52 protein-coding genes and 2 pseudogenes (1 of these 54 running past the window's edge) are annotated in these 57,671 nt (G+C 45.8%); 26 read left to right on the top strand and 28 right to left on the bottom strand.

The features are described 5' to 3' along the window. The 3 genes in view from B5E64_RS13095 to B5E64_RS18655 are tightly spaced (at most 10 nt apart) and all read left to right on the top strand, a layout consistent with a single transcriptional unit that may run on beyond the window. On the top strand, nt 1-443 hold the 3' portion of the coding sequence (locus tag B5E64_RS13095; protein WP_087168917.1) for a copper homeostasis protein CutC. 304 nt of this gene lie to the left of the window's left edge; 443 of the gene's 747 nt are visible here — the last part of the coding sequence; its start codon lies beyond the left edge, outside the window; the stop codon is at nt 441-443. Between the two features lie 6 nt (nt 444-449). Next, complete coding sequence (locus B5E64_RS13090; RefSeq protein WP_087168916.1) at nt 450-3,044, top strand: transglutaminase domain-containing protein; 2,595 nt, start codon at nt 450-452, stop codon at nt 3,042-3,044. Nucleotides 3,045-3,054: 10 nt separating this feature from the next. Continuing rightward, nucleotides 3,055-3,186, top strand: coding sequence for a hypothetical protein (locus tag B5E64_RS18655; protein ID WP_275532814.1), 132 nt, complete (start codon nt 3,055-3,057; stop codon nt 3,184-3,186). 231 nt (nt 3,187-3,417) lie between these two features. On the opposite strand, the gene B5E64_RS13085 is transcribed toward B5E64_RS18655, so the two are convergent. Beyond that, nucleotides 3,418-4,881: an AAA family ATPase gene (locus B5E64_RS13085; protein ID WP_087168915.1), complete on the bottom strand. Its 1,464-nt coding sequence runs from the start codon at nt 4,879-4,881 to the stop codon at nt 3,418-3,420. Nucleotides 4,882-5,064: 183 nt separating this feature from the next. Between B5E64_RS13085 and B5E64_RS13080 the strand changes: the two genes are divergently transcribed. The 15 genes and pseudogenes from B5E64_RS13080 to B5E64_RS13010 all read left to right on the top strand — a co-directional run bounded on the left by B5E64_RS13080 (nt 5,065) and on the right by B5E64_RS13010 (nt 24,097). Continuing rightward, the gene (locus B5E64_RS13080; RefSeq protein WP_087168914.1) at nt 5,065-5,598 is read left to right on the top strand and encodes an XRE family transcriptional regulator; all 534 of its coding nucleotides are present in this window, start codon (nt 5,065-5,067) and stop codon (nt 5,596-5,598) included. A gap of 14 nt (nt 5,599-5,612) precedes the next feature. Then, entirely contained in the window at nt 5,613-7,190 is a 1,578-nt protein-coding gene (locus tag B5E64_RS13075; RefSeq protein ID WP_087168913.1) for an ABC transporter ATP-binding protein, read from the top strand. Further along, entirely contained in the window at nt 7,191-8,033 is an 843-nt protein-coding gene (locus B5E64_RS13070; RefSeq protein ID WP_087168912.1) for an ABC transporter permease, read from the top strand. Further along, nucleotides 8,030-9,925, top strand: coding sequence for an extracellular solute-binding protein (locus B5E64_RS13065; protein ID WP_087168911.1), 1,896 nt, complete (start codon nt 8,030-8,032; stop codon nt 9,923-9,925). The genes B5E64_RS13070 and B5E64_RS13065 overlap by 4 nt, the downstream gene beginning before the upstream one ends. A gap of 148 nt (nt 9,926-10,073) precedes the next feature. After that, a complete protein-coding gene (locus B5E64_RS13060) occupies nt 10,074-10,511 on the top strand; it encodes a MarR family transcriptional regulator (RefSeq protein WP_087168910.1) in 438 nt (145 codons plus the stop codon). Beyond that, the gene (locus B5E64_RS13055; RefSeq protein ID WP_087168909.1) at nt 10,504-11,847 is read left to right on the top strand and encodes an MATE family efflux transporter; all 1,344 of its coding nucleotides are present in this window, start codon (nt 10,504-10,506) and stop codon (nt 11,845-11,847) included. Before B5E64_RS13060 ends, B5E64_RS13055 begins: the two co-directional genes overlap by 8 nt. Before the next feature lie 67 nt (nt 11,848-11,914). Then, nucleotides 11,915-12,142, top strand: a pseudogene (locus B5E64_RS18460) (DapH/DapD/GlmU-related protein); the annotation flags it as partial. A gap of 48 nt (nt 12,143-12,190) precedes the next feature. After that, nucleotides 12,191-13,633: a tRNA (N6-isopentenyl adenosine(37)-C2)-methylthiotransferase MiaB gene (gene miaB / locus B5E64_RS13045; RefSeq protein WP_087168907.1), complete on the top strand. Its 1,443-nt coding sequence runs from the start codon at nt 12,191-12,193 to the stop codon at nt 13,631-13,633. Nucleotides 13,634-13,714: 81 nt separating this feature from the next. Continuing rightward, nucleotides 13,715-14,131: a hypothetical protein gene (locus B5E64_RS13040; protein ID WP_087168906.1), complete on the top strand. Its 417-nt coding sequence runs from the start codon at nt 13,715-13,717 to the stop codon at nt 14,129-14,131. A gap of 134 nt (nt 14,132-14,265) precedes the next feature. After that, nucleotides 14,266-16,917 carry a DNA mismatch repair protein MutS gene (gene mutS / locus B5E64_RS13035; RefSeq protein WP_330616825.1) on the top strand — a complete coding sequence of 884 codons (2,652 nt, stop codon included), beginning with the start codon at nt 14,266-14,268 and terminating at the stop codon, nt 16,915-16,917. A 9-nt stretch (nt 16,918-16,926) separates the two neighbouring features. Then, nucleotides 16,927-18,888, top strand: a complete 1,962-nt coding sequence (mutL, locus tag B5E64_RS13030) for a DNA mismatch repair endonuclease MutL (protein ID WP_087168904.1) — start codon at nt 16,927-16,929, stop codon at nt 18,886-18,888. A gap of 15 nt (nt 18,889-18,903) precedes the next feature. After that, a complete protein-coding gene (miaA, locus tag B5E64_RS13025; protein ID WP_087168903.1) occupies nt 18,904-19,872 on the top strand; it encodes a tRNA (adenosine(37)-N6)-dimethylallyltransferase MiaA in 969 nt (322 codons plus the stop codon). Between the two features lies 1 nt (nt 19,873). Continuing rightward, the gene (locus B5E64_RS13020; protein WP_087168940.1) at nt 19,874-21,163 is read left to right on the top strand and encodes a methionine gamma-lyase family protein; all 1,290 of its coding nucleotides are present in this window, start codon (nt 19,874-19,876) and stop codon (nt 21,161-21,163) included. Nucleotides 21,164-21,173: 10 nt separating this feature from the next. Continuing rightward, complete coding sequence (locus tag B5E64_RS13015) at nt 21,174-22,475, top strand: NAD(P)/FAD-dependent oxidoreductase (RefSeq protein ID WP_087168902.1); 1,302 nt, start codon at nt 21,174-21,176, stop codon at nt 22,473-22,475. Continuing rightward, a complete protein-coding gene (locus B5E64_RS13010) occupies nt 22,469-24,097 on the top strand; it encodes an FAD-dependent protein (protein WP_087168901.1) in 1,629 nt (542 codons plus the stop codon). Before B5E64_RS13015 ends, B5E64_RS13010 begins: the two co-directional genes overlap by 7 nt. A 337-nt stretch (nt 24,098-24,434) precedes the next feature. On the opposite strand, the gene B5E64_RS13005 is transcribed toward B5E64_RS13010, so the two are convergent. The 9 genes and pseudogenes from B5E64_RS13005 to B5E64_RS12960 form a co-directional block, all read right to left on the bottom strand. Next, entirely contained in the window at nt 24,435-26,333 is a 1,899-nt protein-coding gene (locus tag B5E64_RS13005; RefSeq protein WP_343284071.1) for a hypothetical protein, read from the bottom strand. Between the two features lie 176 nt (nt 26,334-26,509). Next, nucleotides 26,510-26,701 (bottom strand): hypothetical protein, encoded by a 192-nt coding sequence (locus B5E64_RS12995; protein WP_087168898.1) that lies wholly within the window; start codon nt 26,699-26,701, stop codon nt 26,510-26,512. A 49-nt stretch (nt 26,702-26,750) separates the two neighbouring features. Further along, complete coding sequence (locus B5E64_RS12990) at nt 26,751-27,158, bottom strand: hypothetical protein (protein ID WP_242960195.1); 408 nt, start codon at nt 27,156-27,158, stop codon at nt 26,751-26,753. Continuing rightward, nucleotides 27,145-27,360 (bottom strand): helix-turn-helix transcriptional regulator, encoded by a 216-nt coding sequence (locus tag B5E64_RS12985; RefSeq protein WP_087168897.1) that lies wholly within the window; start codon nt 27,358-27,360, stop codon nt 27,145-27,147. The genes B5E64_RS12990 and B5E64_RS12985 overlap by 14 nt, the downstream gene beginning before the upstream one ends. Before the next feature lie 132 nt (nt 27,361-27,492). Beyond that, the gene (locus B5E64_RS12980) at nt 27,493-28,422 is read right to left on the bottom strand and encodes a DUF4129 domain-containing protein (RefSeq protein WP_087168896.1); all 930 of its coding nucleotides are present in this window, start codon (nt 28,420-28,422) and stop codon (nt 27,493-27,495) included. Then, nucleotides 28,415-29,545 carry a DUF58 domain-containing protein gene (locus B5E64_RS12975; RefSeq protein ID WP_087168895.1) on the bottom strand — a complete coding sequence of 377 codons (1,131 nt, stop codon included), beginning with the start codon at nt 29,543-29,545 and terminating at the stop codon, nt 28,415-28,417. The genes B5E64_RS12980 and B5E64_RS12975 overlap by 8 nt, the downstream gene beginning before the upstream one ends. Before the next feature lies 1 nt (nt 29,546). Next, nucleotides 29,547-30,500: an AAA family ATPase gene (locus B5E64_RS12970; RefSeq protein ID WP_087168894.1), complete on the bottom strand. Its 954-nt coding sequence runs from the start codon at nt 30,498-30,500 to the stop codon at nt 29,547-29,549. A gap of 307 nt (nt 30,501-30,807) precedes the next feature. After that, nucleotides 30,808-31,028, bottom strand: a pseudogene (locus tag B5E64_RS12965) (transposase); the annotation flags it as partial. Continuing rightward, nucleotides 30,995-31,561: a hypothetical protein gene (locus B5E64_RS12960; RefSeq protein WP_087168893.1), complete on the bottom strand. Its 567-nt coding sequence runs from the start codon at nt 31,559-31,561 to the stop codon at nt 30,995-30,997. The gene B5E64_RS12960 and the pseudogene B5E64_RS12965, both read right to left, overlap by 34 nt. A 347-nt stretch (nt 31,562-31,908) precedes the next feature. Here B5E64_RS12960 and B5E64_RS12955 point away from each other — a divergent pair, with 347 nt between their 5' ends. Both B5E64_RS12955 and B5E64_RS12950 read left to right on the top strand, forming a co-directional pair. Further along, complete coding sequence (locus tag B5E64_RS12955; protein ID WP_087168892.1) at nt 31,909-32,859, top strand: ABC transporter ATP-binding protein; 951 nt, start codon at nt 31,909-31,911, stop codon at nt 32,857-32,859. After that, nucleotides 32,834-34,846, top strand: coding sequence for a DUF6449 domain-containing protein (locus B5E64_RS12950; protein WP_087168891.1), 2,013 nt, complete (start codon nt 32,834-32,836; stop codon nt 34,844-34,846). The genes B5E64_RS12955 and B5E64_RS12950 overlap by 26 nt, the downstream gene beginning before the upstream one ends. Nucleotides 34,847-35,530: 684 nt before the next feature. Here B5E64_RS12950 and B5E64_RS12945 read toward each other — a convergent pair. Beyond that, the gene (locus tag B5E64_RS12945; RefSeq protein WP_087168890.1) at nt 35,531-36,805 is read right to left on the bottom strand and encodes an IS110 family transposase; all 1,275 of its coding nucleotides are present in this window, start codon (nt 36,803-36,805) and stop codon (nt 35,531-35,533) included. A gap of 300 nt (nt 36,806-37,105) precedes the next feature. Between B5E64_RS12945 and B5E64_RS12940 the strand changes: the two genes are divergently transcribed. The 5 genes from B5E64_RS12940 to B5E64_RS12920 all read left to right on the top strand — a co-directional run bounded on the left by B5E64_RS12940 (nt 37,106) and on the right by B5E64_RS12920 (nt 39,764). Then, a complete protein-coding gene (locus tag B5E64_RS12940; protein ID WP_158099179.1) occupies nt 37,106-37,489 on the top strand; it encodes a type II toxin-antitoxin system RelE/ParE family toxin in 384 nt (127 codons plus the stop codon). A gap of 28 nt (nt 37,490-37,517) precedes the next feature. Next, on the top strand, nt 37,518-37,919 hold the full coding sequence (locus B5E64_RS12935) for a helix-turn-helix transcriptional regulator (RefSeq protein ID WP_087168888.1): 402 nt from the start codon (nt 37,518-37,520) through the stop codon (nt 37,917-37,919). Next, on the top strand, nt 37,919-38,347 hold the full coding sequence (locus tag B5E64_RS12930) for a hypothetical protein (RefSeq protein WP_087168887.1): 429 nt from the start codon (nt 37,919-37,921) through the stop codon (nt 38,345-38,347). The genes B5E64_RS12935 and B5E64_RS12930 overlap by 1 nt, the downstream gene beginning before the upstream one ends. A 221-nt stretch (nt 38,348-38,568) precedes the next feature. Further along, a complete protein-coding gene (locus B5E64_RS12925; protein WP_207752756.1) occupies nt 38,569-38,853 on the top strand; it encodes a transposase in 285 nt (94 codons plus the stop codon). Next, nucleotides 38,850-39,764 (top strand): IS3 family transposase, encoded by a 915-nt coding sequence (locus B5E64_RS12920; protein ID WP_087168885.1) that lies wholly within the window; start codon nt 38,850-38,852, stop codon nt 39,762-39,764. The genes B5E64_RS12925 and B5E64_RS12920 overlap by 4 nt, the downstream gene beginning before the upstream one ends. Before the next feature lie 159 nt (nt 39,765-39,923). On the opposite strand, the gene B5E64_RS12915 is transcribed toward B5E64_RS12920, so the two are convergent. The 17 genes from B5E64_RS12915 to B5E64_RS12835 all read right to left on the bottom strand — a co-directional run bounded on the left by B5E64_RS12915 (nt 39,924) and on the right by B5E64_RS12835 (nt 56,657). After that, complete coding sequence (locus B5E64_RS12915; protein WP_087168884.1) at nt 39,924-41,216, bottom strand: IS110 family transposase; 1,293 nt, start codon at nt 41,214-41,216, stop codon at nt 39,924-39,926. 141 nt (nt 41,217-41,357) lie between these two features. After that, nucleotides 41,358-41,990, bottom strand: a complete 633-nt coding sequence (locus tag B5E64_RS12910; protein ID WP_140398861.1) for a hypothetical protein — start codon at nt 41,988-41,990, stop codon at nt 41,358-41,360. A 275-nt stretch (nt 41,991-42,265) separates the two neighbouring features. Continuing rightward, nucleotides 42,266-42,787: a putative ABC transporter permease gene (locus B5E64_RS12905; RefSeq protein ID WP_087168882.1), complete on the bottom strand. Its 522-nt coding sequence runs from the start codon at nt 42,785-42,787 to the stop codon at nt 42,266-42,268. A 382-nt stretch (nt 42,788-43,169) separates the two neighbouring features. Then, nucleotides 43,170-43,571 (bottom strand): sensor histidine kinase, encoded by a 402-nt coding sequence (locus B5E64_RS12895; RefSeq protein ID WP_162610189.1) that lies wholly within the window; start codon nt 43,569-43,571, stop codon nt 43,170-43,172. A gap of 17 nt (nt 43,572-43,588) precedes the next feature. Next, nucleotides 43,589-44,605: a histidine kinase dimerization/phospho-acceptor domain-containing protein gene (locus B5E64_RS12890; RefSeq protein ID WP_162610188.1), complete on the bottom strand. Its 1,017-nt coding sequence runs from the start codon at nt 44,603-44,605 to the stop codon at nt 43,589-43,591. Between the two features lie 28 nt (nt 44,606-44,633). Further along, complete coding sequence (locus B5E64_RS12885) at nt 44,634-45,665, bottom strand: glycosyltransferase (protein ID WP_242960193.1); 1,032 nt, start codon at nt 45,663-45,665, stop codon at nt 44,634-44,636. A gap of 335 nt (nt 45,666-46,000) precedes the next feature. After that, on the bottom strand, nt 46,001-46,450 hold the full coding sequence (locus B5E64_RS18455; RefSeq protein WP_242960191.1) for a glycosyltransferase: 450 nt from the start codon (nt 46,448-46,450) through the stop codon (nt 46,001-46,003). Next, on the bottom strand, nt 46,441-47,163 hold the full coding sequence (locus B5E64_RS18450) for a glycosyltransferase (RefSeq protein ID WP_242960190.1): 723 nt from the start codon (nt 47,161-47,163) through the stop codon (nt 46,441-46,443). The genes B5E64_RS18455 and B5E64_RS18450 overlap by 10 nt, the downstream gene beginning before the upstream one ends. Before the next feature lie 158 nt (nt 47,164-47,321). Further along, complete coding sequence (locus B5E64_RS12875; protein ID WP_087168878.1) at nt 47,322-48,164, bottom strand: 4Fe-4S binding protein; 843 nt, start codon at nt 48,162-48,164, stop codon at nt 47,322-47,324. Between the two features lie 31 nt (nt 48,165-48,195). Next, nucleotides 48,196-48,960, bottom strand: a complete 765-nt coding sequence (locus B5E64_RS12870) for a 4Fe-4S binding protein (protein WP_087168877.1) — start codon at nt 48,958-48,960, stop codon at nt 48,196-48,198. Nucleotides 48,961-48,982: 22 nt separating this feature from the next. Then, nucleotides 48,983-50,839 (bottom strand): AAA family ATPase, encoded by a 1,857-nt coding sequence (locus tag B5E64_RS12865; RefSeq protein ID WP_087168876.1) that lies wholly within the window; start codon nt 50,837-50,839, stop codon nt 48,983-48,985. A 150-nt stretch (nt 50,840-50,989) separates the two neighbouring features. Continuing rightward, nucleotides 50,990-52,531 carry an LCP family protein gene (locus tag B5E64_RS12860; RefSeq protein WP_242960189.1) on the bottom strand — a complete coding sequence of 514 codons (1,542 nt, stop codon included), beginning with the start codon at nt 52,529-52,531 and terminating at the stop codon, nt 50,990-50,992. A 202-nt stretch (nt 52,532-52,733) separates the two neighbouring features. Continuing rightward, a complete protein-coding gene (locus tag B5E64_RS12855; RefSeq protein ID WP_087168875.1) occupies nt 52,734-53,375 on the bottom strand; it encodes a cytidylate kinase-like family protein in 642 nt (213 codons plus the stop codon). 39 nt (nt 53,376-53,414) lie between these two features. Then, nucleotides 53,415-54,182 carry an SseB family protein gene (locus B5E64_RS12850; RefSeq protein ID WP_087168874.1) on the bottom strand — a complete coding sequence of 256 codons (768 nt, stop codon included), beginning with the start codon at nt 54,180-54,182 and terminating at the stop codon, nt 53,415-53,417. Between the two features lie 85 nt (nt 54,183-54,267). Next, the gene (locus tag B5E64_RS12845; protein ID WP_087168873.1) at nt 54,268-55,851 is read right to left on the bottom strand and encodes an AarF/UbiB family protein; all 1,584 of its coding nucleotides are present in this window, start codon (nt 55,849-55,851) and stop codon (nt 54,268-54,270) included. A gap of 5 nt (nt 55,852-55,856) precedes the next feature. Then, nucleotides 55,857-56,249, bottom strand: coding sequence for a hypothetical protein (locus B5E64_RS12840; protein WP_087168872.1), 393 nt, complete (start codon nt 56,247-56,249; stop codon nt 55,857-55,859). 18 nt (nt 56,250-56,267) lie between these two features. Beyond that, nucleotides 56,268-56,657: a diacylglycerol kinase family protein gene (locus B5E64_RS12835; protein WP_343284069.1), complete on the bottom strand. Its 390-nt coding sequence runs from the start codon at nt 56,655-56,657 to the stop codon at nt 56,268-56,270. A gap of 244 nt (nt 56,658-56,901) precedes the next feature. Here B5E64_RS12835 and B5E64_RS12830 point away from each other — a divergent pair, with 244 nt between their 5' ends. Beyond that, complete coding sequence (locus B5E64_RS12830) at nt 56,902-57,339, top strand: gamma-glutamylcyclotransferase family protein (RefSeq protein ID WP_087168870.1); 438 nt, start codon at nt 56,902-56,904, stop codon at nt 57,337-57,339. Nucleotides 57,340-57,671 lie beyond the last annotated feature (332 nt).

Raw genomic sequence — 57,671 nt, 5'->3', positions numbered from 1 at the left:
GCATTGACCGGGAAAGGATGGAAAGACTTCTGGAAGAGCGGGGAGACATGTCGGTGACACTTCATCGGGCTTTTGATGTCTGCCGGGATCCGTTGAAATCACTTCAGACGGCAAAAGATCTTGGAATCCAGACGATTCTGACGTCCGGACAAAAGGACAGCTGCATGGAAGGAGCAGATCTTTTACGGGAACTTCAAAAAGAGAGTCGGGGTGAGATCCAGATTCAGGCAGGCGGAGGAGTGACACCGGAGAACCTGGAAGCACTTTTCTATCAGACCGGAATCCGGACATGGCATATGTCGGCGAAAACCGGAATTGAGAGCCGGATGGAATACCGGAATCCGGACGTTCATATGGGGATTGCGGATATCAGTGAATATAAGCTGTTCCAGACATCCGAAGAAAAGGTACGTCAGGCTATAGATATTCTAAAGCGGCTGTAGGAAAGAGTGTCTAAAACAGGAGAAAGAGAAAAGCAGATAAAAATCGAGCAGGAGACAAAGGAGAGAAAGCAGATGTTTTCAGAACAGAGCCGAAAGAAAATCGAGGAAGCATACCGTAAGGTCAAAGAGGATCTGGGGGATTTTATGGAACCGGTGGATCAGTATATACGGTCTCTTCCTGAAGCAGAAGCGGCTGCGATGCACTATCTTTACGCATCCATGCCGTACAGTGATATAGGGAATTATCCGGTGGAAACGTTTCTGGACTTTGCACGCCATGGAGTGTGGCTGTATAAATATAATACGTATGTACGGGAATTTCCGGAAGAATTGTTTTTGCAGTATGTTCTTTACCACCGGGTTAATGAGGAAGAAATCCGTCCGTGCAGGAGTCTGTTCTATCAGGAACTGAAAGATCAGATAGAAGGTAAAGATGCAGAAAAGACAGCGTTGGAAGTGAATTACTGGTGTGCGGGGGAAGTCTCCTATGAAGCGGGAGATGACCGGACTCTTTCGGCTCTTTCTGTCTGGCAAAGAGGATATGGACGATGCGGGGAAGAATCTGTCTTTACCGTCAATGCCCTTAGAAGTGCGGGGATTCCTGCCAGACAGGTGTATGCGCCGTACTGGTCCCATTGCGATGACAATCATGCCTGGGTAGAAGTGTGGATTGATGGAACGTGGCATTTTCTGGGAGCCTGTGAGCCGGAACCGCTTCTGGATCTGGGCTGGTTTGAATATGCGGCTTCCCGGGCGATGCTGGTTCATTCCAGACGTTTCGATGGCAGAATCGAATCTGCAGGACAGGAGGATGCGGACCGGAAAAGCGAAATGGAAGAAGTGATTGGAAAAGACGGAATGGTCGTGATGGAAAACGTGCTTTCCAGATACGCCGATGATGTGAAGAAGATAGAAGTGACAGTAGTAGATGAGAAAGGACGTCAGGCCGCAGGAATTTCTGTGTGGTTTGAAGTGTTTAATTATGCCGCATTTCGCCCAATCGCACAGTGCCGGACGGATGAGCATGGCAAAGTTTCTCTCAGCACAGGGGCGGGAAGCCTTCATTTGTTCGCAGCAGGACAGGGACGGTATGCGGACGAAATTCTGGATACACGAGAGAGCAGAAGCTGTACATTGACACTTGCAAAACGGCTGGATTGCTGTCCGGAGACAGAAGGATGGAGAGATCTGGACCTGATTCCGCCACACGACCGTGCGCCGTTAGGCAAAAGGCCGAGTCCGGAGCAGAAGGAAAAAGGAAAAGAGCGCCTTGCTTTACTGAGAAACAAACAGGAGAACAAGCGAAAAGAATGGGTCAATCCGGAGAGGGAAGCATTTCTGAGCTGTCTGGAAACAAAAACTTCGCAGGAGCGGAAGCTGGGAGAGCAGTTACTCGAGACATTGACTGCAAAAGATCAGACAGATATCCGGTGCACCGTCCTTCTGGATCATCTGGAAGGAGTTCTTCCATACTGGAATACAGTACCGGAGGATATTTTTGTGACAGCACTTTTGAATCCGAGAGTGGAGGATGAAGTACTGACGGAATACCGTGGATGGTTTCAGAGGGAAATCAGCACCGAAGAACAGGAGAGGTATCGAAAGGATCCTGGCAGACTTTGGGAAAAGATTCAGAAGGAAGTCCGGGAATGTCCGGAACAGGAGCGAAGTACCGTACTCACGACACCAACAGCCTGTTACCGGATGCGGTGCGGCAGTGGTCGCTCGAAACGGATTCTTTTTGTTGCCATGGCAAGGAGTTTTGGAATCCCGGCAAGGCTTTGTCCGGAGGACGGAACAGTTCAGTACTGGAAAGACGGAACATTTTTGTCAGCTGATCCGGACCGGACAAAATCAGCAGTTCTCATACTACACGCGGAAAATCCAAAAATGTGGCGGTATGGTTTGAACTGGAGCATTACAAAATTAACGGAAGAGCAGGGAGATCCTCTCCGGCTTACAGACACGGGATGGGATAATGGAAAGAGAGAAATCCATCTGGAGAATGGAATCTACCGGATTCTGACATCTGTCCGTCTGCCAAACGGAACGGTTCACGCCCGGGAGTGTCAGATACTGCTTTCTTCCGGCTGCAGAAAAGAGATTGCACTGCAGCTCCGGGAAGAAAAACTTTCCGAAATGCTGGAGTCCCTCTCGCTTCCGGAATTTCCGGTGAGGGATCTGAATGGACAGGAAATTTCCTCCGGAATTCTGACAGAAGAGGGAAGTCATGTGCTGATCTGGGCAGGGGAAGGAGAGGAGCCGACGGAACATATTTTCAATGAAATGCTGGAAGAGAAGGAACGGTTTACTCCATGGGCTTCCCGGATTCTTCTGTTTGTCCGGTCAAAGCAGGCATGGGAACATCCTCTATTTGCCAAAGTAATGGAGACGTTCCCACAGATCCAGGTGTATGAAGATGACTTTGAGGATCATGTTCCGGCAGTGGGAAGAAGACTGTATGTGGATCATGAAAAACTTCCAATTATCGCCGTGACAAAAGGCAGACTCAATGTGATTTATGGAACAAGCGGCTATCAGGTTGGCCTGGGAGATCTGCTGTTGCGGATTTTGGAAGAGGAGACATGCTATAACAGGTAGAGGAGAGATAATGAATCAGGAAGCACAGGAATATTACAATATTGCCGGATGGGGAAAAGATAAATTAAACTACCATAGAATTTCAAAGTTTCATACAAACAGACGAAGGCAGAGTGATACCGGATTTTATGCATGTCTATGATTTTTTGGAGAAAGATAGTATGGTACAGTATATAATAAAAATGAAGAAGAAACTATGATTAAGTCCCACATCTGTTTTCAGAATACAGTGGGTATTTTATAAATGTTTCAACGAAGCCGTATGACCGAAAGGTATAGCTTCTGAAGGCTCCCCAGTCTGTCTGGGGAGTTTTTCTTTTCATAGAGTTGGTATTTTATCTAAAGGGGTATATATTTACTTTTTTGTGTTGGATTACATGGAGAGGGGAATTATCAGGGAGTCTGCATAATGCCTTTCTTCAATCTGCTGTAGGGCCTCATCACATTTACATTCCAGATCCTGATAGCTGTCGGCTGTCTTGATTTCAAAGATAACAGCCTTTCCCCGGACACTTGGATATTTCAGAATCAGATCCGGTCTGCCACTGCCGGATTCCCGGTTCGATACGACGATATAATCGCCAAAATGCTTTAAAAGACCGGCAAGAAAACCGTGATAATAATTTTCCTGATAATCATAAAAACTAATTGTCTCCATGAGCATTTCAGTAAGGAACTCGGAGAGCTTTTTACGGTCACCGTCCAAAATACTGCGGTACAGTTCAGATAAATCTTTCATTTTTATTTTTTCTTCAAACCAGAGCAGGACAGTATGCTTATAGATATGCCGGACTTCCATGTTTGGAATTGCCAGCTCCATATAGATTTCGCCGTTTTCCTGATACTGTTTTCTTTTCTTGAGATAACCTGTAAAAAAAAGAAAATTCCACAAATAATCCTGGGAGGTGTCGATGTCGGCATAGGTGATGTCTTCATGGACTGGTTTGATAATTGTACCTCCTGCAATCAAGGATTCGATTGTGTTCCCGAAGCAGTAGCCATCGTACCACTTCCTGATATCTTCCCGGCGGTCTTCCAGCTGATAATCCCGAAGCATCTGGTCCACCTCTTCTTGAGTAAATCCAAAGTGTTCCGCATAGGACTGATCCATGATGGAAATCATTGACAAATTGTTTAAGCCGGTAAAGATAGATTCTTTACTGATCCTTAAGCAGCCGGTGACGACAGCGAATTCTAGAGTGTCGTTCGTTTTGAGTGCAGATTCAAAGACAGACCGGATCAACGAGAGCATTTCCGGATAAAATCCGTGAAAAAATGCATTCTCCAGAGGAACATCGCATTCATCAATCAGGATAATGCAGCGGGTCTGAGAGGAGGCATAGAGACAGTCAGACAGAAATCTTAACGATGTCAGGTATTCCTCTGACGCCGCTTTTTGCTTCACAAATCGATTGTATTTTTCCTGCTTGTCTCTGGACTCCAGAGAAGAGACAAGCGAAGCGTGACGGTCAAATTCCCTTGCAATTTCCTCACGCAGGCAGTAAAAAGCCGATTTAAAATCAGTCTGTTTTAATGATTTCAAAGAAAGTGTGATAACCGGATACTGTCCCATCTGGTCTGTATAAGGATGTCCGGCATCCCAAATTTTAGTACCTTCAAAAAGAGGGGCTGGATTCACATCAGACTTTTCAAAAAAATACCGCAGCATACTGAGATTTAAAGTTTTACCAAAACGGCGCGGACGTGTGAACAGATTGACTTTCCCTTTCAGATCGATCAGATCTTTGATCAGTAATGTCTTATCTATATAGTAATATCCTTTTTCAATGAGTTCGGCATAATTTTCAATGCCGACAGGCAGCGGGATCCAGCTCATGAAATATTCCTCCTATTTTTTGATATGATTTTATTCTACTACTTAGTTGAAAACGGTGCAAACAAAGGAAATGTGAAAAATTCATCAAAACCTGTTGCATTTTGTCGTCGAGGATGTATAATTAGATTCGGTTCGCATATTTTGAACAAAAAGTATAGTATTAGAAAACCGGAGGTGCGGTAAGTGGACATTGGAAAGAAACTGAAAGAACTGAGGCTCCAGAATGATCTGACGCTTGGAGATCTTGCGTCCCGCAGCGAGCTGACAAAGGGATTTCTCTCACAGGTGGAGCGTGGGCTGACGACGCCGAGTATTGCAACGCTTGAGGATATCCTGGAGGCGCTGGGAAGTAATCTGTCCGATTTCTTTCATGAAGAGGAAGAGAAGCAGATCGTGTTTCCTGTACAGGATTTTTTTGTGGATGAGCAGGAAGATTATACGATCGAGTGGATTGTCCCAAACGCGCAGAAAAATGAGATGGAGCCGATCATTTTGACACTGCATCCGAAAAAAAAGAGCCATGTGCTCTCTGCTTATCAGGGCCAGGAGTTTGGTTATGTGCTGAAAGGAAGCGTAACCATCGTACAAGAGGGGAAAAAGTATAAGGTAAAGGCTCATGAGACGTTCTATATGGACGGGTCCAAGAGTCATTATCTGTACAATCACGGTACCGGCGATGCGAAGATCCTCTGGATCACAACGCCGCCGATGTTCTAGGAAGGAGAAATGAGATGGAAGAGAAAAAACTGATCGAGTTTCGCAATATTGTGAAAAATTTTGACGGCCAGATTGTCTTAAAAGGAATCAATCTGGATATTTATGAAAATGAATTTGTCACTCTTTTAGGCCCGAGCGGCTGTGGTAAGACAACACTTTTGCGTATTCTTGGGGGCTTTCTGGATGCGGACGAAGGTTCTGTGATCTTTGACGGGGAGGAAATCAGTAAAAAGCCTCCTTATGAGAGAGAGTTAAATACGGTTTTTCAGAAATATGCTCTGTTTCCGCATCTGAGTGTATATGAAAATATTGCTTTTGGACTGAAAATCAAGAAGATGAGTAAGGACGTCATCGACCAGAAGGTCATGAAGATGCTGAAGCTCATCGGGCTTGAGGGATACGAAGATAAAAATACGACACTTCTTTCCGGCGGGCAGCAGCAGCGTGTTGCCATCGCAAGAGCGCTGGTGAATGAGCCGAAGGTGCTTCTGCTGGACGAGCCTCTGGCGGCGTTGGATTTGAAACTCCGCAAGGAGATGCAGTACGAGCTGAAACGGATTCAGCAGGAGGTCGGAATTACCTTCATCTTTGTAACCCATGACCAGGAAGAAGCGCTGACCATGTCTGATAAAATCGTGGTCATGAAAAACGGGGAAATCCAGCAGGTAGGATCTCCGGAGGACATCTACAATGAACCGGCAAACCGTTTTGTAGCGAATTTTATCGGGGAGAGTAATATTATTCCGGGAACCATGGTAGAAGATTACAAGGTGCGTTTCGATGACATTACCTTTGACTGCGTGGACTTTGGATTTAAGGAGAATGAACCGGTCGATGTGGTCATCCGCCCGGAGGATATTGACATCGTGGATGTCAAAGACGGTAAGATGACAGGAGAAGTATTAAGTGTCCTGTTTAAAGGTGTCCATTATGAGATCATGGTGGAGACGGTTCCGGGAACAAGTGTCACCGTCAATATGCGTGTGATCCGGAATCAGGATGTAAAGAGTGAGGACGGCAAAGAGATGATCAGCGCCAATGATTTCTACGTGGATATCGACGACGTGGAAGAACTGGACGACAAGGAGATCATCGCCCTTTCCAATGCCCAGGCGTGGGACCCGGCGGCAGATGAACTGATTTCCATTGCCAAGGTAGAGTATAGCCTGGAAAAAGAAGAAGGAAAATATCCGGTTACCTTCTCCACATCCAACGGGACAAGTATTGTGCGGAATATCTATGTAGTAGACCAGCCGTTTGTTAAGAATGAAAAGGCAAATGAGGGTGTCATGGCATTCAACTTCTTTAAAACAGTGGACGAGATCACAGAGTCACAGGCTCTTGATACGGATCTGAAGACCTGGGCCGGGGCACAGGGCTGGAAGCTCAGTAATGAAGATGAATCCGTGGATCTCAGCGTTGACTACGATTTTGAGCCTGAGGATGTCAAAGAGGGTGTATATCAGATCACCTTCTCCACGACAGGCCGGGAATTCAAAATCCATACAACGGATTATACCGAAGAGGGACAGGAGGTAGGGCTTACCTTTTTCCCAGAGGATATCCATGTCATGTCCAAGGAGGTATTCTAAATGAAACGATTTTCAAAGCTGGCAGTCCCTTATATTATCTGGGCTGCGTTGATGCTGGTACTTCCTATGGCGCTGATTGCCATGTATTCGGTCATGGAGCCTGGAAATAGTATTATTTCCTTCTCCCTGACACTGGATCATTACATCAAGTTCTTTACAGACCCGGATTTCCTTCTTATTCTGTGGAGATCTTTGTTGATTGCAATTAAGACAACAATTATCTGTCTGATCCTTGGTTACCCGGCAGCGTACTTTATTGCCAGGAGCAGTGAAAAAGTACAGAATATTCTGATTCTCTGTATCACGATTCCGATGTGGATCAACATGCTGGTAAGAACCTACGCATGGATCGGCCTTCTCAGCGAGGGCGGAATCATTCAGCGGATCCTTGGAATTTTCGGGCTGGGAGATGTCGAGCTTTTGTATACAGAAGGATCAGTACTCCTTGGTATGGTGTACAACTTCCTTCCATTTATGATTCTGCAGATTCAGACGTCTTTAAGCAAGATGGATCATTCCCTTTTGGAGGCAAGCGCGGATCTTGGAGCAAGTCCGGCGCAGACTTTCCGGAGGGTAACGCTTCCGCTTTCCCTTCCGGGAGTCATCAACGGAATTACGCTGGTATTCCTTCCGGCAGTCAGTTCCTTCTTTATCCCGAAACTTTTGGGAGGCGGACAGTATTTCCTCATCGGAAATATGATTGAAAACCAGTTTATTACAGTTGGAGAGTGGAACTTCGGAAGTGCCATCTCCATGATTATGGCAGTGATCATGATGCTCCTGATGATGCTCGTGCGTAAAATTGAAACAAGAAATCAGGGCGGAAAGGGGGCAAAAGCATGAAAAAGAAGAAACGTACTTTAGGGAAGGCTTTGATGATTCTGATGATCGCATTTTTCTATTTGCCGATCCTCTATATGATCATCTTTTCCTTCAATGACGGAAAATCGCTGACCAGCTTTACCGGATTTTCCCTTCGCTGGTATCAGCACATGCTGGAGTCCCAGGACATGATGACCGCGCTCTATACCACCTTTAGTATCGCTATTCTTGCGACGATTGTGGCAACTGTCGTAGGTACGGTGGCGGCAATCGGATTGTCCAGTTCCAGAAAGGTAATCCGCAATATCATGGAACAGGTAAACAACCTTCCGATGATGAATCCGGAGATTGTGACAGCCATCGGTTTCATGCTTCTGTTCATCACCTTCAAGGTGGAAAAAGGGTATGTTACCATGCTTCTGGCACATATTGCCTTCTGTATTCCTTATGTTATGCTTTCCGTTATGCCGAAGATCCGCTCTCTGGATCCGAACCTGGCGGATGCGGCGATGGATCTGGGGGCAACACCGTTCAAGGCACTGACCAAAGTCATTGTGCCGCAGATTACACCGGGAATTGTCTCCGGTGCGCTGATTGCATTTACCATGTCGGTGGATGACTTTATTATTTCCTACTTTGTCACAGGAAGCGGCGTGAAGAATTTAAGTATCGTGGTATACACGATGAGTAAGCGTGTCAACCCGAGTATCAATGCAGTATCTACCCTTGTGGTAGTCATCATCACCATCGTGCTCCTTGTGATCAATCTGGCTCCGGTTATAACGGCGAAGAGAGTGAAAAAGGGCGGTGCCGTGAAACGGAAAAGATGGGTACCGGCTGTTGCGGTATGCTGTGTTCTTGCGGTTGCCATTGCCGCTCTGCAAAGAGGAGGCATCACAGGCAAGGATCGTCCTTTCGAAGGACAGACACTCCATATTTACAACTGGGGTGAGTACACCGGGGAAAATATTATCGGTGATTTCGAAGAAGAGACAGGTGCTACAGTCGTGATGGAAAACTTCGATTCCAATGAGCAGATGTACATTAAGGTGGCAAACGGAGAAGCCTACGACATTCTCGTCCCGAGTGATTATATGATTCAGCGTCTGATTGAGGAAGATTATCTGCAGAAACTGGATAAATCAAAACTGGACTGCTTTGACAAGCTGTCTGATGCGGTACTTGGTCTCCCGTACGATCCGAACAATGACTATTCCGTTCCGTACTTCTGGGGTACCGTGGGAATTGTGTATGACAAGACGAAGGTAGACATCGAAGATCTGGAGAGAGAAGGATACAATATTTTCCTCGATCAGAAGTATAAAGGAGACGTCTATCTGTACGATTCCGAGCGAGATTCCTTTATGATGGCATTAAAAGCACTTGGATATTCCATGAATACCGAGAACGAGGCAGAGTTAAATGAAGCATACGAATGGCTCGTACAATGTGTGGAAACGATGGATACGGAAATCGTAACAGATGAGATCATTGACAACATGGCTCAGGGAAGAAAAGCGCTCGGACTGATCTATTCCGGTGACGCAAGTTATGTCATGGCCGAAAATGAAGACATGGGCTATTTCATGCCGGAGACCGGAACCAACCTCTGGTCTGATGCCATGGTGATTCCGAAAAACGCCAAGAATCCGGATCTTGCTCATGCATTTATCAATTATGCAAGCGATTATGACGGCGCATATGATAACTCCAGCTATGTAGGATATACCTCGGCCAACCAGGAGGTTATGGACGACCTTTCCGGGAAAGGCGGAGACTATGAAGGAATCAATGCCTACATCCCGCGGACGGGCAATGAAAACGATGAAGTGTTTGAGTACAATGCGGATACGAAAAAGATTATCAGTGATCTCTGGAGCCGCGTCAAGATTGCGGCAAGTAACGCAGGCTAAAAGAGAATAAAAATGGGGAAGACTTTCTTCTGCAGAAAAGCGGGAGCAGGTCTTCTTTTTTGTGTGCAGGAAATAAGAATTGACATTTCTTAGGAAACGAACTAAAATACTTAGGAACCGAAACAATTACAGAGGAGTGTGAACCTGCATGGAAACAGGAAAAATGATAAACCGGATTTCCAACCGGCTCCGGAGACGTTCCAGAAAGGTGCAGGAGACCCTGGGTATTACCGGAGCAAAAGGGAATGTGCTGGATTATATTCTGGTGGAAAGTGAAAAACACAACGTGTATCAGAAAGAGATTGAAAAGGAATTTGACCTTCGTCCTTCTACAGCGACAGAAGTATTAAAGCATCTGGAGGAGGAAGAACTGATTGTCCGTGTACCGGACGAAGAGGACGGACGGCTGAAAAAAATTGTCTTTACGGAAAAAGCAAAGGCGATCCGAAGTGCCCTCCGGTCGGAAATCAAGCAGTCGGAAGAAGTTCTGCTGCGTGGCATTTCCAGAGAAGAGCAGGCTGTATTTATGAAGATTACGGCTAAAATGCTGGAAAATCTGGAAGAGGAGGAGAAGAGAAATGAATGAGAATGAACTGATGGGACAGATGAAAATCTCAAAGGCCGTGGCAAAGATGGCTGTTCCCAGTGTCATCAGCAGTCTTGTGACAGTCGTCTACAACATGGCGGATACCTTTTTCGTGGGACAGACCGGGGATCCGCTTCAGGTGGCGGCTGTTAGCCTGACCAATCCGATTTTTATTCTGATGATGGCGTTTGCCAACATGTTCGGGATGGGAGGAAGCGCAGTCCTTTCCATGGCCCTCGGTGCGAAAAATGAGAAACGAGCAAGGCAGACTTCATCCTTTGTCACCTATGCCTCTCTGATTGTCGGAATACTGTTTGCAGTAATCCTGATCGTCTTTATGGATCCGATTCTGGCAGTGTTTGGCGCCAATGCAGAGACATATGAGTTCGCAAAAGGGTATACCTTCCACATTTCCTATGGCGCGCCGTTCATCATCTGGTCAGCGGCTGCCAGCTTTATTGTCCGGGCGGAAGGATCCAGTAAGGAGGCGATGATCGGAAGCATGATCGGAACGGTCGCTAATATTATTCTGGATCCGATCTTTATTTCCGTACTCAATCAGGGAACAGCCGGCGCGGCAATCGCGACGACCATTGGAAATATCCTGGCAAGTGGTTATTATCTCTGGTATTTCCTGAAGAAAAGCAAAGTGCTTTCGCTGAAATGGAGTGACTTTACCGTCCGGGAGTCAATCCTGACGAAGGTCTGCGGTTCCGGTCTCCCGACGGCAATTTTCTCTGCTCTCATGAGTGTTTCCACCATTGTGCTCAACCAGCTTCTGGTGGTCTATGGCAATGACCCGGTGGCGGCCATCGGAATTGTATTCAAGGCCAATATGTTTATCACCTTTTTGCAGATGGGAATTGCAAATGGAGTGCAGCCGCTGCTTGGTTACAATTACGGCGCCGGAAATATGAAGCGGTTCCGCGGTGTGGAATCCTACACAAAGAAATGCTGTCTTGTGGCAGGAATTGCGGCAACGGCATTGTATTTCCTGTTCCGGGAACAGATCATCCGTCTCTTTATCAGCGACAATGAGGTCGTTTCCTACGGTGTGGATATGCTTGTTGCCTATATGCTCTCCGGACCCGTGATCGGATTTCTTTTCGTGAATATGAACTGTATGCAGTCCGTAGGAAGGGCGCTCCCGGCCACGATTCTTTCAGTGCTTCGACAGGGAATTCTCCTGATCCCGTTATTATATCTGCTTCGTGCGCTGTTTGGGCTAAACGGCGTGATTCTCGGACAGTCCGTGACAGACTATATCGCGGTCATTTTGTCCTTCTTCCTGTGGAGGAAAATCCGGAAATTACTGGAAAAACAGGCGGCACATTAAGGCCGTCTGTTTCCCGGTTCTCATCCACCATCAGGAAGTCAGCTCTTTTTTCTCATCTTATATTCTAGGGGCAAATGTCTGGATCGCTTCCAATGTGACGATTCTGCCGGGTGTGACAATTGGAGATCATTCCACTATCGGAGCCGGTTCTGTCGTGACAAAAGACATTCCGCCCAATGTCATTGCCTTTGGCCATCCGGCGGAAGTGCACCGGGAAATCACAGAGGAAGATGAGATTTTTTACGATCACGGGAAACGGATCTCGGAGCATATTGTACTTGACATTCATGGATAATTTCGTTAGTCTTTTCCTTATAATACTATTGAGGAAAGAGAGCGCTATATGATGCAGACAAATGAAAATGCAATTGAACATATACCGGTAACAGAACCGGAACGGCAGTATTACTTTATTGAAAAGTGCAAAGACTATGTCAGGAAGATTTCAGAGGAGCTGAGACGTCCGCTGACAGCGGCGGTCATTACATTTGGCTGTCAGATGAATGCCAGAGACTCCGAAAAGCTGACCGGAATTCTTGAGAAGATCGGTTACACGATGATCGATCAGGAGGAAAAGGCGGATTTCGTTATCTACAATACCTGTACGGTCAGAGAAAATGCGAATCAGAGAGTCTATGGAAGACTTGGCCAGCTGAACCGTGTCAAAAGGAAAAATCCACACATGCTGATCGGACTCTGCGGCTGTATGATGCAGGAGCCGCATGTGGTGGAAAAGCTGAAAAAGAGCTACCGGTTTGTAGATCTGATTTTCGGAACCCACAATATTTATAAATTTGCGGAAGTGCTTGCCACCCGGTTTGAATCCGAACGGATGGTCATTGATATCTGGAAGGATACGGACCGGATCGTGGAGGATCTTCCGAGCGAGCGGAAATATTCGTTTAAATCAGGAGTCAATATCATGTTTGGCTGCAATAACTTCTGCAGCTACTGTATTGTACCGTATGTCAGAGGACGGGAACGGAGCCGGAATCCGCGTGATATCATACGGGAAATCGAAAATCTGGTAGCGGACGGCGTGAAAGAAGTCATGCTTCTGGGACAGAATGTCAATTCTTATGGAAAGACGCTGGAGGAACCGATGACGTTTGCGGAGCTTTTACGGGAAGTGGAAAAGATCGACGGCCTGGAACGAATCCGCTTTATGACGTCCCATCCGAAGGATCTGTCCGATGAGCTCATTGAAGTCATGCGGACTTCCAAAAAGATCTGCCATCATCTGCATCTTCCGGTACAGTCCGGAAGCACGGAGATTTTAAAAAAGATGAACCGCAGATATACAAAGGAACAGTATCTGGAGCTTGTACACAAAATCCGGGAAGCAGTGCCGGACATCTCCCTTACAACCGACATTATTGTAGGATTTCCGCAGGAGACAGAAGAAGATTTTGAGGAGACGCTGGATGTGGTGAGAAAGGTACGCTACGACAGTGCGTTTACCTTTATCTATTCCAAACGGACCGGAACACCGGCAGCAGTTATGGAAAGGCAGGTGCCGGAGGATGTGGTGAAAGACCGCTTTGACCGCCTGTTAAAAGAAGTTCAGACGATCGCTTCCGAAGAGTGTGCAAAGCATGAAGGAACCATTCAGACCGCACTGGTAGAGCAGGTCAACGAACACGATCCATCTCTTGTGACAGGAAGACTTGGCAACAACCTGCTTGTTCATTTTCCGGGAACAAAAGAGCAGATCGGAAAACTCATCAATGTGAAGCTTCTGGAGTGTAAAGGATTTTATTACATTGGAGAAGCAGTGGAAAAATAATCCGCCAGCCTGACAGATGTATAATGCCGGAAATAACGCCCACACTATGTATGGAAATGTACAAAAGTGAGGGCGTTTTTTATGAAAAAATTAAGTGAATACTTGTTTCTGTGGGCAGTCGGAGGCTGCCTTTATTATACATTTGAAATTGTTTTCCGGGGATTTTCCCACTGGACCATGTTCGTACTTGGCGGCCTGTGTCTTGTATTCTGCACGGCCCAAGGGCGGGCGGGAAGATGGAGGGATCCGCTGGGAATCCAGATTTTACGGTGCATGATCTTTGTGACTTCCTGCGAATTTATTACAGGAATCATTGTCAACAAATGGCTGAATCTCGGCATCTGGGACTACAGCAACGTACCGTTTCAGCTATTTGGCCAGATCTGCCTGCCCTTTATGGCGCTGTTTGGTCTTCTATGTACAATCGGAATCTATCTGGGCGGCTATCTGCTGCATGTGCTTTACGGGGAAGAAAAGCCGAAAATCCCCATTTGGTAACAAAAACGAAATTTTACTTTTGCTGCCCGGAAAATGGTGATATAATGTAATATCAGGGCAAAGTTCCCTGAACACGAAAACAGGAAGTAAAAAAGATAAAATAGAACAAGCAGCAAAAGAAAAGGAGAACAAAAGTGGCAGAATTAACACCAATGATGCAGCAATATATGGAAACGAAAAAAGAATATAAGGACTGCATTTTATTTTATCGTCTTGGGGATTTTTATGAAATGTTTTTTGACGACGCACTGACGGCGTCCAAAGAGCTGGAAATTACTCTGACCGGGAAGAACTGCGGCCTGGAAGAGCGCGCGCCGATGTGCGGGGTGCCGTATCATGCAGTAGACAGTTACCTGTCCCGGCTGGTGGAGAAGGGATATAAGGTTGCCATCTGTGAGCAGGTGGAGGATCCGAAGCAGGCGAAAGGGATCGTGAAAAGAGAGGTCATCCGGATCGTCACTCCGGGAACCAACATCGATTCCATGACAAGGGATGAGACGAAGAATAATTATATCATGTCCATTGTCTATGACGCGGGAAGATACGGAATCTCTATTGCGGACGTTTCCACCGGAGATTATTTTGTGACAGAAACAGACAGCGAGAGCAAGCTGTTTGATGAGATTTATAAATTTTCACCATCCGAGATTATCTGCAACGAGGCGCTTTATGTAAGCGGGATTCAGCTGGAAGATCTGAAAAACCGGATGCATGTTGCCATTTCCTCTCTGGATGCATGGTATTTTGACGAGGAACTTTGTAAAAAAGCATTGAAAGAACATTTTCAGGTGGCATCTCTGGAGAGTCTTGGAATCGCCGATTATGACTGCGGCGTGACCGCTTCCGGAGCGCTTCTTCAGTATTTGATCGAGACACAGAAGACGTCCCTTGCCCACCTGACGAAGCTGACCACGTATTCCACAGGAAAATATATGGTGCTGGACAGTTCCACAAGGAGAAATCTGGAACTCTGCGAGACTCTGCGGGAGAAGCAGAAACGGGGCTCCCTTCTCTGGGTGCTGGATAAGACAAAAACAGCCATGGGAGCCAGACTTCTGAGGAAATATGTGGAGCAGCCGCTGATTGATAAAGAGGAGATTACGAAACGTCTGGATGCGGTGGAGGAGCTTTTAAAGGAGGCAATTTCCAGAGAAGAGATCCGGGAATATCTGTCCTCGGTCTACGATCTGGAACGTCTGGTAGGAAGGATTTCCTATCAGTCGGCCAACCCGAGAGATCTGACAGCCTTCAAGGCATCTCTTTCCATGCTGCCACATATTCGGACAATTCTGGGAGACATGAAGAGCCCGCTGCTTCAGAAACTGTATGACGATATTGATCCGCTGGAGGATCTGTGCAGCCTGGTGGAAAATGCAATCATTGACGATCCGCCGATGGCAATGAAGGAAGGCGGAATCATACGGGACGGTTACCATGAAGAGGTAGACCGCCTTAGAAAAGCAAAGACGGACGGAAAGACCTGGCTTGCCGAGCTGGAGCAGAAAGAACGGGAAAAGACCGGTATCAAAAATTTAAGAATCAAGTATAACAAGGTGTTCGGATACTATCTGGAAGTAACAAATTCTTTCAAAAATATGGTGCCGGATTACTATACAAGAAAGCAGACACTGACCAATGCGGAGCGTTACATTATTCCGGAGCTCAAGGAGCTGGAGGATCTGATCCTTGGAGCTGAGGATAAGCTGTATGCGCTGGAATATGAGCTTTACTGTGACGTACGAAACCGGATTGCGGATGAGATTGTCCGGATTCAGACGACGGCGAGGGCGGTCGCAGCGGTGGATGCTTTTGCCTCCCTGGCACTTGTAGCAGAGCGGAATCATTACGTGCGTCCGAAAATCAATGAAAAGGGAACCATTGATATCAAGGATGGAAGACATCCGGTCGTGGAGAAGATGATCCCGAATCATATGTTTATCGCAAATGATACATACCTGGATGACAAGAAGAACCGGGTGGCCATCATTACAGGGCCGAATATGGCCGGGAAGTCCACGTATATGAGACAGACCGCACTGATTGTACTGATGGCGCAGATCGGCTCCTTTGTTCCGGCTTCCCAGGCCAATATCGGGCTGGTGGACCGGATCTTTACGAGGGTCGGGGCATCCGATGACCTGGCATCCGGCCAGAGTACCTTTATGGTGGAGATGACTGAGGTTGCGAATATTCTTCGTAATGCCACGAGCAAAAGTCTTCTGATTCTTGACGAGATCGGAAGGGGAACGAGTACCTTTGACGGTCTCTCGATTGCCTGGGCGGTGGTGGAGCATATCAGCAATGCCAGACTGCTGGGGGCAAAGACGCTCTTTGCGACTCATTATCATGAGCTTACCGAGCTGGAAGGAAAGATCGACAGCGTCAACAATTACTGTATTGCAGTCAAGGAAAAAGGCGATGACATCGTATTTCTGCGTAAAATTGTAAAAGGCGGGGCGGACAGAAGCTATGGAATTCAGGTGGCAAAGCTTGCAGGCGTGCCGGAGACTGTCATTACCCGTGCAAAGGAGATTTCCGAGGAGCTTTCCGATGCGGATATTACGACGCGGGTACGCGAAATGAGCGTGCAGGGACAGGAGACGAAGGCAAAAGAAAAGCCGAAGAAAATGGATGTCGTGGACATGGCTCAGATGTCTCTGTTTGACACGGTATCGGACAATGATGTGATTGAAGAGATCAAGGGAATGGATATCAGCCGTATGACACCGATGGATGCGATGAATACTCTGTATCAGCTTCAGAACAAGCTGAACAACCGGTGGTAAGGAGGAACGATGGGAAAGATTCAGGTTTTAGATCAGGTTACAATCGATAAGATCGCCGCCGGAGAGGTGGTAGAACGCCCGGCCTCCGTAGTCAAGGAGCTGGTGGAAAACGCGATCGATGCCAGAGCAACCGCCGTGGAGGTGGAAATCGAGGACGGCGGAATTTCGCTGATCCGGATTGCGGACAACGGGACCGGGATGGAGCCGGACGATGTGCGGAATGCCTTTTTGCGCCATTCTACAAGTAAGATCCGCCAGGTAGATGATCTGATGCATATTTCCTCTCTGGGATTCCGCGGCGAGGCACTATCCAGCATTGCGGCAGTTTCCCGGATCGAGATGATTACAAAGGGGCGGGATCATGTTCTTGGAACCTCGTATCAGATTTCCGGTGGAAAAGAGATTTCCATGGAGGAGACCGGAGCGAAGGACGGAACAACCTTTCTTGTGCGCCAGCTGTTTTACAACGTGCCTGCCAGAAGAAAGTTCCTGAAAACCCCGATGACGGAAGCCAGTCATGTCAGCGATCTGATGACCCGGCTTGCCCTGTCCCGGCCGGATATTTCCTTTCAGTTTGTCAACAACGGGCAGGAGCGGATGCATACGTCGGGGAATGGCCGCTTAAAGGATGTGATATACCATATTTATGGACGGGAAATCACGGCCAGTCTGATCGAGATTTCTGTGGAAAATGAAGAGATCCGGCTTTCCGGATTTATCGGAAATCCGACCGTGACACGGGGGAACCGGAATTTTGAGACATTTTTTGTGAACGGACGATATATCAAGAGCGGGATTCTTTCAAAAGCAGTGGAAGATGCGTATAAAGATTTTACGATGCAGCATAAATATCCGTTTGTGGTACTGCATCTTGAAATTCTGGGAGAGGAGATAGACGTCAATGTTCACCCGACCAAGATGGAGCTGCGGTTCGGGCATCAGCAGGAAGTGTACCGCTTCCTGTATGAGGCAGTATCAAAGGCGCTGCACGGAAGAGATCTGATTCCAAGAGTCGAGGCGCCGGAAGCGCCGAAGGCTCCTGTGCCGGAACAAAAGAAAGAAATACCGGCAGCCGCAGAACCGCCTGTCAGACCGGAGGAAAAACCGGAAGCAAAGAAACCGGTTCCGGAGCCGGAAAAGAGGGATTTAAACTACTTTATGGAACGGATGAAGGAGCGGGTGACCTCCTATCATAATCAGTATGCATCGGCAGAGGTAAAAGACCGGAGCGATATTCACAAACCGGCCGTAGACAGCGGACGCATCCGGGAGGCGGTATCTTACCGAGCCAGAACAGAAGGGAAAAAAGACGAAATCAAGAACCAGAAGCCGGAACAGACGGCGGAGCAGCTTACGCTTTTTGATGAAAAGCTGCTGGATGAGGCATCTGTACCGGACTATCAGATCATCGGACAGGTCTTTGATACTTACTGGATTGTCCAGCTTCATGACAGCATGTACATTATCGACCAGCATGCGGCTCATGAGCGGGTGCTGTACGAGCGGACATTAAAGGGAATGAAGACGAGGGAATATACGTCTCAGTACATCAGTCCTCCGATTATTCTGGATCTGTCCATGCAGGAGGCGGAGCTCTTTCGCAGGTACATGGACCGGTTTACCAGAATTGGGTTTGAGATCGAGCCTTTTGGGGGAGATTCCTTTGCAGTGCGCGCAGTGCCGGACAATCTGTTCAGTGTGGCAAAAAAGGAACTGCTTATGGAGATGATCGACAGTCTTTCCGATGAGGTCAGTACGAACATGACGCCGGAGATTCTGGATGAAAAGATTGCATCCATGTCCTGTAAGGCGGCAGTAAAAGGAAATTCCAGACTGTCAAGAGCGGAAGTGGAGGAACTTCTAAAGGAGCTTTTGAAGCTTGACAATCCATATCACTGCCCGCACGGGCGTCCGACGATTATTGCCATGACAAAGAGGGAACTGGAAAAGAAATTTAAACGAATCATATAGATAGGGTGAATAAAAATGAAACGACCACTGGTTATACTGACAGGTCCGACGGCGGTAGGGAAGACAGCCCTTTCCATCGGGCTTGCAAAGAAAATCGGCGGAGCGGTCATCTCGGCGGATTCCATGCAGGTATACCGGTATATGGACATCGGTTCGGCCAAGATCCGCGCGGAAGAAATGGACGGTGTGCCGCATTATCTCATTGATGTGCTGGAACCGACAGAAGAATTTCATGTTGTGAAATTTCAGGAGCTTGCCAGACAGGCGATGGAGGAAATCTATGAGAAGGGCATGATTCCGATTGTGACAGGGGGAACCGGATTTTATATCCAGGCACTTCTGTATGATATTGATTTTACGGAAAGCAGCGAGGACACCGGTTACCGGAAAGAGCTGGCAGATTTTGCAGACCGGTACGGCGAGGAAGCGCTCCATGCAAAGCTGCGGGAAGTGGACGAACGGGCGGCTGAAGAGATCCATCCGAATAACCGGAAACGGGTAATTCGTGCGCTGGAGTTCTATCATCTGACCGGACAGAAAATCTCCGAACACAATGAGACGGAGCGGCAGAAGGAGTCACCGTATCAGTTTGCGTATTTCGTCCTGAACGATGAGCGGGAGAGGCTTTACGGGCGGATTGACCGGAGAGTGGACCAGATGCTGGAGGAGGGCCTGGTCGACGAAGTCCGGAAACTGAAGGATATGGGCTGTACAAGGGACATGGTGTCCATGAAAGGGCTTGGATATAAAGAGATTCTTGCTTATCTGGAAGGAGAGATCCCTTTTGAGGAGGCTGTCCGGATTTTGAAGCGGGATACGAGACACTTTGCGAAGCGTCAGATTACCTGGTTTAAGCGGGAAAGAGATGTGATCTGGGTCCCGAAGCAGGAATTTGATTACGATGAAACGAAAATACTGGAATTTTTACTGGAAAATCTAAGGAAAAGAGGAATAATACAAAATGGATCAGATGACAGGTCATAAGATGGATGAGTTCATAAAGGCAAAGTACGAGGAGGCAGGCATCTCGCGGAAGGTCTATGAGTTTGGGGCAAAGATTGAGGACTCCTTAAAGGAGCGTTTTGCAGCCATTGACCGGATCGCAGAATACAATCAGTTGAAAGTTGTCCATGCGATGCAGAAAGCCAGAGTGAATTCCGAGTGCTTTCAGTATGTATCCGGCTATGGCTACAATGACTTTGGAAGAGATACGCTGGAGCAGGTGTATGCGAACATTTTTCACACGGAAGATGCTCTCGTACGCCCGCAGATTACCTGCGGCACCCATGCCCTTGCCCTTGCGCTGGCTGCCAATCTTAGACCGGGAGATGAGATGATTTCCGTGGCAGGTAAGCCGTATGATACGCTGGAAGAAGTCATCGGAATCCGGGAGTCCAAAGGATCTTTGAAAGAATACGGCATCAGCTACCGCCAGGTAGATCTTCTTCCGGATGGAAGCTTTGATTTTGAAAAGATTGCAAAAACGGTGCGCCCGGATACCAAGCTTGTCACGATCCAGCGTTCCAAGGGATATCAGACGAGACCGAGCTTCTCGGTTGACCAGATCGGAGAGGCGATCCGTTTCATCAAAGAGCGGTTCCCGGATGTGATCTGTATGGTGGACAACTGTTACGGCGAGTTTGTGGAGCTGCAGGAGCCAAGCGATGTGGGGGCAGACATGGTAGTCGGCTCTCTGATCAAAAATCCGGGAGGCGGACTTGCGCCGATCGGAGGCTATATCGCAGGAAGAAAAGATCTGATCGAGAACTGTGCATACCGTCTGACTTCGCCGGGACTTGGAAAAGAAGTAGGTGCGTCCCTTGGAGTTATGAAGGACTTTTATCAAGGGCTGTTTCTGGCGCCGACTGTGGTCAAAGGAGCAGTGAAAGGAGCAATCTTTGCGGCTGGAATCTATGAGGAACTTGGTTTCCACGTCATCCCGTCCAAAGATGAAGAACGGCACGACATCATTCAGGCGGTAGAATTCGGAACTGCGGAAGGTGTGATCCGTTTCTGCCAGGGAATTCAGGCGGCTGCTCCGGTGGACAGCTATGTGACGCCGGAACCATGGGCAATGCCGGGCTATGACAGCGATGTCATTATGGCAGCAGGAGCATTTGTTCAGGGATCTTCCATCGAACTCTCAGCAGATGCGCCGATCAAACCGCCGTATGCGGTGTATTTCCAGGGGGGACTGACCTGGGAACACGCCAAATTCGGAATTCTGATGAGCCTTCAGAAATTAGTGGAAGCTGGTGTGGTAACGATTCAGTAAAGGAGCAGGCATGGAGAAAGTATTGGTGATCGGAGGGGGCGCCTCCGGCATGATGGCCGCCATTGCGGCGGCGGGGCAGGGTGCAGAAGTGACCATTCTGGAACAGAATGAGCAGCTCGGAAAAAAGATTCTGTCCACTGGAAACGGAAAATGCAATTTTACAAATATTAACCAGATACCGGGAGCCTATCGTGGAGAACATCCGGAATTTGCCCAGGATGTGATTTCCCGTTTTCCGGTGCCGGATACGATCCGTTTGTTTATGGAACTGGGACTTTACTCCAAAAACAAAGACGGGTATCTTTATCCGCACTCGGAACAGGCATCCGCTGTGCGGGATGTCCTTCTCATGGAGCTTCGACGTCTGCATGTCCGGATTGAGACATCGGTCTGCGTGGAGGAGATTCAAAAAGAAGGAAACAGTTTCCGGGTAAAGGCAGTAAAAAGCATTTTGAAGCAGGAGAAAAAAAGTAAAAAGCGTATGGTTCTTGTAAAAACCGGAGAAGAGGAAAAGGTCTATCTGACAGAAAAGCTGATTTTGACAGCAGGCGGACTTGCGGGAAGAGTACAAAAGGCGGACGGTACCGGAATGAGGCTGGCAGAGAGCTTCGGACACCGGGTCATTCCGTGTGTGCCGGCACTGGTTCAGCTGAAATGCCGGGAAAATTTTTATCCGTCTCTTGCAGGAGTCCGTGCGGGAGCAAAGATCGAACTTCTCTGTGATGGAGTTGTGGAGGCATTGGATATCGGAGAAATCCAGTTTACAGAATACGGGATTTCCGGAATCCCGGTCTTTCAGGTAAGCCGTTTCGCGGCGCGGGCTCTGGAACATAAGAAGACCAGTGTTGCAGCGGAGCTTGATTTCATGCCGGAATTTACAGAGACTCAGCTGGAAAGCTTTTTCATGAGCAGAATTCAGATGCGGCCGGAAAAGACGATGAATCAGTTTTTTACCGGAATCTTTCATGAGAAACTTGCGGCGGTGTTCCTGAAGAGGGCAGAAATCCCTCCAGAACTGAAAGTGGACAGGCTGGGAGATCAGAACCGTTACCGTCTTGCAAAGATCATCAAAGGATTTCAGACGGAAATTACCGGTACGAACGGCTTTGAACAGGCACAGGTAAGTGCGGGCGGAATTTCCACCGAAGAAATCTGCCCGGATACGATGGAATCACGTCTGATCCCGGGACTGTATTTTGCCGGGGAGATCGTAGATGTGGACGGCATGTGCGGCGGCTATAATCTGCAGTGGGCCTGGTCCAGCGGTCATGTGGCCGGCATCAGTGCTGCCGGAAAGGAGAGGCAATGTTAAGGATTGGACAACTGAAAATTAAAACCGGACATACCAAAGAGGAGCTGGAAAGAAAGGTCGAACGTGCTCTTGGCGTGTCCAGAGAAGAGATCCAGTCCATTGAAATCCGGAAGCGTTCGATTGATGCCAGAAAAAAACCGGAAATTTATTATGTATACACGGTTGATGTGAAGCTGACAAAAGTGAAGAAGGAAAAAGCGATTCTGTCCCGCAGAAAACTTAAGGATGTATCCGAAGCAAAAGAAACATCGTATGAGTTTCCGGCGTGCAGGGAAGCGTCTGAGATGAAACACCGGCCGGTAGTAGTAGGAAGTGGTCCTGCCGGACTGTTCTGTGCGTATCTGCTTGCAAAACACGGATACCGTCCGATTCTGATTGAGCGCGGGGCGCCGGTGGAAGAACGAAAAAAAGCAGTGGAGGCGTTCTGGGAGACCGGAGTGCTGGATACAAGGACAAATGTTCAGTTTGGCGAGGGCGGTGCAGGGACTTTTTCCGACGGGAAACTGAACACTCTGGTGAAAGATCCGGCAGGAAGAAACCGGGAAGTGCTGAAAATCTTTGTGGCGCATGGTGCACCGGAGGAGATCCTGTATGAGAATAAACCACATATCGGAACGGACATCCTGATTGATGTGGTACGCCGGATGCGGGAATCCATAGAGGATTCCGGCGGAGAATGCCGGTTTTACACAAAGCTGACCGGAATCAGCACCGGGGACGGCAGAGTGAAGGAAATCCGGATCGAAGAGCAGGGGAAAGAATCCCTGATTCCTGCGGAAGTGGTTGTACTGGCTTTGGGACACAGCGCAAGAGATACCTTTGCGATGCTGAAAGAGACAGGAGTATTTCTGGAAGCAAAATCCTTTGCGGTGGGCGTCCGTGTCGAACACCTTCAGAAACGGATCAATCTGTCCCAGTATGGTACGGAACAACATCCGGATCTTCCGGCGGCTGCATACAAGTTGACGGCAAAAGCGGAAAACGGGCGGGGAGTCTACACGTTCTGCATGTGTCCGGGAGGCTATGTAGTCAATGCGTCCTCTGAAGAGGGCCGTCTCTGTGTCAATGGAATGAGTTATCATGGAAGAGCCGGAAAAAATGCCAACAGCGCCGTGATCGTGACCGTGACACCGGAAGACTATGCAGCAGCTGGAAATCAGGGACCGCTTGCAGGAGTGGAATTTCAACGACATCTGGAAGAGCGGGCATATGAAGCAGGAAACGGAAAGATCCCGGTACAATGCTTCGGAGATTTTAAAAACGGACGAATTTCCGATTCCTTTGGAGAGGTACTTCCGCAGATGAAGGGGGCGTACTGCTTTGGCAATGTACGTGGAATTTTCCCGGAAGAGATCGCTTCTTCCATTCAGGAAGGGATCGAAGCATTTGAACAGAAAATTCATGGATTTTCCAGAGACGACACGGTTCTTTCCGGCGTCGAGGCAAGGACGTCCTCGCCGGTTAGAATTACAAGAGATGAAACGATGCAGAGCGTGAATGTTCAAGGGCTGTATCCATGTGGAGAAGGCGCCGGATACGCAGGAGGAATTACTTCGGCTGCCATGGACGGCATGAAGACAGCAGAAGCAGTTGCGAAGAAGTATCAAGCATTTTGCGAGTGATTTTCCTTATATAAAAATAGTCAGGGCAGTCAATTGTGCTTCTGTACACGATTGACTGCCCTGGTTTTTGTTACCGATAGCGTTTGAGCAGATGATTGTAAATAATTCTACCTCTGACTGCTCCTCGGGGCAAGCCCCGTGGGTTCTATTGACAGGATTAACATGATAGCGTACACCGCAAGGTATCGAACTCGAAAGTACCGAATACCAAGGGCTTTGGCTTCATACTTTGCCCTGGAGCAACAAAACTGGCGTTCAAGCAGACTCGATTGTCCACATTAGCGGACGCCTTCTATCTTTCGATAAGGATGCACAGTCAAACACCCTATATTTGGTCTTAACAGGCGATGCCGGAGTTCAGTACGTGGATTCCGGCATGTTTTATATAATCAATCATTTTAATGTGCATTTCGTTTAGGGTACCAAAAGTTTTCAGGCAGGTTTCACGGTCTGGTGCAGAAAAATCCGGGTTTGCGTTGTACAGCAGAAAAGAAGAATACCAATCCCTCTGCACTACTTCTCCATCCTCAAGTGCAAACATTCGTTGAGAGAGCTTTTTCTTGATATAATCATCTGCAGTGTGGTCGTATTGACTCGCGCGGAACATCTTTTGGACTTCATGGTAAACCCCTCCGGTCATCTCAAATCTGGTTTTCAATACGGCCTGAAAGGTTCCGGGACAACGATTTTTTAAAGATTTCCCAAATCGTTTTCGCCGTTGATTTTTCTTTTGGGTAGTCTCCCTGGCAGATTGCGTGTCTTTCTGTTTTGCCCGTTTCTGCAAAGCCTTAAAATTTGGCGGTTCTGTGATTACGGTGTCCCCAATACACCGGAGATGGTTGACATCCTCATGGATTGCATATTTACGGCTTTCTGCATTTTTACGGCAGAGATTTGCATGCTCTTTCTGTATTTCGATATACCGTTTACTTTTCACCCATTTTTTATAGCCTTTTTTGATAGTCCCGTCAGCATTATAATTATCTGGGTTCGTTGCACGACGGCTCCGGTCCATTTTCCTGAGAAGCTGACGTTCCCGTTTTTCCGCGTGGAAAATGGACAGGCCACGTTCAGAAAGATTTTTCAGGCCGACTTCCTTGTCGGAGGTATACGCGACCGTTTGCGTGCCGATATCAATTCCGATACGTCCATTCCCGAACGTGTGTCTTGGGGTAACCCCGTCAGTTTTGTATTTCGGAGCTGCGTGTCCTTCTATCGTCAGATGCATATATACCCGCAGCTTCCCGCGAATTTTCTTGCAGACCAAAGCCCCATAGCATGGACGGAATGTATCGGTTATTTCCCCTGTTTCCATCATTGCGCTGACGGCCATCTCATCCTTTTGTTCCGGCGATGCAAGGTAATCCAGCAGACGGTTTACTTCGTCCTGTTGGAACTTATCAAGAATCTTCGTAGTAAACTTTTCGTTTCCGATGTTAGAACATTTAAAATACAATTTGCCATCGGCCACATACAGAACGATGCCTCGGTTAATTTGTTTTGCCCTGATTTCTGGCAGCTCTCCGCGTTTCTTGAAATGAATCGTTTCTGCGCCGCCAAAAAGGACTTTCTCCACCCCTGCCCCAATATCTTCTACACGGGAAAGAGCAAAAATGCTGTTAAGATCATCCCGGTCTTTCAGGAATTGCATATATGTACAGGCGTCATCCCATGACACATGATATGCTTTTTGCATCTCTGACATCTTAGAAGCGATTTCTTTCCGTGCTTTTTTAATAGCCTCATTGTCAGGACTACGCTTCAGGCGTTCTGTGAGTTCCCCATAATCTTTTAGTAATGCCCTATATTTTTTGGTTCGGATAAGCTGCGCCAGCCCTTTTTCTAATTTGGCTGTAAGTTTATTCCCGCAGACACGGAGCCGGTCAGATAAAGAAAAGGCGCGGCGTTTCATATCTTCTGACATATCAACTTCTAAAACAAGGACATGCCTTGCCGACTGTGAGCGGAACACTCTACGGCATTTCTCATATTCAGTTTTCTCATGTTTCGTCCTTGCCATGTTTTTGTTCCTCAATATATTTTTTGACCGTAGTTTCACTGATATGTCCGACAGAGGAGATAAAATATCCAGCCGACCAGAGTACACCAGCACGCGCGTAAAATCTTTTGAGTTGCGGATATTCTTTAAACATTTCAATTGCACTGATGCTTTTGAGGGTTCGCGCAATATCACATGGGGCAACAGTCTGTGGGCAGTCCACAAAAATATGTACATGGTCCGGCATGATTTCTAATGCTTTAATTGTGTATCCGTATCGATCACATATGCCTGCCAGAATATTTTTCAAGGCTTCATCTGCCCCATCCTTTAGAACAGAAAAACGAAATTTCGGACACCAGATAATGTGATACTGTGTTAAATATTTACAATGTGATGTCCTATGGTATTGTTCAGTCCCTGAGGTCATTTGACATTTCCCCTAGTTGATATTTTTCCTGGATACCTCGTCGCATCAATTCTAAAAAAGTGATTGTCCGGCCCTCTTCGACGGAGTAGATACGGGCAAGATTTTCAAGTTCGTTTTTCCATTCTATAGGAATTGAGATATTGATCTGTACATTATTACTTCTTGGCCTTGCCATGATGATATTCTCCTTCATTTCTTTATTATACATATATTATATATTAGTTCTATGTCTTTGCAAAGAAAAAAGATGGCTTCATCCCCGGGGCAAGCCCAGGGGTTTTCGCCCATGTTGTATTTATAACAAGTTGAAATATGAGATATGCACCTAAATATAACAATATTATGCCTGAATGAGTAATGATTTCCAACTGACCTAATATGGAAAATACAACGATTGAAAAACAGATAACGATAATGCCATATACATACGCATAATGCCCTGATTTATCTCTCAGCTTTATATTTAATTCGTCATGCAGTTCAATCGCTTCTTTCTCTGATTTTTCTTGATATCTCTTTTTGTTTTCCGGTTTATTCCAGTAGAAATATTTAAAAATTATCATAAGACCGGGACCGATTCCTACACCGGCAATGAGATATATAAAGCCGGTTATCAAATTACTCTTTTTCATTCTCTCCACTCCTTTCATGGATGAATATGTTCTCAATACTTTCGCCAAAAAAATCAGATATGACAAAGGCTAATTCCAAAGATGGATTATATTTGCCTGTTTCTATCGAACTAACCGTTTGTCGAGAAACTTTTATCGCTTTTGCAAAATCTCCTTGATTCATACCTAATTTTTTCCTTAACTCTTCGACTCGATTTTTCAAGCAGTGAATCCCTCCTTTTGACAAGGTGCCTTTACAATTTGATCATACCTGCCTTGCGAGAAAATGTCAAGGTTCCTTTACAAAAAACGGACCCCGAAGAGTCCGTTTTTACAGTATAATCAAATATGCCTGTTACGTAAGACGTGACACGCCTTCTTTTGCTTTTTCAAGATCCTCTTTTGCACAGCTTTCCGTATCGTATCTGGCTTTTTCGTAAGCCTCATGCAGCTGGTCGGCGCCAGGATTCTGCGAAAGACTGGCAAGTGCTTCGATCTGAGACGGGGTCATGGATCTTGACGGCGTTTTTCCGGAACGAAGCCGGCGGCGTATGGACCGATAATACAGTTTCCGTATCCGCCCTTCCGTACTGCGGTCAAAAAAACGGAGTTTTTCTCCGGAGGAAGTCCGTTTCACTTTATTTCGCTCCATTTTCGGAGAGACAAATTCCCTTTTGTCCAGTTCTGTCCCTTCGCGCCTGGATGTCAGCTTCCGGTAAATCGCAACAAGCAGCAGAACCAGAATTGCCGCGATGGAAACGACAGCAATAATCAAAAACAGATACTCGAGTATCCGGGCGAACCAGGAAACATTTTGAGAACGGGGCAGATTCTGGAAAAACGGCTCTGTTTCCTGAGTTATGATCTCTTCTTCCGGTGCAGACCCTTTACGAAGCAGCAGCTGAAGAATCCATCGGATGACAGCCACAAAAACTGTTTTAACCGCATCAATGACATTACGGTAAGGAAGATGAACAAAAAGGAACATGCATCCGCCTGTCAATATCAGAAATCCGGTTAACAGCAGAGTGTTAATCAGATAGATCTGCCGCTTCGGTACATGAGAAACATCTTTGTTCATTCTCATATAATCATATATTCCCTGCTGGTTTGTGTGAATCAGCACGGAGAAGATATCCACGACAAATACGGCATATGCACAGTCGGCAAAAAAGGGATCTTTTGTATAGTAGTTGACCAGACATAAAACCCCTGCTGCGGCCAGGAGAATCACATGAAAGACCGCAAGAGAGTGACGGCAGTAAAACTGATATAACTTATTCAATGCGTGACACCTCCCATTTCATGGAGACCGCATGAGGGCAGCGGTCCTGGAGAAATTCCATATCATTGTGAAGCGGAGCAATCCACTGGGAACCTTCGGACTGAAGGCAAAGCTGGTCAAAAGTCCGGAGAAGGCGGCTGTTCTGAGAATAGGAAATCAGAAGATAAAAATCCGCCCCGTGTGTAACAGACAGTTTTTCGGCAATCAAAGGCTCCAGCTCCGGCAGATCCTGCGAACGGTCGCTGAGTCTTGCAAGCCCTTCCTTGAGTGTGCGGATATGGTGTGTTCCGGCTCCGGCGGGAAGAACCAGCGTCTGCTTCGTCATTGCATCGATCCCGTTGGTGATCAGCTGTACCGGAATCCCTTCTGCCAGAAGAAGTTCCGCATAAGAGGCGGCTAGACGAATGGCGTTTTCGAACAGGCGCTCCGAGTGCCAGCTGGAATCGTCGGCAAGATTCAGAAAAATGGTAACCTGACGGCTGGCCGTGTAATCGTGTACATTCACCATCAGTTCTCCGGTCTTGGCAGATGCCTTCCAGTTTACCGCTTTCATGGGATCATACTGCTGGTACGGCCGGATGCCGCGGAATTCAAAAGGATCTTCAAACGCGGAATTCCGGGTGAGAATTGTTCCCATCATTTTGCGGAAAGGCGCCTTTAATTCCGCGAATGGAACCGGTTTCGGGTATACATACAGGGAAGTATCCACCGCTCTTGAAATCACGGATTTGTTCATGAGGAACAAATCAAAGGAAATCAGATCCAGATTCCAGACCTGATAGCATCCCCGTTTTGTCGCAGTAAACGGCAGACTCCGTGAAATTTTCTCATAGGACATGACGGAGAAAATGTCGTTCCGATAATTATTGTCCGTCGTTGCAGTATTTTCCGCTTCCGAAAATTTCAGTTTCCGACTGACCGAAAATTTTACCTGAAGTGTGGTGAGAGGGAGCAGTTTGCGGTTTGTGATTGTCTCCAGAAGACAGGAAGCGTCTCCTTCATTGACCGCATGATCCTGAAACCGGATCTGGCATTCCAGACCTCTCATCCAGTATTTTTTGTAATAGACTGCCTGCAGAATATAAAGTAAAAGGACTGCAAACAGAGTTGGCAGGATGATCATATTATTTCCCCCACTCTTCCGTTGGTAATTCGGTCTGATCCAGAATGCCCTCCAGGAACCGTTCTGCTGTCCGGTCCAGAATATGACCTGACGGGAAGACAAGGCGGTGTGCGAGAACCGGGATGGCCAGCGTCTTGATGTCTTCCGGGACAACATAGGACCGGCCCTGCACCATGGCATAGGCACGCACGGCGCGGAGAAGAGCCAGAGTACCACGCGGGCTTACCCCTGCCAGACAGTCACCGGAAGTACGGGTGGCATGCACAATACGGGCGATATAATCAATCAGCATCGGATGAATACGGATATCCAGATAGTCTTTTTGAAGCTCGATGAGTTCTTCGGCCGTACAGACGGAGCCAAGTTCTGTCAGAGGACTGGACGTCAGGAAACGCTCCATAATGGCACATTCCTCCTGAACACTTGGAAGTCCCATGGAGAGCTGCATCAGGAAACGGTCCAGCTGTGCTTCCGGAAGAGGAAAGGTTCCGGAAGTCTCGACCGGGTTCTGAGTCGCAATAACAAAAAACGGGCGGTCAAGAGGATAGGTGACACCGTCCACGGTCACCTGACGCTCTTCCATACATTCCAGAAGCGCGGACTGGGTTCTTGGTGTCGCACGGTTGATTTCGTCTGCCAGAAGAATGTTGCAGAATACAGGACCTTCCCGGAATGTAAATTCGCCCTCTTTCTGGTTATAGTAATTCAGTCCGGTTACATCAGATGGAAGAAGATCCGGTGTGAACTGAATTCTGCTGAATTCCGCGTCGATAGAACGGGCCAGAGACTTCGCCATGACTGTTTTTCCGGAACCAGGGACGTCTTCCAGAAGGATGTGACCTTCTGCGATAATGGCAGTAAGAATCAGATCTGTCAGCTTTTCCTTTCCAACCAGGACTTTTCCGATGTTTTCCCGGATTGCATTGATTTTTTCGTTTCGGGTTTCTGTGTTCATGTCAATAACTCCTTTGTTCAGATTATAGCTAAGGATTATTATAACATGTAATGGAGGGAAAGGTACTGTTATGAATTGATTTTTTCTGTTTGCATTATATAAGATTTCGTTTTATGACTGTTATTTGCGGGAGAAGTTTTTAAACATGGAAAGGAGAATGTAAGGATTAAATTCAGTACTTTAGACCGAGTAGTTCACGCTAAAATAAAGCGGAGGCCTGTGGTATACTAACACTAAGGAAAGTGGAAATTAAAAACAAACACAAATACCTGTTTCAAGACTATATTATATATAGCAGGAGGTTCATTTAGTCCGGTAACCTGCCTTCATACATGATACTCAGCTCGCCATATACCTGACCCCAGTTCCGGATGGTAGTAGTCCATCTTCTGGTGGCTTCGAAGGTAGCCAGATACAGAGCTTTCAGCAGCGCCGTATCGCTCGGGAAACGCTTCTCTGCTGGTTCAGTCTCCGATAGGTGGAGTTTAATGATTCTATCGCATTTGTCGTATATATAACTTTTCGGACAGTCGCTGAAAACTTGAAAAGCGGAATTTTGTCCTGCTAACGATAAATGATACTCCAGCTGCATAGCGAAACATCTGTTTCATCAGCAAGACTACGTTATCCAAAGAAGAATATTTTAGAGGAATTGAATCAACAACATCCTGCATTTGTTCATATGTAATTTTATCGATTGGTATATTGTGTAACGCTTTACAGTTTTTATAAGCTGCACGTGTAGAGTATTTTGATTGCTCCGAATATACTTTTTTGCCATTATATTTCCACTTGTAGTAGAGTTGATAAAGTTCTGAAAATGTTAATACTTTATCCTCAGTTGAGCGTGTCATATGTGTATAATCCGTAAGTAACTTTTGAATAAACTTACTCATGTCTGAACTGGATAAATTACTATCATTGACAAGTTCTTTTTCCAGTCCTGGTGTATATGTTCCTGCTTTGTAAGCAGTGAGTACGGTAAATCCAATATACCAGTCAGATACATAGCAAAGAGCTTTTGGCAAGACGGCCTTTCCATCTTCCGTATACCCTGTCACAGGGGAATAAACAGCATACTGATTTCATCTCCTTTATTGTTTTCATAGAAAGTATACTACAAAAGGCAGACGTCACTGATTTTGCATTCACAACCAGTGGAACTGCATGGAATATCGGTTCGTTTCAAGGTTTTCTTTCATATTTGCAAACAATATAAAAGTATATTAACGCTCCAGCAAACTCTGTATTACTGCTGCAGCTTATGCTGTAGCAGCAAGACAGGCTGCCGGAGCATTTTTATTCTTGGTTACTGTTCTGGTGGAGAGGTCTCTGGTCAGCTTTACAGTAGCAGCAGGGCATGTTATAATTTATTACAAAAATATTAAATGTTTCAAGGAGATATTACATGATAAGCGTGAGAGAGCTGACAAAGACATTCGATGGGAAACCGGCTGTAGATCATATCTTTCTTGATATTCCGGAAGGAATGATGTTCGGCCTTCTCGGGACGAATGGTGCAGGAAAGACGACGATGCTCCGTCTGCTCTCAGGAATACTGGAGCCGGATTTTGGTGAAATCCTTGTAGATGATGAATCATTAAGTGTTTCGGCGGAGAAGATATTTTATCTGCCGGACACGCCATATTATTTTCCGAATGCCACAATGGAACAGATGGCGAAATTCTATCAGAGACAATATCCAGGGATGGATGCAGAGGGTGTGACATACATGGCGGAATCACTGAACCTGGATGTGAGACAGCCGATCCGTACATTCTCCAAAGGGATGAAGCGGCAGGCATTCCTAATCCTCGCACTCTGTGCAGGAACAAAATATCTGCTGTGCGACGAAGTGTTTGACGGCCTTGATCCGATCGCGGCGGAAGTGATGAAGAATCTCTTCCGGCAGGAGATGAAAGAGCGGAAATTTACGGTAGTCGTAGCTTCGCACAGACTGCAGGAACTGGAAGATATCTGCGGGAATATCGCGATCTTGCACAAAGGCGGACTTGTGACTGCCGGAGATATGCGCGTACAGGCTGAGAATATGTGGAAATTTCAGTGTGCATTTCATACAAATGCTGATAAAGGCGAGATTACAGAAGAAGAGGGGTGGTCATCCTGCGGGAAGTTGCAGGACATTATGGACAGGCTTGAGAATACCCTTGATATCGTGCGTATCCATTCAGAGGGAAGCTTTATCACTTTGACTGTCCGTGGGGATAAAGAGGAGATTAGGGCAAAGTTGAAGGAGGAGCATCCTGCTGTATTAAATGAGATCCCTATGAGTCTAGAGGAAATATTTATCGCAGAGATGGAGGTGAAAGGATATGACATCCGCAAAGTGCTTCATTAACTGGGTAAAAGAAGCAGGCAGAGGCCATCTTGTGGCAGCTCTGGGGTGGGGAACTCTCATCCTTTACGGCGTCCTTGCCGTGACCCGTCTGAGTTTTGACACAGAAAATACATTTTTCGGGATCGGTGGCACTGCCCTTGATCTCAGGTGGATCTGCATGGGACTCGGACTTCTTACCGCCTTCATTGAGTTCTTCTATCTGTTCCATCAGAAGCAGCAGGACTTTTACTACAGTTTGCCGGTCAGCAGGGGAACCATATTCTGGAGCCGGTATGTGCACGGGCTCTTCAATGTGATCGTACCTCTGATGTTTATAATGGCAGTATGCGGGATTTATCAGGCTGCTATTGATCTGCAGTTCGGGGTGTATGCGGGAAGCTACACGCTGAAGAGTATTTTTGTATATGCGGTGTCCTTTCTGATCTTTTATCACATAGGGATTCTGTGCGCCGTGATCTGCGGAAATATTATATCCGCAGTAGTCGTCTGTGCGGTTATGATCCTATATTTTCCGATACTGACAGGGAATATATGCCCTGCGCTATCACGGAATTATTTTGTTACATATTATAAAAACCCGTTTCTTGAATGGCTATATACTGTCCTGTCACCGGAGCGGCTCACGGCTGATCTGACCGGAATGAGTGTGTTTGAAAAACCGTTTGTGCTGACATTTACACCGGAGATTTCTTCCGTGGCAGCGGCTGTCCTGTGGATTGTGGTTCTTTTCGGGTTCATCGTACTCGCGCAGAGGAAAAGAAAGACAGAGAGGACCGGGCGGATATTTACTCTGGCGCCGGCAGAACAGACAGTACAGATACTGGTATCATTCCTTGCAGGCTTATGGATGTGCAGTTTTCTGTCGGATTTTTTAGATCCGGCGTCTGTCGGCATCGGTTCTATCATCGGCTGTACTGTGGGCGGAGTGGTTATAGCTCTTGCGGTACATTTGCTGTTGGAGTATGCGGTACAGGGAACAGAGGTGAAGTTTTTCCGTAGAAAGTGGCAGCTTGTATTGTCTGCAGCGGCTGTAATTGTAGCAGGTCTGGCATTTCCTGCCGGAGCTTCCGCTTATGACACCCTCTTTCCGGAAAATGCAGAAAGCATCGGGATCAGTATCGATGGGATCGGTATGGATTGCTCGACTTATGCCGAGGTGTCGGGAAATCAGGAAAAATATGAGACGGCTGCGCAGTTGAGGCGGTATCAGCTAAAGGGAGAAGGTCGCACGGCAGTGCTTACGTGGCTTCAGGAGATCATCAGGGAAGACATCGGTGAGAGCAGTATGGCGGACAGTTCCTGCACTCGTGCAAAAGTCTGCTACTATATGCCGGACGGCGGCACCCATTACCGTTCTTATCCGCTGACCAGAGAACAGGTGGAGATGTTCGCATCAGTATATGAGACGGATGAATATAAGCGGATTGCCTATCCAGCAGTAAAGCTTGAGGATGTATCAGAAGACCGCTTTACATGGGAAGACAGTGTAAGAGGAACTGCCCTTCAGATCACGGGGGATCAGAAAGAAGCTCTCCTTGACGCGTACCGGCAGGATGTCTCAGAACTTAAGATGGAACAGCTTGGAGAAGAGCTGCCGTGCGGATATACAAGGATCAGATCTTCCTCAGACGGAAGTATTACGAACATGTTTGTCTACCCGTTCTTTGAGCTGACATGTGATCTCCTCAAAGAATATGGCATTGATACAGAGAAAAGGCTTGCAGATTACAAGGTGGATTCCATAGAGGTGCTGGATAGTTATCCTGTATCCAGTGCCAATGGTCCGGTTTCCGGCGGCATGTATACGCTGCATTACGAAAAGGAAGATGAGGTGGAAGCTTTCAGTCAGAATCTGATACCGGAGGAACTGGATATCCAGCCTCTCTTGTATCCGCTGGATCATTCTGCTGAGATTGAAGCTTTGGTAGTTGATGAGGAGACAAACTCGATCCTCCATGTAAGCTGCGCACAGAAGAGGAGCGAGTGACCTGGAATGTACCTTTTGGAACTTCCGAGTGGAAAGATGAATTTCAGAATGGAAGAAGAACGGAAATTCCAGGAAGAGTCGTTTTTGATGATGAACAGCCATAACACCTTATAATTATAAGAATGGGGAATCCTGCATAATAGAACAAAGGAGAAGAAGCCATCGCACAAAGCGTTGGCTTCTAGTCATCGAGGGGGTATATATTCAAAAAAGGATCGTATGTAATCATAAAGATTCCTCTCTATACTTTCTTATTTATTTTGCACAAAAAAGCCTGTATTTTAGCCATTTGTGCAATGGTTTATAAAGTTACAAACAATGATAAGCATTCATTAATGGGCGAAAACTGTGTCATTTCAGATTCAATGCACGTATGTTTCCAGTCAGAAAGGTGCACAAAATAAAACGTCATCTTTTTATGAAGGCGATTATGTGTCCCATTCTTCCCTATGGCTGCTAACCTCTCATGTCTAACAGGATCATCCTCTACTACAAGGGTCCTAAATTCCTTCGTCCAGCCTACCCATAGTGGGATGCCGCTTCTGCTCCTTATCAGGGTCATGCCCTATTAAATATGTCTTAACGGCTTCGCTCTGCTTTGTCATTGATAGAGAGCACTCCTGTAATCCAGCACCAATTGAATCCTTGGCGGACGTTATCTGCTACAGTATGTGCTTTTTGGTATTAGGCTGCTTCCGGCCTGACGATATCCTTTCGGAACTTCTCCTCGTCAAAGTCACAGCCTGTTTGTAATACTACATAGAATACCCTGATTGCTTTACATGCAACTGCTATCTTGGCCTGCATTCCACCAAGCGGATTTTTCTGTCTATTCCTGTAATAAAGGAAAACATCCTGAAATGCCGGATTCCAATTCATCAGCGCTCGTGCTGATTCATACATGGTTCTTCGTAGTTTTCTCCTGCCCCTCTTACTGATTCTTGGCTGCCCCTTCTTTTTCCCAGAGCTTTTCTTGACTATCTCTAATCCTGCAAGCTTCTGTATCTGTTTGGGATCAGTGAAACGTCCGATATCACCAACCTCTGCGATAAAGCCAATCACAGTACTCATCCCTACTCCTTTAATGGCGAGCAGTTTCTCCACATTTGGTACTTCTTTTACTTTTTCTTCCAGGTATTCATCCAGTCTTCTAAGCTGTTCCGCTTTCAGAATGTAATCATTTATAAGTATCCATATCTCAAGCCTTGCAGCCTCACCGCCTTCCAATCCTACGCTATTTTGTGCTGCTTCTACCAAGGTCTGTGCCCTCTTTATACCTGCCCCACGCACCTTTGCATCACGCCATATCTGATTGATTCCCCCTGCACCGATTCTAAGAATATCCTGTGGCAGTGGTGCCTCTTTCAAAAGCATAAGTCCACTGGTGGAATCCCAAGCAGCATAACACTCAAAATACTCCGGAAAGAACTTCTGAAGCCACCCCTGTATCTGATTTGACAGACGCACATGCTGTTTCATGAGCTGGTCTCTGCAGACAGAAGCCTCTCTAATCTCAGCATACACTCCACTTGGAAGATAAGAAGTGGAATACCTTCCATCCTTCACAAGTAACGCAATGGTCTTTGGATCCTTTAAATCACTTTTCTCAGGACTGTTATCATCCAGTTCCTTGCTTCTGTTAACTGCAAACGGATTAACCGTTACGAGCTGGATATCATGGTCTTGTAAGAACTTCTGAAAAGTAAGCCAGTAACAGCCGGTAGGCTCGCAGCCAACAATAACAGTTTTCATTTCAGTTTTATTCATGAGTTCCTCTGTCCATCGAAGGAAAGTAAGGAATCCCATTCCGGTGTTACTAAACTTGAACACTCTTCGGGAGAGTTCTAATCCCCTCCAGTCAAACGCTCTGCAGAAGTGAGTTTGTGATCCAACATCAACTCCAACAATTAAAGTTTCACTTGTTACTTGCTTTAGTCTGTCATTCTGTGTTAAATTCATTTTGAACCTCCGGTTTATGATTGTTTTGTTTACATCCGCCAAGATGCAACTCAATCTTACCCTGAGGTTCTTTTTTATTCAATTGGCAATATTTCTGAATTACAGGAATGCTCCTTAGATTCATAGTACAATCATTTGTCTCAATACAACATTGTCCGAAAACGAGCGGTACTGTGTAGAAAAGGTTAAATGCATAATACTTAGAGATGAATAGAAATGGATATGAGGAAATAGAGTATTTTCTATTGCAATTATTACCTATAAGTAATATTATAAATAGATAAAGGAGAGAAATTGAATGTGGAGCTAGAAAAAATATGCGTAAAAGGAATTGAAAATACCTTTGCTATTTCAAGCGTAAAGAAGGAATTTAAAAAAGCAGTTGATGAACCTTGGAAAGATATTCCGCCATGGGAAAGATATCAAAAAAAGCTTATTCAAGATTTGGCAGTGCTGGAACAAGAAAAGGAACGGGCGATTGATCTGCCACAATTTGAAAAACTAACTGGTGTTGATAGATTATACAGTATCAGGCATCCCGAATCAAAGAAAAATGTAAGAATAATTTACATAATTGAAGAGGGAGCTGTAATACTATTAACAGCATTTTTGGAAAAAAACACGGGAGACTATCAAAGAGCGATTAAGACCGCTTTGCAAAGGATAAAATGGCTTGATAGCTAGAGAGAGAATAGAATCGGAGGATAGAATAATGGGAATTGCGGAAAAACTTGCAAATGCAAAAAAAACAAATTGGATTTCGGAAGGATTGTCAGAATCTGAAGTGAAAACGATTGTTGAGTTAGCAAAGATTTCTGCACAGATCGAGAGATGTAGACTTGAAATGGACATGACCCAAAAGGAATTTGCAGAATACATGGGCGTGACTCAAGGAATGGTTTCTAAATGGGAAGGCAGAGAGTATAATTTTACAGTGAAAGCATTAAATGATATTTGTCAAAAGCTTCATTTAGAATTATCTATTGCACTAGAAAAACCACTTGAGAAATCAGATTATTCGATTGTCAAATGGGATTCTGAGAGAGCGGAGAAGAAAAAAGTGAAAAGAGAATGGATATCATCATATTCTTTTGACAAGGAGGCGATTGCGTAATGAAATTTAACATAGTTGCGCCAGGTATAGAACTGGTTGGAGCAACAATCAAAAATCTTACTGTTAAGAATGATATAGTTGATATCGAAAAGGATGCAAAAAGAAGTTTTGGACTTACAATAAATGAACCATATTTTGAAACGGATGATAACGGTATCTTTTCTATAATGAATATTGATTTTGAAATTGAAGTTGAACAATCAGAAAAGCATAAATTCATAATGGAACTGTCACTGGAGGGAGCATTTCTTTCACAGGGAAGCATTAGTGAAAAGAAATTTAAGCAACTTGTAGCAGTGAATGGAGCGGCGGCCATTATTGGGATTGCAAGAGGGAAAATAGAAACACTTACGGCTAATATTTTTAATAACGGAAAAATTGTAATCCCTTTTGTAAATATAATTGATTATTATAAAAGTATGGAATAATGAGCACAGCTAGTTCAGAAAAAATGCTGATGAAGGTGTCACAAAATCATCAGATTAGATGATCGAGCGGCATCTTCGCTTTGTTTAGGGAGTATCCCAAAGTTTGTGTAAACCTTCAAACTGATGGTGCTAGTATATAAATAGTGCAAGTCAAAATGAGAAAATTCCAAATAGACAATACATGATATAATAGAAATATCGTACTGAAGGAGGATCTCATTATGGCAAAGCAACATGACAAACAGTTTAAACTGGATGCAGTCCAGTATTATTTCGATCACAAAGAGCTTGGTGTCCGTGGCTGTGCTCAAAACCTCGGTGTGGGTTACAGCACTCTGACAAAATGGCTGAAGGATTTCCGGGAGTCTGGCGATATCCCTGTTCGTGGCTCCGGTAATTACGCCTCTGATGAGCAGAAAGAGATTGCCCGTCTGAAACGCGAACTCCGTGATGCCCAGGATGCACTTGATGTGCTAAAAAAAGCTATCAGCATTCTGGGAAAATAACAGAAGCCATTTATCTCGAGGTTTCTGAAAAGACGGAAGCTGCCAGAAAACAGAATCGCCGGGTCTCCGTCTCCGGAATGCTGAAATATTTAGGCGTTTCACGGTCTGGATATCGTTCATGGCTAAACCGTACTCCTTCTGATACAGAAAAACGCAGGGAATACATAAAAGCCAAAATACAGGATATTTATGATCAATCGAAGCAAAACTACGGAGCCCCAAAAATCACCAGAAAGCTACGTCAGAAGGGGGAGACCATCTCAGAGCGTACTGTCGGAAAATATATGAAGGAAATGGGAATTAAAGCCCAATGGGTGAAACCATGGACGATCACTACCATAGATTCCGATTTCAGTAACGAACTTCAAAATATCCTGGATGAACAGTTTACTCCTGATCGTCCAAATGCGGTATGGTGCAGTGATATCACGTATATCTGGACGACAGATGGCTTTGTCTATCTGACAAGCATTATGGATCTGTTTTCCCGTAAGATCATTGCCTGGACACTCAGCCAGACTTTAGAGGTATCCTGTGTGATTAATACCATCAATAAAGCGAAAGCCAGACGGAACACGAAGTTGCCGTTAATTATCCACAGTGATAGAGGAAGGCAGTATGTATCCCAGGCATATCGGGAAGCCACTGCAAAAATGCAGCGCAGCTACTCGAAAAAGGCTTTCCCATGGGATAATGCATGTATCGAATCGTTTCATGCACTTATCAAACGGGAATGGCTGAACCGGTTTAAAATACGTGATTATCAGCAGGCATATCGTCTGATATTCGAGTATATTGAAGCCTTTTATAATACCAAACGTATTCATAGTCATTGCGATTACATGTCACCAAATGACTTTGAAAAACTATATGAGCAGACACAGACAAACGAACTGCTCTTAGTAAGTTAAGATGAGGATAAATTTCTCATTTTAACTTGCGCTAAATCTTGACATAGGACCACAGTCAGCTGCTTCCTCTCCGGCGTGGCTGAACTCTACGGCCAGAGTCTCTTTTGATCTGACCACTCACTTCAGCCACGTCAGCTTTTCTTACGATGACTTATCTTCTTATGCTGCCTGGGCACTCATTCCCGGCCTCCTGATATCACGCAGCATCTTTTCCCCATCATACTCTACTCCCTTTGTCAGTATGGCATAGAAGACTCGAAGAACTTTACATGCTACCACTACGACCGACTGCATCTTTTTCAGGGGATTCTTATCCCTTGTTTGATAATACCGGTGAATCTCCCTGAATTCGCCATTTTTCCCTATCACGGATATCGCCGCTTCATACAACACATATCTCAGCCTCTTCCGTCCCCGGTAACTGATATGGCTTTCGCCTGCATGCTTCCCTGAGCTGTTCTTCACAATCGCATATCCCGCCAGCTTCTGTAACTGCTTCGGATCATCAAACCTGCTCAGATCGCCAACTTCTGAGATAAATCCACATACCGTTTTCAGCCCGATCCCTTTGATCTCTAGAAGTTTATCTACATATGGAACTTCCTTGATCTTTTCTTCTATCTTAGCCATCAGCTCCTCCATACGCCTGCCATACTTCTCATAGTCTTCCAACAGATTTCGGATCTCCAAGGATGCTGTTTCCGGTGCTTCCTGGCTCCCAACGCTGTGCTCCGCTGCCGATAACAGGGTCTTTGCCCTCTTCATCCCGGCGCCTCTCAGCCTTGCGTTCCGCCAGATCTGGTTGATCCCTTCCGCTCCCAGTTCTTTGATCCTCATCGGAAGCGGAGCCTCCTTAAGCACCATCAGCCCGCTTACTGCCTCCAGTTTCCCATAAACGTCTTTATATTCAGGAAAATAGATACTGATCCATCGCGCGATCCGATTTCGAATCCTTGTGATTTCTTCCTGTGTCTGGAAGCGCAGGTTTGAAAGGCTCCGGATCTCTGCATAAACCCCTGTAGGAATATAAGGACAGGAAAAACGTCCTTCATTCACCAGTGCAGCAATGGTTTTTGGATCTTTACGGTCATTCTTCTCCGGATTATTGTCATCCATTTCCTTCGATTTTTTTACATGGTGCGGATTCACATGAACTGGTCTCATCCCGCTGTCCTGCAGGAACTTCCCAAGATTGAACCAGTAATGTCCTGTTGGTTCCATTCCGGGGATCACAGCAGTTTTGCCTGATTTCCCTTTGATATCCTCGACCCACGCTATGAATGTCAGGAACCCGGCTTCATCATTGCTGAATGCCAGTGGCTTATCAGAAAATTCATAATTACGCCAGTCGAATGCCCTTACATAATGAGTTTCACTTCCGACATCAATCCCAAGGATTAAAGTTTCTTCCGTAATAGATGCAATTTTTGCGTTTTGTGTGTTATACTTCATTTTAGATACCTCTCTGTTTTATAAGATTTTACTAACCGCTCAAAGTCAGCAAATCTTATTTTACTCTGAGGTATCCTTTTTTCTCAACCACCTTTCATGGGATTCCCTATATTTGAATTATACAGGAAGCTCCTACAATTATTAAAAAGCATTTTTCTCTGATACTTCTTTAATCACCGGTATGCCAAATTCTTTCTGAACCTGACAGATTTTTCTTCTTTCTTCTTCATTATAATGTGCATATCCGCCTGCGCCCAAAACCCAAAACATGGCATAACTGTTCTTGTCCATCTGGTCAATCCACTTTACCGTTTTGCACAATGCCCGGACGGCTTCTTCCGCTTTCTCCATTTCTTTTTTGATATTGTTTTTTAGATGAATGGACCATGCTTCAAAGTCCGATTCTACATCTTTCCTTTTTTCAAGCTGCTCTTCTGTCATACCATATTTCGTCGCATCTTTGCTTTTATTATGTACATACTGATTTCTCAATTTAAATAATTTGTCAACAGAATGGTATAAATGTTGTCCTTTATCCAGTTTTACATGAAAAATAAACTTTGCAATAAATTGCATTTTTGCAGTCGGACGAATCATGTCAAAATTTTCATAATAAAACTTGTCTCCCATTTTATCTGCGAGATAATCATTAAAATAGGATTCCAGCGCCATCGCTGAAAATACGACCACTATGATACAATGTTCTTCTAATTTATCTTCCAAAATTGACATTTCATCATAATCAGCCGTATGATATATTGTCTCTGCCTGCATCTTTGCATCCGCATAATGAAGCATGGCAATCCGTGCATATCTATTCGCCATACATCCGATTCTCGATGCACTTTCCATCTGTCCCTCCTACTTTTCAACTTCCACCATTACATCCGTTACCTTTTCGCACATTATAACAAATCTTACCACAAAAGTATATAGGACAAGCCCTGAATTCGAACAAATGTTTGATAATCCACACTCCCATATCTATACTTTCTTCCCTGTTCCCCCTATTCTTCTCTATCAAAAAACCCCACCGAAATCGATGGGGTTTAACTTTTTGTTTCCTGTATATATATTTTTTCACCTGTAACTGTGCTTTTCATTTTCGGGAAATATCGTTGCAGTGTCTGGTCAGGGAAGCATTGATCCAGCACATATTCCACAACATTTTCCTCTACATTTCGGCTCTGTCGTTCATGCATTCTGAGCAGCGCCGCCCCGGTGAGAACTTGGGAGCAAATCATGAGCACCAGAAATACTCTCATTGCGGTGTTCGGCCCTGTCAGAACCGGAGTTTCCAGTTTTCTCCTGATCAGAGGATAAATCTTCCACACCCAGGCAACGCCGATTCCTCCCCACACCAGGCAGAACGGGAGGTTGATGTACTTCCCGATATGAAGCGGCATTGCGGAATAATCCCAGAAGGTCACTTCCAGAAGGTGCTCTCCCAGATAGCCGCACAGAAATTCAAACAGTGCGCCTAGAACAGTACATTTCACAAACAGATATAGCTTACTGTTTTCCTGATCTTTTGCAGTAAATAAATGCAGAAGTACTCCTCCGAATCCCATATGCAGCTGATTGGGAAAAACCGGTTGCTGGTTCTGCTCGTAAATTCATGAAAATCAATCCAGCACCATATGGATTCAATCAGAAATCCTCCTACACCGCAGATAACATAAATCCAGAACAGCCTGTAAAAGGTTCCCGCCCATTCTTCTTTTTGTATCTTTTCGTTTTTCAGACTTATGATATGTTTCATAGCTTATTTTTTCTTTTGAATGTTCTGTTCTCCTTTCTCAGAAATCTGCTTTTATCCTACCTTTTGTTTGTTTACAGAACGTTCCTGTTTTGTTTCAGAAATATGAAAAAGAATCCCACAGAGCCGTAACTGCCCCGCAGGATTCTTCTGATTTTTGCTTCGGTATCGCAAATGCCTGTCTGTCAATCGATCTATTCACCTGCCGTCATATCGTTTTCTCTTTTAGGAAACGTAAGAATAATCTTCAGGCCGCCATCGTTTTCGGCTTTTGCAGATCCGCCATACTGTTTCATAATATAGTCTGTCACATAAAGTCCCACTCCGCTGCCTTTTTTCTGTCTGGACTCATCGCACCGGTAAAACCGCTCGAAAATCCGTCCGAGTTTTTCCTCCGGCACGCCGTTTCCGTTGTCTTTCCACTCCAGCTTGATCTCTGATTCTGTCTCAGATACCGTAATGTCAATTTCCACCGGTTCCACCATAGCATACTTCATGCTGTTTTCCAGCAGATTATCCAGTATTCTCCTTATCTGTTCGATATCAAACCGGACTTCCGCTATCAGCTCTTCTTTTTTATGAAAATGAAATTTCAATTTCCGAGGATCGGCAGTCACTTCTTTTTGCGCACATAAGATGCCGCATATTCTGCCAGATCTGCTTTTATCATATGGAACGGCATCTGTCCGCTTTCCATACGTGAAAAGTCAAAGAGCTTCTGGAGCAGATGATTCATTTCTTCCGTAGATTCATACGCCGTTTCCAGATAACGTTTCTTCCTTTCTCCGGTATCTGCCACACCGTCGAGTACTCCCTTGATATATCCACGAATGGAAGTCAGCGGGGTCCTCAGATCATGCGAAATTCCTGTAATCATGTCTGTTCTGGCTTTTTCTGTCTTTTCCCGCTGTCTTTGATCTTCCAGAATCGTGTGCTGCATTTCATTGAACGTCTCGCAGACATGTTCAAACTCCGCTTCGCCCTGATACTTGATGTTCTCTTTTAAATTTCCGCTTTTGATCCGTTCCGCTCCTTCTACCAGCTGTTCCAGCGGCTCCATGACAACCCGGTTCATTCTTCGCGTAAAGAAAGAGGCCAGAAACAATAGAACTGCGATGGCTGCAATACCGGCCAGGAAGACAGCCCCGACAAAAATATAAAAGGATGCATTCAAAGACACGATGCTTCCGTCTTCCTCCGGGAAATGAACTGCTGCAAGATAAATATTCTCATCCGTAAAATACTTTCCTATAATCGTTGCTTTCTGGAAAGTAAATACTTCTGTCTGTCCGCTTTGGTATTCGTTTGACTGAAAGACTTCCGCCAGATCTTTCATGTGCTCACCGTCATATCCGCCCACAACTCGTCCGTTCTGAAAAAGTGCTGTCTGGTATCCCAGATTTTCTGCATGTTTTACAAATTCTTCTGCCGCCTCCGGATCAGTTTCTTCAATAAGCTGCGACACCTGCCAGGCATTGGGATCCACCTGGCTCTGGGTTATGGAATGAAGTTGTCTTTCTAGGGAATCCTCAAACAAAATCAGCACTCCCAAGATGATCAGCATTAAAGAACATAAAGCTGCAAACAGTATCATCATATTGGACCGAAACATTCTCTTTTTTAATGACATGGGTTTTCCTCTTTTCTTTTCTCTGACCTTAATCATAACTCAGTCCTTTTTCGTTTTCCAGATTCTCCTTTGAAATATGAGGAGAAAGAGCCAGTTTTTCTGATTGATAGATCACATTCAGCTGCATTCCTGTATTATAAATACTATGTTCTTCGGCAAGCTTCCTCCCTCGCTCTGTCAGTTTTCTGCAGTCCCGTGAGACAAGTTCCCTGATACAGCATTGGAATTCCTCTGTTTCGGATGCTTTCTGTACATGGACTTCTTCCTGAAGCCATCCGTCGTATACCGGAATTCTTCGGACAATCACCGGAACCTTGCACGCAAGTGCCTCCAGTACAACAATTCCTTCCGTCTCCTCATAACTGAAATGTATAAAAGCATCCGCTCCGCAATATGCTTCTTTCAATTCCTGCGCCCCTACAAACCCTGCGAAAATCACATTTTGCGTTTTCGCCTTTACTGCGCGCCCGACATCCGGCGGTATCAGCAGACGGTTCCCTCCTCCAAACCAGATGAAAATAATATCCGGCATTTTTGACGCCAGCTCCAGGAAATCAAAGATTCCTTTTCTCCGAATGAGATGTCCTGCCGAAATGACAACCTTTTTTTCCTCCGGAATCCGGTACCGTTTACGAAACCGTTTTCCTGCACTTTCATCTGCACAGAAGAATTTCGTATCTACACCGTTCGTAAGCGAATAAATCGGAGCTGTCAGCCCATACCCTTTTAAAAGTTTCCTCGAATACTCCGTCGGGGTCAGGATGACGTCGCCCATCCTGTAGCACCGGCAGATCCAGCGTCGAAAAAGCGGAGCCGCCAGATTGGAACCGATAAAGGAATTCCGGAAATCCTCCATTGTAGAATGTCCGTAATATACTACCTTTTTCCCCTGTTTTCTGGCTGCCCATGCTGCCAGCACTGAATCCGGAAAAACAGTGTTGATGTGTACCACATCCGCTTCTTTCCAGCTTGTGGCAATCGGGGCTCCTGTCTCTTTTAGCATCTGCTCCTGATGCTGTACCGCACTTCCTACACCGCTCTTTTTCACATTTCTTCTCAAAAGCTGTCCTCCCCAGATTCCTCGCTATGGCAAAGGCTGCCATGGATCCGATACAGATCCCGACATAATTACAAAAAAAACCAATCCACGGACCATACAGCATGACCCCTGCAAGACAGCTGATTCCTCCCGGGAGAATCGGAAATACGACCTGTACGATCTGAACTGCAATAAAAAGGGCCATACCAAATCCGCCAAACTGCATGATAAATTTCTGGAGCGAATCTTCTGAATGGAAGTATCCGCTTTGATATCCCCATACCGCCAGGCCTGCACACAAAAGCAGACCTGTGAAGGCAATGATTTTCCAGAGTTTTTCACTTTGATTCTTTGATTCAGCCTGCATACATCCACCGTTCTCTTTCCTGTTCATAGATTTGTTCCATTCGATATCCGAAGTCCTCTGCCGAGAACAAAGCTGCCGACTCCTGCGCCACACTTCGCATTTTCTGTTTTTCCTGCTCGGTCTTCTCATTCCACCTTTCCAGTACCTGTAAAAATCCGGATTCATTCTCATACTGCCAGCCGTTTTTCTCATCCGTCACAACTCCTTTCAGGCAGTCGTCCTTCCTGCACAGAAGCGGCAGTCCTGCGGCCAGAGCTTCCCCATAAGTCATCCCCTGTGTTTCACTTGTTGATGCACTTACAAAGATGTCGCCCGCCTGATAATATCTGTTCACTTCTTTTTGCGGGATCATGCCTGTAAAAATCACTTCTTTCTCCATTTTCCGGCTCTTCACCTGATTTTCCAGATCTGCTCTGTATGGCCCGTCCCCTACCAGCATGAGAATGGTTTTTTTGCCTTTGCTTTTTCCTCGTATCGGATCAATTCTCCGATATTTTTTTCTTTTGCAAGTCTCCCTACATAGATGAGGACTGTGATATCATCAGAGATTCCGTATTTCTCTCTGGTCTGTTTTCTCCAGCTGTCATCCTCGCCTGTATGATATCTGGAAAGAGGGATCCCGGACGGGACAACCCAGAGCGGGCAGTCCACCTGATACCCATTCAGCAGAGTCCGGATCTTCTCGCTTGGAGCAATTATTCCAGCCACCTGTCCGGAGAGATGTCTTGTCAGATTCTGCACCAGCGCCCGGCCCCACTTTTTCCGGGGCGAGAAGTAATGGGTGTAGTCCTCATAAACTGTATGATACGTATGGACAATCGGGATCTGCAGCTCTTTTGCTATCTTTTTTGCCATTAAAAAAGTTGAAAATTCGCACTGTGAATGGATAATATCCGGTTTCCACAAGATCAGTTCTTTAATGCATTTCCCGGATACAGGCAGTTTCAGCCTTGCTTGCGGATAAATTCTTCCCGCTCCCACCGAGCCTGCGTAGTAGACTCCGCCTTCCCTGTAGGACTGATGATTTCTCGACAAAGTGAGTATCCGCACCTCGTTTCCTCTCTTTTTTAATTCTGCCGCAAGTGTCTGTACCGATGTGACCACACCGTTAATAACCGGGTAATACCAGTCCGTCGTAATCAAAACTTTCATACTGTTTCCCCCTTTTCTTCTGTCTGGTTTTCTTTCCTAAAGCGTACCACGGACGGCTAAAAATTCTTCTATCATTTCTTAAACAATTTCTAAACAGTAAAAGCCGGATGGCATTCAACTGTTGAAAACCATCCGGCTCAAAAACTTCCGTCTTTCTCTTATCCTCTTTTTCCCGGTATTCTGCTCTCACACGGCACTTTTGTCTGGCATTTTCCGCATCCGTACCGGGGTGCATACTTTTTCTTTGTCTCTTCCAGAAACTGGTCGCACGGCAGATGTTCTTTTCCGTTTTCCAGCGAAATCGCTCCCGCCGGGCATCGTCTGATACATGCGCCGCAACGGGTACAGTACTCATAAATGTCTGTATATTCCCGTTTTCTCGGTTCAAATCTTTCACTGACAATCAGACTTCCGAGTCTCCCCGCAATTCCTTTTTCTGTAATCAGCCCTTTGGACAGGCCAAAGGTTCCGAGTCCGCACACAAAGGCAACATGACGTTCCGACCAGTTGCTTGTATAAGAGGCACCCTGCCATTTTTCTCCCCGTTCTGGATCTGGTTTTGTCACACTTTCAAACCTTGGGTCTGATGCCGGAATCACACTTATAATCCCCTCTTCCTTGAGAATTCTCTGGATCTCATCACAGACTGCAATGACAAACCGCTGTCCTTCAATCCTGGCGTGCAGCCACTGGGCAGACGGCTCCGCCGCATCAGTCCAGTTACTTTTTTTGACCTCATCCGTAAACGGAATAAAGAAACTGATGACACTTTTGGCGTCCGGGAGCCATGCATCCGGCAGGAGAAACTGTTCTCCCACCGCCTCTTTCTTTTTCAGCTCCTCAAACATCGGATCATTTGCATCCCCATATCCCCAGATAGGAGGATCGTACATACGAAGTCCTGCATATTCAGGCGCAATCGCTTCCTCCTCAGACACGTAATTCAGTCTGCTCTCCATGACAAACTGCTCGATTTGCTTTTCCAGCATTGTTTTCTCCATCTTTTCCGCCCCTTTCTTCCACACCCGGCAATTAGAGATACAGTTCACATTCCTTTCTTACAGAGCATACTTCTTTCAGCTTTTCACTAACCATGGCCACGGCGTCCAGGTGCAGTGCTCGTGCGCCATGCGGGCATACTGCCGTACATCCCATACAGGAAATACGTGTTTCCTCCTGAATGTCAGCCGGATCCTCGGGATCAATTGCATGAACCGGGCATTTTGCGGCACAGAGTCCACACCTCACACAGGTGTCTGATGGCTGCGGGATCATTCCTCCGCCTCCGGCTTCCCGGTACGGGCGGTTCCCCGGAATCGTTTCCGTTAAAGCCCATTCTCCTCTCTGAATCTTCTGCCAGATCTGTTCTCCGAAAGCATGCAGATTCTCCGTATCCGTTTCATCCGGGCGTCCGGCCGCATATTGATGTGCGATCGAATGTTCCGCAATCGCAGCCACAGCCGCAGTCACCTGAAAGCCGCAGTCCTTTGCCAGATCTTCCATTTCTGCCAGTGTATCATCGTAGGCACGGTTGCCGTAAACACAGAGCAGAATACACGCTGCTCCATTTCCCTGTATTCTGGAAAACCGTTCTGCGGCTGCCGACGGAACACGGCCCCCGAAAGATGGCACCGCAAATACCGCCACATCCTCTTCTGTAAATTTCTCTCCGGAAAAATCGGCTCCATACGTCATCAGATCCATCGTTTCCGTTTCCGGTCCCCAGATCTCCGTCAGTTTTTCTGCTGCCTTTCTCGTTCCGCCTGTCGGGCTGAACAGTATGTTTACAATTCGCATCCTTTTTTCCTCCTTTAATCCTTTAGTTCTTCCTTGCTCTGCTTTCAAAATAAATAAACCGGTCAATGGAATCGAGAATATCCTTGAAATCCTCCCTTGGCGCCAGATCAATATATTGCTTCAAAAGCTCGGTTTCCTGCTTTTTGTACCTTCCAAAAAAAATATCAAACAGGTTGTGCCCCCGGAGGTGAATCCGGATCTCCTCCATATGGGCCTTTACATCCTCTGTTGTCTCCAGATCTTTCCCTAGTACCTCCAGAAGCTTTCTCCCACTTCGGATTTTATGCAGATACTCCTTCCATTTTTCCAGAAAAATCTCATAAAACGCTTCTTCGGACGGTACGACTCCAAGCTGAGCCATAATCTTCGGGTTCAAAAAATAATTTTCAAACGAATAATACTTCAAAATCAGTACATTTTTCTCTGTCACCCGCGGAAGTTTATCCACGTCTTCCAGATTTCGCTCTTCATAGTACCGGCAGAGCTGCCGTTTCAGTTCCCCCGGATCTTTCCCGTCCCCATCCCGGATCATCAGGAAATTATCCCGGAGATAAATCTGATTCATGTACTTCAGATTCGCATAGGTTTTAATATTCGTACAGCTGTTGGTCGTAATAATGGCGATCCGGGAAAGTGTCCCGTCCGCTTCATAGGTCTCGTCATAATACTTCCGGATCAGAAGAGGCAGTCGGTTTTTATCCTGCTTTCCTTCCACGATGAAGACGAAATTTACGTTCATGAGGTCATTGGCGGAATATCCAAGATCATCCAGCACTTCACTGATATCCGTCTTTTCCCGGACTTCGGAGGAGCCGTCCTTTCCGGTCAGCACCTGGCGGATCTGTCTGCTGTTAAAGTTTGCCAAGAGATTCGGCGCATGGGTGGAAAAGATCACCTGACTCTTTCTGGAAAGCCGGTAAAGGATATCTCCTGTCACCTTCTGCAGCTTTGGATGAAGGAAAATCTCCGGATCTTCCACGAGGATCAGGTCTGTCCCCGCTACTTTTGTCTCCTCACAGGTCTCCAGAAGGGAAAGCATGTAAATACTCCGCATGCCCTTTCCCATGCTGTCGATACTTCGGATGCCATTCTGATCATCCCTGCTGATTTCCGTTGTAACCGAAAGCATCTTCTCCATATCCCGGTTCATCGAATAACGGATTGTCTCTTTCCCTCCGTTTTTACGGAAATTTGCATTGACACGCTGGGAAAAGCTGTCAAGATTCAGATGATACAGCTTATATTCCAACAGTTTTGCGGCCTCAAACGCATTCAGTTCGGCTGTTGTCTTTTTATGAATCAGTCCGATACAGGAAAAACAGTGATTACACATTTTGGCCATATCAAACATGCAGCTTCCGGATCTCATCCTTTTTACCAGATCATCCTCCTGCATCATCCAGAGATCTTCCTCAAAATTTTCCAGATCTCTTTGCGCGTCAATATAATATATTTTCGGAAAGAGCATCGGAATATGGCGGTTGTTTTTTGTGAAACCATCACCGTAGCGCACTTTCCCGTCTTTGTTCACTGTACATTCAAATGCCACCTCTCCGTCATGAAATGACGGAATCTTTCTGCAGAAGTCCCGGTACCAGGATTCGTACCGTCTGTAGGAACTGACAATCCCGCACTGATGCAGTCTTTTTAAGTCTTCCTCTTCTACCGACAATGTCAGCATGATTTCAATATTGGGAAAATCTTCCCGAAAATCCTCTGGCTGAACCTGATAGATTCCTCCCGCGGTCCGGAGCGCATCCAGAATGGCCGTCTTTCCCGTACTGTTCTGTCCGACCAGGATCAATGCCTGCTCAATATCCGGGATATGAATCTCCCGGATCGACTTGAAATTTCGGATACGGATATCCTTGATACGCATGGAAACACCTTCTTTCCTTCCTTTTAGAATTATTGTAACAGGATCGCTCTCATGCTTCCAGTCATAATCCATTTTCCGTGCAAAAAACCGGACAGATTGGAAAGTTTTTCTTCCCTTTCTGTCCGGCTTTTATTTATACGTCTTTTTCTTTTATTCGGAAACCGTTTCTCCTGCCTCTACTGCATTGATCTTTTCCTGAATCGAAGCTACGGAAGAATCATCCGGCACAATAACCGAAAGCGGTCCTCCTGAATAGGAATAGCAGTACTCCGTGGAAGAAGTTCCTTCTGCTGCGACAGATACGACATCCCAGCCATTCATCCCTGCCAGCTGGACTCTGACAAGCTCCTGGAGCTGGCTTGTAGACATATTGGTCTCGGTATTTCCGCTGACCTGATCAATCAGACGAGGTCCTTTAATCAGGATCGATGGAGACATTGCCTTTTTCAGCATGGCCTCAATGACAGCCTGCTGGTTCTTCCCTCTCTGATTATCTCCCTCCGCAAGCGCGTGACGTTCACGGCAGAATGCCAGTGCTTCCTGGCCGTTGAAATGATTGGTTCCTTCTTTGACCTCAACGACAAGTCCTGACTCCTCTCCCGTCGTAAACGCAATGTCCGACTCAACATCAATGCCTCCAAGAGTATCCACCATCTCTATCAGAGATGTAAAGTTTACTCTTACATAGAATGGGATATCCACATCATACAGCTCTTCCAGAGTTGCCATGGAAGTCGCGATTCCATAAGTACCTGCATGAGTCAGCTTGTCCGGGTAACCTTCCGACACACCGGGGATCGGTACGTAATAGTCCCTCGGTGTCGTAACAAGTAAAATCTGCTTTGTCTTCGGATTCACAGTTGCGATGATGTTGACATCACTTCTACTCTGCTGCGTAATGTCTCCATACACATCAATTCCGCTGATATAAACGCTGAACGGATCTTCGGAAACATTGACACCCGCGGCGGCTTCACTTAACTCCGGTGCTTCATTGCCGTCCGTAATATCATTTAATGCGGAACGCACTTCAAACATATAGAATGCCGCCACGAGAAGTACTGCACTGATCAGGAGTCCAAGCAGCGCTCCCAGAAAACGCTTCTTCCGGAATCCGTTCTGCATCCGGTAAACCAGAAGAACGAGAATCAAAAGGACAATTGCTGCTACACCAAGATAAAGCCACGGAATCATTCCCAGATAAACTGCTGATGCCAGGAACAGCGCCGTAGCAATCAGCTGAATCAAAAGGATCAGCTTCCCATTTTGCTTCCGGCTCCTTTTGCCTGACACAGGATAGGAGTCTTCCGGCCTTCTCCTTTTTGAGGAGCTTTTCTCTCTCCGGTATCCAAACCCAAGATCTTCCGGCATCCGGGTTCTCCCCGGTCTTTCCTCGTAATCATAATCATCATCATAGTCGTCATAGTCATCGTAATCATAGTCATCATACCCGCTATAACGATCATATGTATCATAGCCTGTGTATCTGCTGTTTCTTCTATTATTAATGTAACTTTCGTCAATCTCATTTCCATCATAGTCCGTATAGCGGCTTCTGGATCGCCCTGCGGTACTGCTTTTGGAAGTTCTGGAGTAAGCCGTCCGCTGTCTTTTCCCCGGACTGCTCTGCTTTTTTCGTCTCTTCAATGCCTGCTCATAGGCCTGCCTGTCCTGACGACTCATTTTCGACATAGTTCATCTTCCCTTTTCTCTTATTTATTCCCATTCATTCCCTCGTTAGATTATATCCCGTATTCCAAAAGGAAGTCAAGCAGGACCCTTGGAAAAAAGACATCAAAACAGAGCCGGACCCCCGACAAATCCCGTATTTGCGCAGGTTCCCGGCTCTTTATGATTTTGGTTTTCACAAAAAATTAAGAAATCTGTCAGGTTTTTATCCCTGCTTGACATTGGATTCCCACTTTCTGTAAATCGCTTCAAGCGCATCTGTCACTCCTTCAATCCCCAGAAGGCTTACATTAAAAAGCATTCCATGCGCCTCAATACTTCCCCATTCTCTTCCGGTATGAGCTTCGTAATAAGTCTTTCTCTCCCGGTCCATCTTCTTAATTTTCTCCCATGCCTGTTTGGAATCCAGTCCATAAATCTTCATGATACGGCGGATCCGATCCTCCTTGTAGGCATAGATAAAAGTGTGAATGCAGTTGCTGTAATCTCCCAGAATATAGTCAGCGCATCTTCCGACGAAAATGCATGGTCCTCTCTCGGAAAGGCGGTTGATAATACTCGTCTGGACTTCATAAACCTTGTCGCTTAGCGGCACAGATTCATTGCTGTCATTGATAAAGACTGTATAATCACGCATATTTACTACATAGGCCGAGAGAAACTTTCCAAGGATTGTCTCATCCACCTTCTCTGCCGCCTCCTGACTGATCGACAGCTCATGCGCTGCCATTGAAATCAGATTGTTATCATACAGCGGAATGTTCAATCTCTCGGAAAGACGGTTTCCTACCTCATGCCCTCCGCTTCCAAACTGTCTGCCAATGGTAATAATAGTATGATTCGTCATATGCACACACTCCTTTTCGTTTATAAGTGAAACATGGAATCAGTTTTTCTTTTTCCGGATCTGGAGCTGTAGATTGACCGTCATCGGGTTGATAGTCACACCCTTTGTCTCCGGTGCAAGAAGATCCGGAATCTTTTCCGCCGGAATTACAGCTGTCCGGAAACGATTTTCTCTGTTGAATTTCTGAAATTCCATAATATCCGTAAATACCGGCTGATATGTGTCATCTTTCTTGTCTTTTAAAAGAGGAATTCCCTTATCCGCCTCAAAAGCTACGATATAACGTCCTCTGGAAAAATGTGCCATTACTTCATCCTGAAGATCTTTGATCTCCTGCTCACCTTCTCTTAACCGGAGTCTCTGGGTTTTCTGCATCAGATATAATGCCGTAAGAACCAGTTCCGGATTTTCCACCCGTACCTTTCCATCCGGTAATTCTTTTACCTCTGCCCTATGTACAATCTCCTGAAGCTGAAGGCGCTCTTCCTTGCCGGAATTCTGATCCACAACAACACAGTTGACTCCAATTGTGTAAAGATTGGAAAAAAAATGCAGAAGCTGCTTGTTCTCTACTTTTACAAGACTTACCGGCTCCTTTTCCTCAGCAAGTGCTTTCGCCGCTGTCTGTGCATCCTCCAGCTTCAAAAATACAAAAACTTCATCGTCAAATGTCTCCGGATCGCAGAAAACATATGGCATCTTTGTACATACGGATGCAATGGTATAGATCTCTGCCGCCCTCTGGATTGACTGAATTACTTCTTTTTTTCTGTCTGTCAGTGTCTCATTCTTCTTTTCGTCACTCATAATCTATATCTTTCCTTTCTGTGTCATTCCTGCATAGATATAGTATATACGATTTCTCCAAAACCTACAATTTATTTCTTTTCCTTTATTTTCGGATATGGATATGACTTAAAAAAATATAAAGAGCCATGCAAAGAGCCAGAATATATCCGATTGCCCCAAGCGCCGGAATTCCCCAAATTTTGGGTTTCATATCCGTCGTACAAATGATACTTGAGCTGATCAGAAGAGCCATCGCCAGAAATCCCATGATGATCCGCTTCACAAGTCTGGTCAGCATTTCATTCAGGTCATCTGTAGAATGCAGATCCAGATTGATCCGGTTCTGTCCTTTCAGAAAACCATGAAGAATATCTGCCGTCAAAGCAGGTATGTCAAGTGCCTTATGCAAAGACCGGTACACGCTTCTTGCATTATGCTTTAACGCATTCTTCCAGTCTTTTTCCAGGAAAATGCTTCCAGACATTCTCGCTGCTGCTATGCCGACCATATTGATCTCAGGAGCCAGATCTGCAAGAACCCCCTCCATATGTGTCAGTCCCCTTGCCAGCATTGTCAATCCGTGCGGCATCCGGATTTTATTTTTCTTCATCACTTCCATCAGATCCTGGATCACTTCGGCCAGATCGATATCCCCCATATCAACAGTTCCATATTTAGAAAGCAGATCCCCGATATCTCTGTACAGCTCGCTCTGATCCGGATGTCCCTGAAATTCTCCAAGAGCCATGACCACTTCCAGAATCAGCGCCACATCATTGGCGGCCACCCCTTTTACTGCTTCGGCAATCAGATCTTTATCTCTTTCTGTCAGCCTGCCCATCATTCCCATATCAATCCAGATGATTTTGCCGTCCCGGATTCTTACATTACCCGGATGCGGATCTGCATGAAAAAAGCCGTCATCCATAACCTGTTTAATATAGTTATCCACAAGCTTGGTCCCGATCTCTTTCAGATCGTACCCGTTTTCCAGCAGTTTTTCCTTTTCATCAATTCCAAGTCCGTCAATATACTCCATTACAAGAACATGGGTTGTCGTATATTCCTTGAAAAGCGCCGGAGTTCCCACAAAAGCCACATCTTCATTTTTTTTGGCAAATTCTTCCATGTTGGACGCTTCAATCAGAAAGTTCATTTCTTCCTGAGTGACTGCCCAGAGCTCGTCCAGCACCATATCCAGATCCACCAGACCTTTCATGCTGATGGGCGGAAGCAGCCGGACCGCCTTGTGAAGAAGCCCGATGTCGCGGGACATAATATCATAAATTCCCTTCCGCTGTACTTTTACCACTACTTTTTCCCCGGTCTTCAGTACCGCCTTATGTACCTGTGCAATGGATGCAGACCCCAGGGGAACCGGATCCACCTCTGCAAAAACCTCCGTATACGGACATCCGTAGGCTTCTTCCAGTACTTCCTGTACCTGTTCAAAAGGCATCGGAGCCACGTCAGAACGGAGCCGCATCAACTCGTCACAGTATTTTTTCGGAAGAATATCGGAATGCATGGAGGCAATCTGACCCAGTTTGATATAGGTAGGACCAAGTTCCTCCAGAATCAGGCGGAGCTTTTCCGGTGTCACTCCACGTGAAATCGCATGCTTATGGAGCACTGAGGTTATTTCTTTTAAACGTTTTCCATATTTTTCCGATGATTGCTCGCTCATTAAAACTATTCTGTCTCTCCTTTATCCTCTTCTGATGTCTCTTCCGGTTCTTCTGCTTTTCCCTCCGGATCTGTCCCGGATTCCTCCTGTGCCTTCGGCTCTTCTTCCATCTTCTGGATCGCCGCTTTTAAATCAGCAAGCTGTTCCGGCGTCATCTTTCCTACCAGTTCCTGAAGTTCCTCCGGAGACGACGGTTTGATGGAGACATTGACCTTTTCCTTCATAGTCTTCCTGATATTATGCTTCAATTCTTCGTTGAGTACCTTTCCCTGTTCTACCGTGATCTCGCCTTTTTTTACCATCTCATCAAGAAGATCTTTTGACTTTTCTGCCGTAACCGCTACGGCCCCTACCCCGGCAAGAAGTACTTTCTTTAAATTTTCACCTAATCCATCCATATGTATTCTCCTCTCTTTTTACGACTGTATGAACCATCCGGCTATATGCGGGACAAAAATCAGAAGTCCTATTATGACAGAAGCAATCGCTGCGATCAGAACCGCGCCTGCCGCCGTATCTTTTGCAGTTTTTGCCAGGGGCTTTTTCTCCTCCGTCACCAGATCCACTACCGCTTCCACTGCTGTATTGACAAGCTCCAGCGACATGACAAGCGCACAAAGGACAATACAGATACACCATTCTGAAACGGTAATCCGGAAGGCAATCCCCGCAATCACAACCATCAGAAGTGCCGTGCAGTGAATTTTCATATTCCTCTCTTTCCGGATTCCTGTCCAGATTCCGGCAAAAGCATATCCAAAACTCCTCCACAGCGGATTCTTCTTTTTCCCCGGCATTCTTATCATCCCCCATCTTTCTCCGGTCTTTGTATCCCGCTAATTTATTATTATTTTATCAAATCTCGAACAAATTAACCAGTCTTTCTCATTATTTTTTTATTATTTTCAGAATTTTTCCGCTTGCGAATATTAATCCACTCGGTTTTTAAATCATATCACTTCTTCTTTTTTTCAGGATTCTATTGATAAATACGCAAAAATAGTACAAAATGAAAACAGATACAAGAAATTACACAATAGGAGAGAAAATATGAGATTATATGTAGCTTATGGAAGTAATCTTCACAAAAAACAGATGGAAGAACGGTGCCCGGGCGCAGTTCCTTACGCAGTCGGAACGCTGGAAGGATGGGAACTGATTTACCGTGGACTTGAACCGGAAAAAATCTATGCAACCATCCAGAAAAAAGAAGGTGCTGCCACCCCGGTCGCACTGTGGGATATTACTCCGGAAAATGAAAAAAGCCTTGACGAGTACGAAGTGTACCCGACCCTTTACTACAAAGAGGATGTTCCGGTTACGCTTCAGGACGGACAGACAATCACAGCCATGGTCTATATCATGGCCGAAGAAGCAAAACCGGGCCGCCCGTCAGACACCTACATCCAGACAATCCGGGAAGGCTATGGAGACTTTGGACTGGATCTGTCTGTCTTTGAAGCATCCCTGGAACATGGCTGCTGTTAAAATCTGACCTTGGTGTAAACCATCTAACGCAGCATCATAAATTAAAAAGAATCTTATTCCTATTTCTTTATGTTTTAGCATTATAATGTTGCAACAAATGGAGGTTTACGGTTGAGACTCTCCCTACCGTGATCTTAACCGTACAACATGCCCGAATTTTGCGGTTAGAATTCCCATTACTAAGATATTAACCGTACAGAATACCTAAAGTGAGCCCCTTGTCAAGGACATCCGAAAAATTTTTTGTCTGGATTTTATAACAGCTTAAATGCTGATGGTAACTCGTTGGTTTTAATATATTTATAGTACTCGTTTGGAGACATTCCATGGAG

Source organism: Drancourtella sp. An12 (assembly GCF_002160935.1).
GTDB classification, from domain to species: Bacteria; Bacillota; Clostridia; order Lachnospirales; family Lachnospiraceae; genus Sellimonas; species Sellimonas catena.
Note: the sequence above shows the minus strand (reverse complement) of the source record. Positions and strands in the feature narration are given on the sequence as shown.

Bases quoted from the DNA above. Each gene is read 5' to 3' on its own strand.
- B5E64_RS13015 (WP_087168902.1), top strand. From the start codon at position 21,174: ATGGAGAAAGTATTGGTGATCGGAGGGGGCGCCTCCGGCATGATGGCC.
- B5E64_RS12835 (WP_343284069.1), bottom strand. From the start codon at position 56,657: ATGATAAGAATGCCGGGGAAAAAGAAGAATCCGCTGTGGAGGAGTTTT.
- mutL (WP_087168904.1), top strand. From the start codon at position 16,927: ATGGGAAAGATTCAGGTTTTAGATCAGGTTACAATCGATAAGATCGCC.
- B5E64_RS12935 (WP_087168888.1), top strand. From the start codon at position 37,518: ATGGGAATTGCGGAAAAACTTGCAAATGCAAAAAAAACAAATTGGATT.
- B5E64_RS13040 (WP_087168906.1), top strand. From the start codon at position 13,715: ATGAAAAAATTAAGTGAATACTTGTTTCTGTGGGCAGTCGGAGGCTGC.
- B5E64_RS13010 (WP_087168901.1), top strand. From the start codon at position 22,469: ATGTTAAGGATTGGACAACTGAAAATTAAAACCGGACATACCAAAGAG.
- B5E64_RS12945 (WP_087168890.1), bottom strand. From the start codon at position 36,805: ATGAATTTAACACAGAATGACAGACTAAAGCAAGTAACAAGTGAAACT.
- B5E64_RS12950 (WP_087168891.1), top strand. From the start codon at position 32,834: ATGACATCCGCAAAGTGCTTCATTAACTGGGTAAAAGAAGCAGGCAGA.
- B5E64_RS13075 (WP_087168913.1), top strand. From the start codon at position 5,613: ATGGAAGAGAAAAAACTGATCGAGTTTCGCAATATTGTGAAAAATTTT.
- B5E64_RS12860 (WP_242960189.1), bottom strand. From the start codon at position 52,531: ATGTCGAAAATGAGTCGTCAGGACAGGCAGGCCTATGAGCAGGCATTG.
- B5E64_RS12975 (WP_087168895.1), bottom strand. From the start codon at position 29,545: ATGATCATCCTGCCAACTCTGTTTGCAGTCCTTTTACTTTATATTCTG.
- B5E64_RS12865 (WP_087168876.1), bottom strand. From the start codon at position 50,839: ATGCGTATCAAGGATATCCGTATCCGAAATTTCAAGTCGATCCGGGAG.
- B5E64_RS13085 (WP_087168915.1), bottom strand. From the start codon at position 4,881: ATGAGCTGGATCCCGCTGCCTGTCGGCATTGAAAATTATGCCGAACTC.
- B5E64_RS12915 (WP_087168884.1), bottom strand. From the start codon at position 41,216: ATGAAGTATAACACACAAAACGCAAAAATTGCATCTATTACGGAAGAA.
- B5E64_RS12995 (WP_087168898.1), bottom strand. From the start codon at position 26,701: ATGGCAAGGCCAAGAAGTAATAATGTACAGATCAATATCTCAATTCCT.
- B5E64_RS12855 (WP_087168875.1), bottom strand. From the start codon at position 53,375: ATGACGAATCATACTATTATTACCATTGGCAGACAGTTTGGAAGCGGA.
- B5E64_RS12990 (WP_242960195.1), bottom strand. From the start codon at position 27,158: ATGAAAAAGAGTAATTTGATAACCGGCTTTATATATCTCATTGCCGGT.
- B5E64_RS12930 (WP_087168887.1), top strand. From the start codon at position 37,919: ATGAAATTTAACATAGTTGCGCCAGGTATAGAACTGGTTGGAGCAACA.
- miaB (WP_087168907.1), top strand. From the start codon at position 12,191: ATGATGCAGACAAATGAAAATGCAATTGAACATATACCGGTAACAGAA.
- B5E64_RS13060 (WP_087168910.1), top strand. From the start codon at position 10,074: ATGGAAACAGGAAAAATGATAAACCGGATTTCCAACCGGCTCCGGAGA.
- B5E64_RS13020 (WP_087168940.1), top strand. From the start codon at position 19,874: ATGGATGAGTTCATAAAGGCAAAGTACGAGGAGGCAGGCATCTCGCGG.
- B5E64_RS12875 (WP_087168878.1), bottom strand. From the start codon at position 48,164: ATGGAGAAAACAATGCTGGAAAAGCAAATCGAGCAGTTTGTCATGGAG.
- B5E64_RS12925 (WP_207752756.1), top strand. From the start codon at position 38,569: ATGGCAAAGCAACATGACAAACAGTTTAAACTGGATGCAGTCCAGTAT.
- B5E64_RS18655 (WP_275532814.1), top strand. From the start codon at position 3,055: ATGAATCAGGAAGCACAGGAATATTACAATATTGCCGGATGGGGAAAA.
- B5E64_RS12840 (WP_087168872.1), bottom strand. From the start codon at position 56,249: ATGGATGGATTAGGTGAAAATTTAAAGAAAGTACTTCTTGCCGGGGTA.
- B5E64_RS12850 (WP_087168874.1), bottom strand. From the start codon at position 54,182: ATGAGTGACGAAAAGAAGAATGAGACACTGACAGACAGAAAAAAAGAA.
- B5E64_RS12870 (WP_087168877.1), bottom strand. From the start codon at position 48,960: ATGCGAATTGTAAACATACTGTTCAGCCCGACAGGCGGAACGAGAAAG.
- B5E64_RS12905 (WP_087168882.1), bottom strand. From the start codon at position 42,787: ATGGGATTCGGAGGAGTACTTCTGCATTTATTTACTGCAAAAGATCAG.
- B5E64_RS12845 (WP_087168873.1), bottom strand. From the start codon at position 55,851: ATGAGCGAGCAATCATCGGAAAAATATGGAAAACGTTTAAAAGAAATA.
- B5E64_RS13055 (WP_087168909.1), top strand. From the start codon at position 10,504: ATGAATGAGAATGAACTGATGGGACAGATGAAAATCTCAAAGGCCGTG.
- B5E64_RS12910 (WP_140398861.1), bottom strand. From the start codon at position 41,990: ATGCAGGCAGAGACAATATATCATACGGCTGATTATGATGAAATGTCA.
- B5E64_RS13065 (WP_087168911.1), top strand. From the start codon at position 8,030: ATGAAAAAGAAGAAACGTACTTTAGGGAAGGCTTTGATGATTCTGATG.
- B5E64_RS12890 (WP_162610188.1), bottom strand. From the start codon at position 44,605: ATGTCATTAAAAAAGAGAATGTTTCGGTCCAATATGATGATACTGTTT.
- B5E64_RS18450 (WP_242960190.1), bottom strand. From the start codon at position 47,163: ATGAAAGTTTTGATTACGACGGACTGGTATTACCCGGTTATTAACGGT.
- miaA (WP_087168903.1), top strand. From the start codon at position 18,904: ATGAAACGACCACTGGTTATACTGACAGGTCCGACGGCGGTAGGGAAG.
- B5E64_RS12830 (WP_087168870.1), top strand. From the start codon at position 56,902: ATGAGATTATATGTAGCTTATGGAAGTAATCTTCACAAAAAACAGATG.
- B5E64_RS13070 (WP_087168912.1), top strand. From the start codon at position 7,191: ATGAAACGATTTTCAAAGCTGGCAGTCCCTTATATTATCTGGGCTGCG.
- B5E64_RS12955 (WP_087168892.1), top strand. From the start codon at position 31,909: ATGATAAGCGTGAGAGAGCTGACAAAGACATTCGATGGGAAACCGGCT.
- B5E64_RS18455 (WP_242960191.1), bottom strand. From the start codon at position 46,450: ATGCTGGTAGGGGACGGGCCATACAGAGCAGATCTGGAAAATCAGGTG.
- B5E64_RS12970 (WP_087168894.1), bottom strand. From the start codon at position 30,500: ATGAACACAGAAACCCGAAACGAAAAAATCAATGCAATCCGGGAAAAC.
- B5E64_RS13005 (WP_343284071.1), bottom strand. From the start codon at position 26,333: ATGTACATATTTTTGTGGACTGCCCACAGACTGTTGCCCCATGTGATA.